A 57,671-nucleotide genomic window follows, 5' to 3' on the forward strand; every position below is an offset into this window, starting at 1 on the left:
TCAGTAGTGAAACGTAATAACGCCGATGGTAGTGTGGGGTTTCCCCATGTGAGAGTAGGGCATCGCCAAGCGCCAAACAACGTCGAGAGACTATAAATTAAGACTGATTATGTCAGCACAGATTGTGCGGAGTGGTAGTTCAGTTGGTTAGAATACCGGCCTGTCACGCCGGGGGTCGCGGGTTCGAGTCCCGTCCACTCCGCCAACAAACAACGAAAGCCTGAATCGAAAGATTCAGGCTTTTTTTGTGCCTAAAATTCAGTGATAAAGTACCGAACAGATTACGCGGAGCTGTAGCTCAGTTGATTAGTCTAAATATCCAAATGACTTTTCAATACCTTAAGACCCAGTTCGTACTCCTGATCACTATTATGTGTAATAGTTCTTAATTGACATGGCAATCTCAATATCTTCGCTAATACTTAATGTAACTCTTACATCAAGGAATCAGCTTATGTTAGTAAAACACTTATGGGGTTTATACGTGCAGCCCAAGGACGAATGGATTGATATTGATACGCACCATGAGTCTTTATTATCGGTAGTGGTGAGTCTGTTTTTATTTGCGTTAATACCTGCTGTATCAGCATGGTATACCGCATCGGTGACCGGGTGGAAGCTTGGCTTTGGTGACACAACCTATTTATCTTCCTCCAGTGCAGGGATAATGGCAGTCGGTATGGTGATTGCGAGTATTGCTATTGTGGCAACGTTTTCGCTGTTTGTGCAGTGGATGGCTGCTAATTTTGGCTCATCATCCAGCTTTACTCAAGCGTTAGAGCTAACAACATACACAGCTGCACCTATCTTTATTACTGGTATTGTAGCCTTGATCCCTATTGCTTGGGTGATCATGCTCGCACTATTAGTTGGGGTAGCATTTTCGGTACGGGCTCTGTATACCGGGGTTCCGATTATTATGCATATCACTGAAGAACGTGGTTTCATTTATGCGTCATCATTATTAACTGTTGGTTTAGTATTATTTGTCGCATCAATGGGGTTCACTGTGGTGATGTGGAGCTTTGGCTTGGGTCCGGAGTTTATTATTTAATTACGCTGCTATCAGTATCCGTATTAATCAAATTATTAACAGCGATATAGCTTAACTCTATTTCGCTGTTTTTTTTTGAGAGTTTAATTATCTATTGCTTAATATTATTATTTTTCTTATACCTTAATTATTTCGTTAAAAATAGATATACGTTCGGAATCTATCAATAAATCTGATCCCGCCAAGTAGATAAACATCCAAAGATCCATTAATGTACTTAACCGTGCTACAACTTAACATAAATATAGAATGGGAAGAGAGTCGTGAGACTTTTGTGATTATTCCGGATTAAGCTTACGGTTATATTGATTAATTAGTGCAAGGATAGGTGCCGCATGGCTACCAATGATAGCGACTCAAGCTCGCATAACAAAAAAATTATTATTTTCGTCATTATTGCAGTGTTTTCACTGTGGTATGGTTTTGATCTAAACCAATACGCTTCTCTGGAGAAAATTAAAACATTGCAGCAAACCTCTGGCGATTATATTGCGGATAATCACTCTTTGGCTATGCTGATCTTCTTTGTGAGTTATGTGGCTATCACCGGATTTTCATTACCGGGTGCGGTATTACTGACGTTACTGGGTGGTGGGTTATTTGGTTTTGGTTATGGCCTGCTACTTATCTCTTTTGCTAGTTCGATAGGCGCGACGCTGGCTTTTTTAGTTAGCCGCTATTTATTACGTGATTATGTACAGAAGACATTTGCTGCACGCCTTGCTGCGATTAATAAAGGCATGGAAAAGGACGGTGATTTTTATTTATTCTCGTTGCGATTGATCCCGGTTTTTCCCTTCTTTGTGATCAATATTTTGATGGGATTAACTAGGATTAGCACCCGTAGTTTTTACCTTGTAAGTCAGGTCGGTATGTTAGCGGGTACGGCTGTTTATGTTTGGGCCGGTACACAGCTAAGTGAAATAAACAGTTTATCGGGTATTGCTTCACCATCATTGCTCAGTTCATTGGTATTATTGGGTGTATTTCCTTGGATTGCAAAACGTGGGTTAGCACTATTTAGTCAACGTAAACATTATGCGCGTTGGACTAAACCAAAATCATTTGATCGAAACATGATCATCATAGGTGCTGGTGCTGGCGGTTTGGTTAGTGCTTACATTGCGGCAGCCGTTAAATCAAAAGTGACGTTAGTTGAAAAACATCAAATGGGTGGTGACTGTTTAAATACCGGTTGTGTACCTTCTAAAGCATTGATCCGTAGCGCACATGCGGTGGCCGAAATTAGCCGTGCGGATGAGTTTGGGATTGATGCCGAGATTAACAATATCAACTTTGCAAGGGTGATGGGACGTATTAAAAATGTCATTAAGACGATAGAGCCGCATGACTCTATCGCACGTTATTCAGCGATGGGGGTTGAATGTCTCACCGCAGAAGCCAACATTATTGACCCTTGGCATGTACAGATTGGTGATCAGATATTAACCACAAAAAATATAATCGTGGCAACGGGCGCCCGTCCTATTGTGCCGCCAATTCCAGGACTAACAGATGTTCCCTATTTAACATCAGAAACCTTGTGGCAGTTAACAGAACAACCGTCTCGTTTATTAGTATTAGGCGGTGGACCGATTGGTTGTGAAATAGCGCAAAGCTTTGCCCGTTTAGGCTCGACTGTTACCCAAGTCGAAATGGCCACGCAAATATTGGGTCGTGAAGATGAAGATGCAGTTGCTGTCGTGCAAGCTGAGTTGCAAGCGGATGGTGTCACTATATTGTTAGGTAATAAAGTTGAGCGTTTTGTGAATGAAGATGGTCAATATAGTGCTGTATTATCGAATGGTGATTCAGTTGTATTTGATCAGGTCTTTTTAGCCTTGGGACGTCAGGCGAATACGCGCGGTTTTGGTTTGGAGGAACTCGATGTTGCTATCACAGATCGCGGTCTTATTGAGATTAATGAGTACCAACAAACATCTATTCCGAATATATATGCCGTCGGTGATGTTTCTGGACCTTATCAACTGACTCATGTCGCGGCGCATCAAGCTTGGTTTGCTGCTGTAAATGCATTATTTGGCTCGGTGAAAAAATTTGCAACTGATTATCGTGTTATTCCTGCGGTGACTTATACCTATCCTGAGTTGGCGCGTGTTGGTATTAGCGAAAATGAAGCACAGCAAGCAAAACTCGATTATCAAGTGACGAAGTATCATATTGATGATTTAGACAGGGCTATCACAGATGGTGAAACCAAAGGTTTTGTTAAAGTTATAACGGCGGCAAATAGTGATAAGATCCTCGGGGTTACGATTGTTGCGAGCCACGCGGGTGAGCTATTGGCAGAATATACCTTAGCAATGAAATATAAGTTAGGATTAAATAAAGTGTTAGGCACGATCCATCCGTATCCCACCATGAGCGAAGCAAATAAATATGTGGCAGGTAACTGGAAGCGTAACAACAGTCCTGAGAAATTATTAACTTGGGTAGAGAAATTTCATCGTTATATGCGCAAAGCTTAATATTTTCATTTACTTGTTAGGTCAGGATGTCGGTCTGTGTGGTGAGTAAATAGCATAGTCCTGAAAATATCGTATATAATCAATCGCACTTAATTTTCTTTTACTGTGCGATTGTTTGTTCGGTATGTTTTGATGTCGATACTCAGGTAGATTCTTAGGTAGATAGATTTATGTTGTTACAAAAAAGTCGCTACCACGGTGTTGCGGCTGAGATCCAATTACAGATCGAGCAGCGCATATGGCTACCCGGCGATCGTATTCCATCTATTCGTAAAATGAGCAAAATGCAAAGCATCAGTCCGATGACGGTGTTAAAAGCGTATGAGCTGTTAGAGTCGGCAGGTTGGATTTATGCTAAACCGCGTTCTGGGTATTTTGTTGCTGCTCACCTCAATCGTCTGGCCATACCTCAGCAGACAATCCCGCAGCTGACTAATCGTGCAATTAAGATCAATGAACATGTTTTTGAAGTGCTTACTGCCTGTAAACGTCCTGATGTTGTGCCGCTTGGTTCTGCTTTCCCTGATCCGGCATTATTTCCGTTAAAACAATTGGGTCAAGCATTAGCCAAAACCATCAAAACGATGCCTGTCCAGAGTGCAGTCACGGAACTCCCTCCTGGCAGTGTGGCACTACGCCGGGCGATTGCTAAACGTTATATACGAGATGGGATTGATGTGTCTATTGATGACATCGTGATCACGTCCGGCGCGATGGAGTCATTAGGTTTGAGTCTGATGGCTGTGACCAAACCTGGCGATACCGTGGCGATTGAATCCCCGGCTTTTTATGGCGTATTGCAAACAGTCGAAAGGTTACAGCTTAAAGCCATCGAAATTACCACTGATCCACAGTTCGGCATGTCAGTGGATGCGCTGAAACATGCAGTGAATAGTCATGATATTAAAGCTTGTTGGTTAATGAGTAAATACCAAAATCCTTTAGGCGCATCGATGCCAGAAGCAAATAAATTGGCTATTTTAGATGTGCTAGCAGCGAAGCAAATTCCTTTACTTGAAGATGATGTTTACAGTGAGCTATATTTCTCAGAATACAAGCCTAAACCGATTAAAGCTTATGATCAACAAGGTCTGGTATTGCATTGCTCTTCATTTTCAAAATGTTTAGCGCCAGGTTTTAGAGTTGGTTGGGTGGTTGCTGGTCGTTATGCGAAACAAATCGAACAACTGCAATTTATGACCACGCTGTCTGCTGCTGTGCCTAATCAACTCGCCATAGCAGAATTTGTTTTGCATGGTAACTATGATACTCACCTGCGTCGGTTAAGGCGTCAACTTGAATCTCGTCAGCAGCAGATGCGCCATGCAATTGAACAATATTTCCCATTAGAAACCAAGATCACCCGACCTAGTGGCGGTTATTTTTTATGGGTGGTGTTACCTGACCATATTAATACCGGTGAGTTACTCCAAACCTTACTGGATGATCACAATATCAGCATCGCACCTGGCACCTTGTTTGCCAGTGACCAGCAATATAAAAACTGCATGCGAATTAATTGTTCTTATCTACTGACGGACAAAATCCGCCAGGCGCTTATCACCTTAGCTCGCTGTATTACTTAATATTCAATTTAACTAACGACTGTTCTAGTCTTTATTTATAACTAAAGAATCTGTTATAGGGTAGTTTTGTATTGATCTGTACTATGCTTATGCGCCCGATTTGTGTTCCAATAGCCTCGCTAATTCATTAAATAATTATATCCATTAAGAGATGACTGAATTGGTGCTATGTCAACTTGCTTTCAAACCTGCCTGCAAGTTTTTCGGTTGTGATAAGTGTTTGATTAAATTAATAAGAATGAGATAAGTCCGATGATTTTAAAGACTTATTAAGCTTCTTTGGTATAATCGAAGATATAAAATAAGGAGCATGTAATGTCTGAAGAACGCATAAATATAAAAGATATAACCCCTAAAGTTAAGCCAAAATATACCAATGTCGGCCCTGATAATCATATTTATGTCAGAAAAATGAGTGGTGTATTTCAACGACTGAGAAAATACATGGGCTGGTTTTTTATGGTGTTGTTTTTTGCATTACCCTTGTTTCAGTGGAATGGGCATCAGGCGATCTTATTAAATATCTTAGAACAACGTATTCATATCTTTGCCTTAACTATTTTCCCTCAAGATCTGATGTTATTAGCGTTATTGTTGATTGTTGGCGCCTTTGCCTTATTCTTTGTCACCGCCTATTTAGGGCGAGTGTGGTGTGGATTTATGTGTCCACAAACAATTTGGACGTTTATTTTTATTTGGTTTGAAGAAAAAATAGAAGGTTCAGCCAATAAACGTTTGAAGTTAAATCAAGGACCGATAACGGTTGATAAAGTTAAAAAGAAAGTGCTTAAACACACCGCATGGTTAAGCTTTTCAGTGGTTACCGGCCTCGCATTCATGGCTTATTTTGTGCCACTTTTTGACCTTTACATCGAGTTTTTCACGCTGCAGGCGAGTAGCACTGTGTATTTCTGGGTGCTATTTTTTGCATTTTGCACCTATGGTAACGCAGGTTGGATGCGCAGTATTATGTGTACCCATATGTGTCCATACTCACGTTTCCAATCGGCTATGTTTGATACTGATACCTTAATTGTCGGTTACGATTTTAACCGTGGTGAAGCAAGAGGCCCGCGTTCACGTAAAGTTGACCACAAAGCGCAAGGTCTGGGCGATTGTATTGACTGTAATCTTTGTGTGCAGGTATGTCCTGCCGGTATCGATATTCGTGACGGTCTACAATATGAGTGCATTAACTGTGGTGCTTGTATTGATGCCTGTGATCAAACGATGGAGCGGATGAACTACCCGAAAGGCTTGATCCGCTATACTTCTGAAAATGACCTAAATAATAAGCCTCATCAGAAAAGTAGATTCAAGTTAGTCGGTTACGGTATCGTCATGACGTTAATGACCGTGATGTTTGCGATGAGTGTGATGAGTATTTCACCCGTACAAATGGATATTATCCGCGATCGAAACGCACTCTATAGTGAGAATTCGGATGGTAATATTGAAAATACCTATACACTGAAAATTATCAATAAGACTTCATTTACCCAAAAATACACTTTATCTGTTACTGACGTGCCTGATCACGAGTGGTTTGGTCCACGTGAAGTTGAAGTATTACCGGGTGAGTTGTTAGTACAGCCTGTGAGTTTAGCCATCGACCCGTTTGATCTGAACCAACCGGTGATTAAAATAAACTTTGTGATCACCGAGCTTGGCAATGAGCATTATGTCTTTACCCAGCAAAGCCGTTTTATCAGCCAGTTATAGTATTAACTGGCAACTATAAATAGCTTTATAATCAATGTAAGTTAAAGTAAATAGCAAGCTCAGTGATACTGGTCTTGCTATTATTGTATCCAATCTAAGATTGGTCGTACGTCTATGACGGTTATTTGGATATAGAGATTCGTACTTTAGGAAATAATAATGACAAATCTGCCTGTTGATTACAGTTTGCTTTCCCCTGACTTTATGTTGGATGCGATAGAGTCTATCGGTATCCGTGTGGATTCAGGGTTATTGGAATTAAACAGCTATGAAAATCGCGTGTTTCAATTTCTAGATGAAGATCGTCAACGTTTTGTGGTGAAGTTTTATCGTCCCGTGCGTTGGAGTGATGAACAGATCCAAGAGGAACATGATTTTTCTCTGCAGTTAAAGTCTGCTGATATTGATGTTGTTGCGCCGTTACAATTTGATGGTCGTAGTTTATTCGTTTATCAAGGCTATCGCTTGGCCATTTTTCCGAGTGTCGGTGGTCGTCCTATTGAAGTGGATAACCTCGATGCATTGGAGTCTGTCGGACGTAACTTAGGTCGCGTGCATCAACTTGCAAGCCAGCAATCATTTTTGTATCGACCTACATTATCGATCGCCGAGTTTGTACAAGCACCCAAGCAGATATTGCAACAGAATAGTTTTATACCTAAGCGTTTAGAAACAGCATTTTTTGATGTTTATGATGCGTTGGAAAAAGAAATTACGCTGCAATATAAGCCGGATGATACGCAGTTAATCCGCTTACATGGGGATTTACACGCCGGTAATATTTTGTGGCGTGATAAGGTAACACTATTGGATTTTGACGATTGCCGTCAAGGCCCTGCAGTGCAAGACTTATGGATGATGCTACATGGTGAACGGCACGAACAATTGTTGCAATTGGAAGTGATGCTTGAAGGTTATGAGGAATTTTGTTCTTTTGATGCCAAGCAGTTGCAATTGATTGAGCCATTACGCGGCATGCGCATGATGAATTACATGGGCTGGATTGCTAAACGCTGGGATGATCCTGCTTTTAAACGTCATTTTGCTTGGTTTACCGATGAGCAGTATTGGCAACAACAGGTAAAATTTTTACATGAGCAGATTGATAATATACAAAAATCGCCGTTATCTCTCATTCCTAATTACTAATTTTGTGTACCGTTAATAATGTCTAATTTAAATTTTCAGGAAGGAAAAGAATGAAAAAATTATTTATATTGATCACTGCAATGTTATTTTTACCCTTTGCGAATGCTGCACAGTTTAAAGAAGGTGTGCATTATGATGTTATCGCTGAGCTGGCAACATCAAAACCGCAAGTTGCTGAATACTTTTCGTATTATTGCCCTCACTGTAATAAGTTCGAACCTATCATGACTGATGTGACCAAACGTCTTGCTGGTACCGATATTAAAGTAGAAAAAAATCACGTTGCTTTTATTGGTCGTGAAATGGGTATTGAAATGCAAAAAGCATTTGCGACTGCAGAGTTGTTGAATGTTGAACATCAAATGTCATCGGCAATTTTCACTGCGATCCATGATCAAAAGCGTCGTTTCTCTGGCCGCGATGATATCCGTACCGTATTTACTGACGCAGGTATCGATGGTAAGAAATTTGATGCAGCAGTGAATAGCTTTGCGGTGAATGGTAAAGTAGCACGCATGGATAAAAATACCGCTAACAAGAATATCCGTGGTGTACCAGCACTAATCGTTAATGGTAAATACCAAATTAACATGGGTAGTATTCAAGCGCGTGGTGAAGAGTTCAACGTTAAGCTAACTGAACTTATTAAATACCTAGCAGCAAAAACGAATTAATTTATGGTTCGATTTTAGGTATTAAAAAAGGACGCGATTGCGTCCTTTTATTTATTAGCATTAATATTTTAGCTTACTGTTCCCAAACTATCTTATCTTGGTGCTGCTCTTCGTAGAAAGGTTTAAAACGGCTTTCTAGTTCATGACGCTTAAATTTAAGTGTTGGTGTTAATAAACCATTATCCACCGTCCATTCATCTTTTAAAACAATGATATGACCGATGCGTGCATGTGATTCTAATGATTTATTAATATGCTGGCGTGTTTCTTCAAGGTTAGTTGTCATCACTTCTTGGCCTAGTTCACGCGCTTCTGGTGATAGCACCACCAATGCAACTGGTTGTGTTAAAGCTGTACCGGTAATACAGATCTGCTCAATATTTGGATTTTCACCAAATTTACATTCAATCGGCACTGGTGTTACGTATTTACCTTTTGAAGTCTTGAAAATGTCTTTTACACGCCCGGTGATTTTCACATAACCATTACTATCAATTTCACCTTTATCACCAGTTTTGAAGTAACCTTCTTCATCGAATGATTCTTTGGTTTGTGCTTCATCTTTGTAATAGCCACTCATTAGGCCATCACCTTTCACTAAGATCTCGCCAATTTCAGAAATTTTAAGATCAACACCTTCACCTGGTTTACCAATAGTGCCGATTTTTTGCGGGTTGAATGGGTAGTTTAGGGTGCCGTAAGCGAGGTTTTCTGTCATGCCCCATGCTTCGGTAATATTTAACCCTAAACGCTTGTACCATTCTAATAATGCTGGTGATACTGCCGCTGAACCACAGCCTAGTATTCGGGCATGATGTAAACCCAGACCGCGTTTAATCTTCGCTTTTACTAAACCACTAACGAATGGGATCTTGAGCAGGAAGTTAAGTTTGTGGGCTGGCATTTTTTGTAATACGCCCATTTGGAAGCGAGTCCATAGACGTGGTACCGAAATAAATAGCGTAGGCTCTACTGACTGGATATTACTGACGAAGGTATCGAGTGACTCAACAAAAGAAACCACGCCTTCGCCAGCATAAATACTTCCGCCTTCAATATATACACGTTCAGTAATATGTGCCAATGGTAAGTAAGATAATAGGCGGTCGCCAGGCTCAAACTCGAAGCTCTTGATAATGTTTTGCGAAGCTGATTTGAATGCCGCAAATGTGATCATTACGCCTTTTGGATCCCCCGTACTGCCTGAGGTATAAATGATTGACATCAAGTCTTCAAGATTGATATGTGCTGGAGTGGCTAATGGCTGGTGTTGCTCAAGCAGATCATTCCATTTATATTGGCAGTTAAGCGTTTCGTAAGGGTAGCTGATGGTAATAATGTCTGCCGGAATCTTCCCTTCTAGACTTTGATAGTTATCTAATTTACCAACAAACAGTACTTTTGCTTCACTGTGCTCTAGCACATAATTAATCGTTTTCGCATTTGCTGTGGAATAAATGGGCACACTGATATAACCCGCGTACATAATGGCTAAATCGTTAATAAACCATTCGGCACTATTTTTTGCGAGGATCGCGATTTTATCACCCGGAGTCAATCCCAGTGATTGTAGTGCTTGAGCAATGCGCTTTGTTTGGTCTGCGACTTGCGACCAAGTAAATTCGTGAAATGTGCCATTAATAGGTTGGCGTAAATATACTTCATTGGCACGATGCTTTTCCCAGTGCAATAAGGCATCGAGAGGTGTGTTTAAGTTTGGTGCTAATGTGCTCATATGTGGTCCCGAAAAAAGATTAATGCAACAATGCATTAACAGTTATAGCACGTTACACCTTGTTTCGTTTAAGATTAAAGTAAAAGTGAGATGTTAATGTCAATTTAGAATTAAGACTCTATTTATGGCAGTTTTTACGCCTTCTTGTACCCCTAAAGCGTTATTTTATGGCGTTTTACGAATGAGAATGAAGTGGCCCACCATGTTTTCATTAACCCATTGTGGGGGTAGTTGTTATTCTTGTTGGTAAAATGTTGCGGTTGGCTTGTCTTTGCTCTCAATATCCGCTTCAACTTTATTCATTAGCTTAAGCTTCTCTAGCGCTTGATCTTTGTTTAGCCATAATTCATTGATCCATTGTTGGAAATTAGCCTGGAAGGCTTTGTCATTACTATAGTCACCAATATAATGGCTATTAATGTCTTGTGTGCTGACTTGAACTTGGATCTGCTGCACTTGGCCGCTAATAAACTGCCAAAAAGTGGGAATACCTTGCGGATAGTAAATGGTCACGTTAACTAAAGTATCCAACTGGCCATTCATCGCATCGAGGGCAAATGCGATGCCACCTGCTTTAGGTTTTAATAAATGCGTAAATGTGGATGCTTGTTGGTTGTGTTTATGCGGAGTAAAACGGGTACCTTCAACAAAAGTCATGACACTCACTGGCTTGTGCTTGAACTTAGCACAGGCTTTTTTTGTTGTTTCAATATCTTTACCACGCATGTGTGGGTTCTTGGCTAAAAACTTTTTGCTATAGCGTTTCATGAAGGGAAAATCAAGCGCCCACCAAGCCAAGCCTAAAAATGGCACAAAGATAAGCTCTTTTTTTAAGAAGAATTTTAGAAACGGGATCTTACCGTTTAATACCCGTTGTAACACTAAAATATCAACCCAAGATTGGTGGTTTGAGATCACCATGTACCATTTATTTAGCGACAAGCCATCAATACCCGTTACTTGGATGTTTGGACCACCTATTACTTTTTGGATTATGCTGTTTACAGAGACCCAGTTTGACGCACTGCCATCGAGTAAATGATTCAGTATTTTTTGTGCCGCGTTAAAGGGCATCATACTTTTTAACAGCGAAAACATAACAATCGGGATCAACCAAAATATGGTATTCAAAAGGTAACAGATAAATGCAGTGGCGCCTGCCAGCTTTTGCGTGAATGTCGATAACATAATATGGCCTTGGTGTGATGAAGAGCTGAAATGATAAAACTATCATCACGTTATGCCAAACAAAAATTGCAATTATTAAACATTAATTTGTTGTAATAACCGATCCATTGCACGATAAGAGAGTGCTTCAAGTAAATGGGATTTATTGATATCTATACAATTGTTTAAATCTGCTATGGTACGTGCCACCTTGATTATCTTATGAAATGCTCGTGTTGATAGGCCCATTTTATCAATGGCAAGTTCTAGGAAAACCGCATCTTGCTGCTGGAGTGGACAATATTGCGCAATTTCTTTACTGGAAAGCGCATCATTTAATTTATCACAACGTTGACGCTGAGTGAGTTGCGCCGCACTCACTCTTTGTTTAATCTGTTCGCTGTTTTCACCACGCTGACCGGGCTCGGTTAAGCTGCCTTTGGGTAGTGCGGGAACTTCAATTGTGAGATCAAAGCGATCCAAGAAAGGCCCCGACAATTTACTTAAATATTTTGCTACTTGGCTGTTGTTACCGCCCCATTTATTATTGTCGTAATAGCCTGATGGTGATGGATTTAGTGCGCCAATGAGTTGAAATCTAGCCGGAAAGTCGACCTGTTGATTGGCTCGAGAAATACTAATATGTCCTGCTTCTAAGGGTTCACGTAAAGAATCGAGCGCTTTACGTTGGTATTCCGGTAGTTCATCCAAAAATAATACCCCATTATGCGCGAGGGTTATTTCACCGGGACGCGGATTACGGCCTCCACCGACTAATGCAACGGCTGATGATGTGTGATGGGGAGTGCGAAAAGGCCGCCGACGCCAATCTTGGGCAACAAACTCGCCGCCGCTAATGGATTTAATCGCCGCGCATTCTAAGGCTTCTTGCTCAGTCATGTCGGGCTGAATACTGGTTAAGCGACTGGCTAACATGGTTTTACCGGTTCCCGGAGGACCAAACAGCAATAAATTATGATTACCGGCTGCACAGATCTCTAACGCACGTTTAGCACTTTGCTGGCCGATAATATCTTGCATGTCATGCTGGTTACTCTCTGATGTTGTCAGTGAACGTATCCGCTTGGCGATGGGTAATGTGTGCTCGGCATTAATATGCTGACATACTTGTTGTAAATCTGCCGCAGTAAAACAATTGGCGTTGTCGATAAGTGCCGCTTCATGGCCGTTGTCAATCGGAATGATACTGCTGCGCCCGGCCTTTTTACCGGCAATGAGACTGGGAATGGTACCTCGGCATGCTTGCAGCTTACCGGATAAAGATAATTCACCAATAAATTCTAATTGCTGATGGCGGTTAGTACTGATCTGCTGTGACGCGATTAAAATTGCGATCGCAATCGGTAAATCATAACGACTGCCTTCTTTGGGTAAGTCAGCCGGTCCCAAGTTGACGGTGATGCGTTTGGCTGGCATTACAAAATTAGAATTCATTAACGCGCTGCGGACCCGATCCTTGGCTTCTTTTACTGATGTTTCTGGTAATCCAACAATGGTAAAACCAGGTAGTCCTTCGCTAATGTGCACTTCGATGGTAATTAACGGTGCATTAATACCTAAAATGGCGCGGCTGTAGATCACGGCTAAATTCATTCATTACCCTTGCTAAGTTGCTACTCAAGCTTAAACCCTAGTGTAATTAATGACAGGGGCTACTAAATTAGGTGGATTATTTTAAAACCTTAAGCAAGGCCTATTTGCCACAGTCTATTTTGTGATGTTTGTCATGTGCGCACTTTTAAACTGGAATTTGTTTATTTTTTAATATTTTGAATTGCCACTGTGCATTTATTTGGTGGTTTGAGTTATTTTAAACGTGGTTAAAGGCTTGCTTAAATAAATTCGCCATGCTAATAATGAATCATAAAAATTTTATAGAGTTGTTGGATTAGTTATATGTTTGGGTTTACTTCGCGTCTTATTATTGTGGTCAGCATTCTGGTGGTAATTATTAAATTACCAAGCCGGGGACTTACTGCTAAGCGAAAATAAGCTTAATCCAGCAATAAGAAAACCCCGGTTGATAACCGGGGTTTTTTTTTGTTTGGCGTTTAACGGTTTACAAGAATGATGTTTAAAGGGATGTAGATTAATGAAAGCAACAGAGTTTATTGTAAATGCTTTACGTAAACAGGGCGTAACCCAAGTATTTGGTTATCCTGGCGGCGCGATCATGCCATTGTATGATGCGTTATATGATGGTGGTGTGGCGCATTTATTAGCGCGACATGAGCAAGGCGCAATCATGGCTGCGTTGGGTTATGCACGTGCTGGCGCTCGAGTCGGTGTCTGTATTGCGACGTCAGGTCCGGGTGCAACGAACCTAGTGACAGGTTTAGCAGAAGCAATGGTTGATTCGATCCCTGTTGTTGCGTTCACTGGACAAGTGCCGAGCGCCTTGATAGGTGTGGATACGTTCCAAGAAGTGGATATTCTTGGCATGACGTTATCGTGTACCAAACACAGCTTTTTGGTTGAAGACCAAAATGATTTAGACCGTATTATTGCTGAAGCATTTACAATTGCGACCACTGGCCGTCCTGGTCCAGTATTAATTGATATTCCTAAAGATATTCAGCTGGCAGAAATGGCGTGTGAGACGGTATCAGAATTACCGGAATTACCGCCGTTAGATGGCTTGGTGGATGACGAAGTTGCTGCGGCTCGGGCATTATTACACGCGGCTAAAAAACCGATATTATACGTTGGTGGTGGCGTAGGTATGGCGAATGCGGTACCTGAATTGCGTGAATTAGCGGCGGCTTTAGATATTCCCATGGTCTGCACATTAAAAGGCATAGGCAGTGCAGATCCTGAACACCCTTATTATTTGGGTATGTTAGGGATGCATGGTCTGAAAGCGGCTAACTTAGCAGTACAAGAAAGTGATTTGTTGATTGCGGTCGGTGCCCGTTTTGATGATCGGGTAACCGGTAAACTTGATGAGTTTGCCCCACATGCCAAAGTTATCCATCTCGACATTGATGCCTGTGAACACCATAAATTGCGTGTTGCTAACGTTGCTATTACTACAGATCTGAAACTCATTCTACCAGCGTTAAAAATGACCTTGGATATCGCACCTTGGCGTTTACATACGTTGGAGATGAAAGTCGACACCGCTTTTCGTTATGATCATCCCGGCATTGCTATCTATGCACCGTTGTTATTGAAACAATTGTCTGCCAGCTTACCTGAAGATCATCTGGTGGCGTGTGATGTTGGTCAGCACCAGATGTGGACTGCACAACACATGACATTTACCCAACCGGAAAACTTATTATCCAGTGCCGGTTTTGGCACCATGGGTTTTGGGTTACCGGCGGCAGTTGGTGCCGCGCTTGCGCGTCCAGATGCGATGCCTGTTGTGGTCACGGGTGATGGTTCTATTATGATGAACATCCAAGAGTTAGCGACGATTAACCGGGCTAAATTACCAATCAAGATTGTATTAATCGATAATCAACGTCTCGGTATGGTGCGCCAATGGCAAACCCTGTTTTTTGATGGTCGATTATCGCAGACTATTCTCGATGATAACCCTGACTTTGTGGCGTTAGCAGCGGCATGTGGTATTCCCGGTGAAACGGTGGTGGTTAAAGAGCAAGTGCAACCAGCGATGGACCGTATGCTGGCCAGTGATGGTGCGTACTTCTTGCATGTACAAATATCAGAACAAGAAAATGTCTGGCCATTAGTGCCACCTGGGGTTAATAACGGCGAGATGTTGGAGCGATATGATGAGTGTTAAACAAGTACATGAAGTGGTGATTGAAGCCACCAATACGCTGGAAATTTTAGAGCGGGTATTACGTGTTATTCGTCATCGCGGCTTTCGCATTAGTCACATGAATTCGGTACAAATGAATGATTGCAATGGCATAAAGATTACGGTTACAGTATCTGGTGAACGTAGCATTGATTTACTCTATAAACAGTTAGATAAATTATTTGATGTGCGTAAATTAAGTGTTCAGCACATTACTACTATATAACAGTACTGCAATATAACTCTTTATTGAAAACGCTGGTGTGCATTGGATTGCAGGATGCAAGGACTGGCGTTATTTAAAATAATACAAAATTACAGCATAAGGGAAGAAGCGATTATGGCGAATACTGAACAGCAAGTTTGGTTTAATGGAAAGATGGTACCGGAATCTCAGGCTAAAGTGAGTATATTTACGCATGCATTGCATTATGGCTCATCGGTATTTGAAGGTATTCGAGCATATGATACGCCGAAAGGTCCCGCTATTTTCCGTTTGAAAGAACATGTTCAACGCCTATTTGATTCCGCTAAAATTTACGGCTGGAGCATCCCTTATTCAAAACAAGAAATAGAACAGGCCTGTAAAGATGCGGTACTAGCCAATGGGCTTACCAATGCTTATTTACGTCCACTGGCTTATATTGGTAATGTTGGACTTGGCTTAACACCTAAATCAACCGTATGCGACGCGCTTGTTGCCGCAATGAACTGGGGTGCTTATCTGGGAGATGAAAGCTTAGAGCAAGGGGTTGATGTTTGCGTGTCCTCTTGGAATCGTTTAGCGCCGAATACTATTCCTACTGGTGCCAAAGCCGGTGGTAACTATTTATCGTCACAGCTGATCTCATCGGAAGCGAAACGTCATGGCTACGATGAAGGTATTGCCCTGGATGTGAATGGTACAATTTCTGAAGGTGCTGGTGAGAACTTATTCTTCGTTAAAAATGGGGTGATCTATACGCCGCCGACAACGGCATGCATCTTACCGGGTTTAACCCGTAATACCTTAATGGTTCTGGCGCGTGACTTTGGTTATGAAGTGCGTGAAGAGTCGATTGCCCGCGAAGCCATGTATTTAGCGGATGAAATGTTTATGTGCGGTACGGCGGCGGAAGTTGTCCCGGTACGTTCAGTTGATCGTATTGACATTGGCACAGGTAAACGTGGTCCCATTACAGAGCAATTACAGACGGCTTATTTTGCGTTGATTAAAGGTCAGAGTGAAGACAAATGGGGCTGGTTGGATTACGTGGCAGACCCAAGCTAATCGTCTGGTTAGATTATTATTTTTTATTATTAAGGTGAGGCGCAGATCCGCCTCCTTTATTTACTGTTTATTTTGTTTCATGGAGAGAACCGATGCCTAAACTGCGTTCTGCAACATCTACCGAAGGCCGTAATATGGCTGGTGCTCGCGCCTTGTGGCGTGCAACAGGTACCCGAGAAGAAGATTTCGGCAAACCAATTATTGCGATTGCTAATTCATTTACCCAGTTTGTGCCAGGCCACGTCCATTTAAAAGACATGGGCCAATTGGTCGCTGGCGAAATTTTGAAAGCTGGCGGTATCGCTAAGGAATTTAATACCATTGCCATTGATGATGGTATCGCCATGGGTCACGACGGCATGCTTTATAGCTTACCTTCGCGAGATCTGATTGCTGATTCTGTTGAATACATGGTTAATGCCCATTGTGCGGATGCATTGGTCTGTATTTCTAACTGCGACAAGATCACCCCGGGTATGTTAATGGCGGCATTGCGTCTTAATATTCCGGTTATCTTTATTTCCGGTGGCCCGATGGAAGCCGGTAAAACTAAATTATCAGATCAGATCATTAAGCTAGACTTAGTCGATGCCATGGTCATGGGCGCAGATAAAAATGTGTCGGATGAAGATGTTGAAAAAGTAGAGCGTAGTGCATGCCCAACGTGTGGATCATGTTCGGGTATGTTTACTGCCAACTCAATGAACTGCTTAACAGAAGCATTAGGGTTATCGCAACCGGGTAATGGTTCATTAGTTGCAACACATGCTGATCGTGAAGAATTGTTCTTAAATGCCGGCCGTCGTATTGTTGATCTGTGTAAACGTTATTATCAGCAAGATGATGAATCGGTATTACCGCGTAATATTGCTAATCGTGACGCTTTTGAAAATGCTATGACGCTAGATATCGCCATGGGTGGTTCAACTAATACAGTATTGCATTTAATCGCCGCTGCCATTGAGGGTGAAGTTGATTACAGCTTAGCGGATATGGATGCATTATCACGTAAAGTACCGCAGTTATGTAAAGTAGCACCGTCAACCCCGCTCTATCATATGGAAGACGTACATCGCGCCGGTGGGGTGATGGCTATCTTGGGTGAGTTGAACCGTGCCGGTTTATTGCATACTGACAATATGACCGTAATGGGCATGACCATGGCTGAGCAGTTAGCGAAATTTGATATTATCACGACCCAATCTGACGCTGTGAAGAAAATGTATTCGGCAGGCCCGGCTGGTATCCGTACCACGAAAGCCTTTAGCCAAGATTGCCGTTGGGATTCATTGGATGATGATCGTGTTAACGGGTGTATCCGTTCAATCGAAAATGCCTACAGTCAAGAAGGTGGTCTGGCGATATTAACCGGTAACATTGCCATTGATGGCGCAGTCGTTAAAACGGCGGGTGTCTCGGATGATAATTTATTGTTCCGTGGTACTGCACGGGTATTTGAAAGCCAAGATTCTGCGGTAAGTGCTATTTTAGCCAGCGAAATTAAAGCCGGTGATGTGGTTGTTATTCGTTATGAAGGACCGAAAGGTGGTCCGGGTATGCAAGAAATGTTGTACCCAACCAGTTATCTGAAATCGATGGGACTGGGTAAAGCGTGTGCGCTTATTACTGATGGTCGTTTCTCGGGTGGTACCTCGGGTCTGTCTATTGGTCATGCTTCACCAGAAGCTGCCAGTGGCGGCTTGATCGGTTTAGTGGAAGATGGCGATATTATTGATATTAATATTCCAGAGCGTTCGATGAATCTTGAGGTTGCTGATGATGTACTCGCTGCGCGACGTACTGAAATGGAAAGCCGTGGGGAATTAGCCTGGAAACCGGTTGAGAAACGCGAACGAAAAGTCACACAAGCATTACGTATTTACGGTTACTTTGCGACAAGTGCAGATAAAGGTGCGGTACGCGATAGAAACCTGATCTAACCTACCTCGTTAGTATTATCTAACAATTTGCCATGATCTATATCAAGGGCTCGGCTGTAATCGACTATGATTACAACTGAGCCCTTTTTTTGGGCGCGATCTTGCTCACAGAAAAAATTATGTTCTGTTCAACATCGATTTAACAAATCTTATATAAACTTTTCTTAAAATTAGAACGATCTTTAGTGATTAATTCTGTTGATCTACGTCTATACTGCACCTATATATCGAGAAGCTTTTCTCAGCCAGTTAAATAAACCAGAAATTGGAGTAAACGGCATATGATTATCGGCGTACCTAAAGAAATTAAAAACCATGAGTATCGCGTAGGTATGACTCCTGCAAGTGCACGAGAGCTTATTACACATGGCCATACAGTTTATGTTGAAACCTTTGCTGGTGCTGGTATTGGTTTTAGCGACAGTGATTATGAAACTGTTGGCGCAAAAATATTAACAACTGCGGCAGAAATTTTCGCAACTGCAGACATGATTGTTAAAGTAAAAGAGCCACAACCTGTTGAACGTGCAATGTTACGTGATGGCCAAGTATTATTCACTTATTTACACCTTGCCCCTGATTTAGCGCAAACAGAAGACCTAATTAAGAGTAATGCAATTTGTATCGCTTATGAAACAGTAACTGATGCAAACGGTGGTTTACCACTACTTGCGCCTATGTCTGCTGTTGCTGGCCGTATGGCAATTCAAGCTGGCGCACAAGCATTAGAAAAATCACAAGGTGGTTGTGGTCTTCTTATGGGTGGCGTACCGGGTGTTGCTCCTGCAAACGTTGTTGTTATCGGCGGCGGTGTTGTTGGTATGAATGCAGCGAAAATGGCTGTTGGTATGGGCGCTAGCGTCACTATGTTAGACCGTAACCTTTCTGTACTCGCTAACCTAGACAACCAGTTCGATGGTCGTTTGAAAGTGGTTTATTCGACACACGATGCAATTGAAAAATATGTATTAGAAGCTGATCTAGTGATTGGTGCGGTATTAGTTCCTGGTGCAGCAGCGCCGAAACTAGTCACTAAAGACCTAATTTCTCGCATGAAGCCTGGTGCTGCTGTTGTTGACGTTGCGATTGACCAAGGTGGTTGTTTCGAAACTTCACATGCGACCACACACCAAGACCCAACTTACATCATTGATGATGTTGTACACTACTGTGTTGCTAACATGCCTGGTGCTGTTGCGAAAACATCTACGTTTGCATTAAACAATGCCACACTACCGTATATCATCAAGCTTGCTAACCTAGGTTGGAAAGAAGCATTAATACAAGATGAGCACCTACTAAACGGCCTAAACGTTATCGCTGGTCAAGTAACTGTTCAAGATGTTGCTGAAGCACATAACTTACCGTTCGTTGCACCAAAGAGCATGATTCTATAATCTAGCTTATTGCAATTAACGTGTTAAATTAGCACCATTATTTATTAATGGTGCTTTTTTATATGCAAAAGAAAATAACAATTTTACTCCTGTTTATTGGACTGGGTCTTTTCGGTCTCTATACCGTACTTAAATCTGATGATGCTATTGAAGTCGAAAAATCAGATGTGCCAGACTTTGCTGCGTTCAATGATGTCACCGCCAAGAAAACCGCATTCTTTAATTATCTACAACCCGCATTTGATACTGTTACTGCTGAAGTATTAGCAGAGCGTGCACTGCTAACTCAATGGCAGGCTAAAACAACATTAACAGCACAAGAGCAAACGCAGCTGCAAGATATGGCCAGCATGTATAAAGTCACGGCTGATAATGATCTTGCCTTGATTAGTGCGTTGTTGTTACACGTTGATGTGATCCCAGAAGCGCTGGTATTTAGTCAGTCAGCGAATGAGACTGGTTGGGGCACATCACGCTTTGCGAAACTGGGACATAACTTCTTTGGTCAATGGTGCTTTAGCAAAGGCTGCGGCATAGTTCCAAATCAACGTGAAGAAGGTGCCGCGCACGAAGTGGCCAGCTTTGATTCGATAGAAGGTTCGGTGCGTTCATATTTCCGTAACATTAACCGTAATCAAAGTTATTTACCGTTACGTGAGATCCGCAGTGAGCAGCGTTTACAGGGTGCGGATATTAATGCTTGTGCATTAGCCGCTGGATTAATTAATTACTCGGAAAGAAAAGAGGCGTACATTGCTGAGATCCGCGCAATGATCCGTCACAACCGTAAATTCTGGCGTAATAATGCCAACACGGATTATGCGTTGTGTGCAGCACCAAAACCTGTGGTCACTGACATTATTGTCGAAGATACGATTGAGTTACCAGAAACTATTAATCTGACTCCCGATTCAACTTTTGTTGAAGCGAAAAATAGTGATTCAACAAAAGTTGAGCCTAATAAGCCTGCGGATGTTATTGAAAATGACACTGTAACGGCAGAAGAACCAATAAAAACTCCTGTAGCAGAATAATTACCTAGTTTATATTTCGGGTGCTCAGAGCCTTTCTGAGTGCCTTCTTCACTTTTTATCTTCATTAATACTCTGCTGTTTTTTGCTCTGTTAGTCCGCAAGGGTAACTTAGGTTAAATTTACGCTATAAATCACTACCTTTGTTAATAAATGCTGGTTTTTTCTATTTACCCCATTGTTGATACACTGCCTACTTTTGAGTATATAAGGGTTTTTGGCGGTTTTAACCCAGTAAAATTGCGGTTTCTTAATTTAAAGTGGCTTTTATTGATGATTGTATAGATGTTACATAGTCGTAAAAGGGTAAAAAATGCTTGGATATGTGACAGACCTCAATTTTCCTGGCACTAGATGATTGAACTGCTTCCCATAGCTAATGGAGTTGTAATACTCTCCACCCATCAAATCTTGCAGTGCAAAGAATTGTAAAAATATAAAAAAAATATATAAGTAAAAAACACACACTACTATGATAATTGAAAGGCTGAGTTTGTTATGGATAAATCACTAAGTTCGAAAATATTTATATCCCTATTTGTGGGCTTGTTACTGGGTACAATCGTTCAGTACGGCTTTGGTGCAGGATCGTTCCTTGATACTTATTTCGTCGGTACTGCTACAGCCGTCGGTACTATGTTTGTATCACTAATCAAATTAATGGTTGTGCCGCTAGTATTCATCTCTATTGTCTGTGGTGTATGTGAACTGAAAGACATCAAAAGTTTTGGTCGCCTAGGTGGCAAAACGTTCTTCCTTTACCTACTGAATACCGCGATTGCTATTACTGTTGCCCTCGTTGTGGCAATGATAGTACAACCTGGTGTTGGCGCTAACCTGGCTGAACTAGGCGGAACTGCAGTTCACCTGGCATCAACAGAAACACCTGATATAGGTCAAATGATTGTAAACATTGTACCAAGCAACCCTGTGCAAGCATTTGCTTCTGGTGACATGTTACAAATCATCTTCATGGCAATCATCACTGGTCTAGCAATTCAAGCGCTAGATACTAAAGGTGGCCCAGTTGTTAATGCATTCCAAATCGCCAATGACGTGATGATGAAACTTGTTAGCCTAATCATGAGCTTTGCGCCAATCGGTGTATTTGCCCTAATGATTCAATTAGGTGCGACATTAGACGGCGCAACCCTAGCTTCAGTCGCGGGTTATGTGGGTCTGGTTGTTTCATTACTTCTAGTATGGATCCTAATTGTATACCCACTAGCAGTATGGGCAACAACGGGTATCCGTCCAGCTACATTCCGTCGCCAAGTTCGTGAACAGTTCCTATTTTCACTATCTACAGCAAGCTCAAACGCGACTATCCCGGTTACGATGCGTACCCTTACGGATAAGATTGGTGTTTCGAAAACAGTTGCTGGCTTTGGTGTTCCACTAGGCGCGACAATGAACATGTCTGGTGTATCTATCTACATCTCAATTGCAACAGTATTTGCTGCCAACGCATACGGCACTCCACTACAAGTTACTGATATGTTCACTATGGGTCTAACTATCCTACTACTATCAGTTGGCGCAGGTGGTGTACCAGGTGGCGGTATCGTGATGATCGGTGTGTTACTAACACAACTTGGTCTACCTGTTGAAGCACTCGCAATTATCGCTGCGGTTGACCGTATTAACGATATGTTCTGTACTTCTGCTAACGTAATCGGTGATACAGCAGTAAACACGATTGTTGCTAAGAGTGAAGGTGAACTAAACCTTGAAATAGCACATGCATCTGAAGAAACAAATGCAGTAGCTAAAACCGCTTAATCAATTAATATAAATATCCAAAAGGGAGCTTAACGCTCCCTTTTTTATTTCCTGCTAAAAGTTATCCTGAGTTAAACCTTTTTATCTGTTTCGATTGTTGCTATAACTAAATCATAGCGTTAACGATGGCATGCCAAACCGTTAACTTGTCAGTTATAATTCAATGGATGATCGAGTGACAGATAACGAACCCCAACAACCCCAATCGCTACTTACAGCAAATGATTATTTGTGTAAGATCTTATTATCACCAGTCTATGAAGCTGCTGTGGTCACCCCGTTACAACCATTAACTAAATTATCTGAACGTTTGGGCAATAGTATTTTACTGAAACGTGAAGATCGCCAACCCGTGCACTCGTTTAAATTACGCGGTGCATTTAATAAGTTGGTGCAATTATCTGAAGAACAAAAATTACGCGGTGTCATTGCTGCCTCTGCGGGGAATCATGCCCAAGGTGTCGCTATGTCTGCGAAGAAGTTGGGCATTAAAGCGATTATTGTCATGCCTGTTATTACGCCAGAAATTAAAGTGAGCGCTGTGCGTGGCTTTGGTGCGGAAGTTTGTCTGTATGGTGACAGTTTTGATGAAGCGTCACATCACGCTAAAAAACTCGCCATCGAAGACGGTTTGACACTGATCCCGCCGTTTGATGATCCGGATGTGATCGCGGGTCAAGGTACTATCGCGCGTGAATTACTCGAGCAGAATGCCCATTTAGATTATATCTTTGTGCCGGTGGGCGGTGGTGGCCTTGCCGCTGGTATTTCTGTGTATATCAAACAATTAAAACCGTCGATTAAAGTGATTGGTGTTGAGCCGCGAGACTCTGCCTGTTTACGTGCGGCGCTCGATGCCGGTGAACCGGTGACACTTGATCGCGTGGGTATTTTTGCCGATGGCGTGGCGGTAAAACGCATCGGTGTCGAAACCTTCCGTTTGTGTAATGAATTTTTAGATGATGTGATTACGGTGAGCAGTGATGAAATTTGTGCGGCGTTAAAAGATATTTTTGAAGATACCCGTGCCATCGCCGAACCATCGGGCGCATTAGCGCTAGCAGGGTTAAAGAAATATACCGCATTGAATAGTTTACGTGATCAAAACATGACTGCGATCTTAAGCGGTGCCAATGTTAACTTCCACTCCTTACGTTATGTATCAGAGCGCAGTGAATATGGTGAGAAGAAGGAGGCGGTACTCGCGGTCACTATTCCTGAACGTCCTGGCGCATTCTTAAAATTTTGCGAGTTAATAGGCAACCGTGCGGTGACGGAATTTAACTACCGTTATTCTAATCGTGCCGCGGCGAATATCTTTGTGGGTCTGCGTACTCCGCAAGGCACCACCGAACTTGCTACTGTGATCAAGCAATTGCAAGATGCAGAGTATCCAGTGGTTGATTTATCCGAAGACGAAATGGCCAAACAGCATGTGCGTTATATGGTTGGCGGTCGTCCTGCGGAAGCGTTGCAAGAACGCTTGTTTAGTTTTGAATTTCCTGAGCATCCAGGGGCATTACAAAAATTCTTATTAACCCTAGGTATGAATTGGAATATTACCTTATTCCATTACCGAAATCATGGCGCAGCTTATGGTCGGGTATTAACAGGATTTGAATTACCTGACGGAGAGATGAAAGCCTTTTCAGCTTATCTGGTTAAATTGGATTATCAGTATAAAGAAGAAACCGATAACCCAGCCTATAAGTTCTTTCTTGCTCACTAGTCTGCATTATTTAGCGAGTGCTATTGACTAACATTCGTTATATCTGTCACTGAGAATTAATCAATTCTCAGTGGCACCTCGCGATTTTCATCACTATAAAAAATCACCCGGGTCATTATGGCGCCCAACCCTTGTCCCTGTGTACCGGCAATTTGATTGATGCGGACTTCGATATCGACGGGTAAACTATTGATATGCCCTTGCTGAAGTTAGTCTATGTTACTTATATAGAGATAGAAACTCTCGGGGACGCTGCTGTTAAGGCGCGATCCCAATTCAGATAGTGCTGGGGATTGGTGGTTAATAATGGATTTTTATTAAAAGGTAGGCGACGACACGCTGATATTAATAAACAAATAGCGCAACGCCTGATTTTAGTCATCACTATAACAACTGAAAAATTAACGAAAGTATGAATAAAGCATACTATTGCGGACTTGAAATATAGAATAAATAACCTAGTTTTAAACAAATAGTGATACTCTTTAGCGTATTAATTTATCTTTTTATATTGGAAAATATTATGCTGAGCTACCGTCACAGTTTTCATGCTGGCAACTTTGCAGATGTACTTAAACACGCTGTTGAAGTGCTGATCTTAGAAGCGTTAAAACAAAAGGAGTCGCCGTTTATTTATCACGATACCCATTCTGCAGCGGGTCGTTATAGCTTATCGAGTGCCCATTCAGAAAAAACAGCTGAATACGTTGATGGTATCGCCCGTATTTGGCAACAAGGTGAAGTACCTGCGCCACTGATCCCTTATTTAAATGTGATTAAACAGTTAAATAGCACGTCTACCTTGAAACATTATCCGGGTTCACCATTAGTTGCGCGTTTACTGCTACGTGAACAAGACCGTATGCAAATGACGGAATTACACCCTGCAGATGTCAAATTATTAGAGCAAGAGTTTGCTGGTGATCGTCAATCGCGGGTGTACAAGAAAGATGCTTATGAAGGCTTAAAAGCGTTGTTACCGGGACGTAATAAACGTGGTCTAGTACTGCTTGACCCGTCTTACGAAATTAAAACTGAATACCGTCAGGTAGTGCAAGAGATCGCACAGACTTACCGTCGTTTTGCAACCTGCACTTATGCGCTTTGGTATCCGGTGATTGAACGTCGCACGATTGATCGGCTTATGCGTGACTTTGTGGGCACCGGTATTAAGAAAATTTTAGTTATCGAACTTTGTGTGAAAGGCGATAGTGCAGAACGTGGCATGACCGGAACTGGGATGGTGGTGATTAATCCACCGTGGAAACTATACTCGCAAATGGAAGAGTTATTACCTTGGTTAACGAAAGAGCTAGGCCAAGATAACCACGCGAACTTCCGTCTGGAATGGTTAGTGCCTGAATAATTTAGGTTAATATCGAGTTATGATATCGGTTTGATATTGTAACTCGTACAAGCATTAAATAGGTAGATTATGAAGCAATGGATCGCAACACAATTATCAGCGCAGGGCGCTGTCGCGGCAGGATTACCCGCTAAACATATTGGTGGAGACGGTGAACATTTGGTGTTTTTTCATGCCAATGGTTTTCCGCCCGCTATGTATCAACAGATGCTACAACCCTTGACTGACACGTATAAAGTCAGCGCAGTTTATCAGCGTCCACTCTGGCCATTGCCGGTCCCCGATAATTTTGATAATTGGCGATTAATGATTGATGACGCTTGCCGTTTTATTGCTGCGCAGCCAGAGCCCATTACCTTAGTCGGTCATTCGATGGGCGGCTTGATTAGTATCATTTGTGCGATACGTGAACCTGACAAAGTAAAACAACTTATTCTCCTCGACCCGGTGATCCTGGCTCCTCACCTGATTTGGGTTATGCGTAATCTGCCCGATTTTTTACGTAAAAAACTGCCGTTAGTGGCAAAAACATTAAGACGTCCCGATACCTTTGTTAATATTCAGCAAGGTTTCGATTTTCATCGTAAAGTGCGTGGCTTTAAAGGCATTTCCGACAGCGTATTAGCAGATTACATGACCGAAGGTTTGTACCAAACCGATGATGGTTTCAAACTGAGTTATAGTCGTGAGTGGGAAGCCACCATTTATCAGACAGTACCTTGGGTTTGGTCGAGCATTAAAAACTTAACCACAGATACCGTGGTGATCAGAGGGCGTGACTCCGATACGTTATCGACAGAAGCCGTCGCTCGATTATTGCGTAAGCAGCCACACATTAAACTGGTTGAAGTGGACGGTGGACATTTGTTCCCGTTAGAGCAACCGTTGCAAACGGCTGAACTTATTCGTCAACAGTTAGTCAATCATAAGCATTAGGTTAATATGTATATATCCCGACTCATTAGTTTAGCCTTACGTAAGCTCACTGCAGAGCTACGTTGGACTAATTTATTTTTGATCTTTTGTAGTTACTTGGCCGTTGTTTGGGGATTATTATGGCTGAGCAATGAAACTGCGTTAACCGAGCCGCTGACCTTCTTTTATTATACTGTGGTGGTTATCAGTACGGTTGGCTTTGGCGATCTTTCGCCAAGCACGGCAAATGGGCAATTGGTTGTTGCGCTAGTTCAGATCCCGTTTGGGTTGTTAATTTTTGGTGCGGCGATTGGTAAAACAACGCAAGCCATTGTTGCTATTGCAAGGAAAGGTATGGACGGAAAAAAAGATTTTAGTACTTATAGCGATCATATTTTAATTTTAGGTTGGCGTGCGCAGCGCACTAAACGTATTTTAGAATTGATATTGGCTGATAAAAAGCGTCATAAACGCAAGATAATTTTGTGTGTTGAGCGTGATATGAGTCATCCGTTCCCACAAATGCTGGATGTCGAATTTGCTAAACTGGAATCATTTACCCATCAAGATGAGTTAACGCGTATTGCCATGGCGCAAGCGAGTTCGATTATTGTTGATGGCGAGAATGATGAAATGACGCTATCAATGGCATTAAGTGCGTCTTCAAATGCCTCAAAACAGGCGCATATTAGTGCTTATTTTCATGACGAAAGCAAAGCTGAATTATTGCGTGCACATTGCCCTAATGTCGAATGTGCTAGTTCACGTCATGCTGAAATATTAGTGCGCACCATGCAATCACCAGGTGCCAGTATTTTACATGAACAACTGTTTTCAACGTTGGATGAAGCGACGTTATATTGCTTAACATTAGAGAATGTACCGGCAATGACCGTGGGTGACGTATTTCAGCCGCTGCGAGAAAAATACAGTATGACTTTAATGGCGGTTGCGGATAATGAACAAGGATCTGGTTTTAAATTAAACCCAAGCATGGATACCCAACTTCACGCAGGGCAAGTATTGCATTATATCGCCAATGAACGGGTTCGTAAGCACGAGATCAACTGGGTTGATGTGTTACTGCTTAAAATAGATAAATAGATAAATAGATAAGTGGGGAAGAAGGCTCTCACATCTAAAAACGAGCCTGATACTGTCATCGCCAACGGCTGTCGTGGTTAACAGTATCAGGTCAGTGAATTATTTTTCTAGTTCTGTTAAACGTGCTTCTAACGCCGCTAATTTTTCACGGGTACGTAATAGCACTTTTGTTTGTACTTCAAATTCTTCACGGTTAACCAGATCAAGTTTGTTCAGTTGTGACTGTAAAACTTGATGGATTTTTCTTTCTACTTCTGCACCTAACGATTTAACGCCAGATGGTAATGATTCATGTATTTGCTTGGCGATTTCTTCTAACTTTTGTGGTTTGATCATACGGCACCTATGCGAGTGAGTTTAACTGGGATGTTAATTTTGCTTGATGTTAGTCTAGCATTTTAATTATCGATTAATCGATCTAAAATGAATGCTTAAAATTGATCAGGGGTAATATTTTAACCACCCCATTTTCAGCATAATTTAATAACCCGATCTGTAAACCTTGTAAGTTTTCGGTGACATTAAACAGTCCAAATTGAAATTTCGCTGTTTTTGCGTAATTCATCACTCCAAAATCAACCAATGATAGTTTTTCACTGTAGTTAACCAAGCCGATGTTGGCGCCTGCGACCGTTTTGGATAAATTAACCATGGCTAAATTAACGCCTTTTACGTGCGTAGTATTATTCACTAATGCCATGTTGAAACCAGTATCGTGGCCTAAATGCCAATTGAGTAAACTTAATGATGCCCCAGAGAATTCATTATTTATCTTGCTGGCACCGAGTAATAAATTGAAACTGATGCCGTCGAGTTTATCCACTTCAGATAAACCCAATACCGCCATATCAAAACCTTTTACTGTTTCGGTTTGACCGTGAAACAGCGAAAAACGGAAACCATCAACTTGTTGGCCAGTTGGGGCATTAAGGCCGACAGTTGAAAATTGCGCGGCTACTTCATTAGCAACGGCGGGTTGACTTAAGCTTAACGTGGCAAGCATTGCCAGGCATATTTTTTTGAATTCCATTAAAACTCCATAGTGATCATGATGAGGGGAAGTCGTGTAGCGATTATAACGGAATTAGGGCGCTAGTTTTAATCATATTTGACTTAGTTTAATCATATTTAATTTAGCGCCAAATAATGAATCAGTGATTGATCATGGTAAAAAAAGCCGCAATCGACGGTTCGTCAAAGCGTTTACGCTGACAGCATAACCCCAGATCGAAAGGGTCTATTTTATTGCTGTTCTCAAAGGTTAATACCCGATCGCGAACCGGACTGTTATCCACCACGACAGCGGGCGCAATACCAACTCCTAATCCTAATGCCACCATACTGACAATCGCTTCGTGTCCGGCCACCGTGGCATAAATACTGGGTTTAATTTTCATTTGTTTAAACCATTTATCAATGCGCTTACGGGCAGGACCATGTTCAGGCAAAATAAACGGTACCGAGTTCCAATCAATCGACTCCTGCATGATCTGTTGCTGGACTTGGCAAGAGATCACCGGCGTAATAATTGATAAGGGTACTTTGGCAATTTCGACAAATTTTAAGCGATTGGATATTTTGTCCGGATGTGCAGCAATGGCAATATCAATTTTTTCTTCATCAACGAGTTGCATGCCCATCGCGGCATCACCCGTGATCAGTTTTAGTTCAACATTAGGGTGTAGTAAACGGAATTTATCGAGTATCGGTGGTAAATGACTATAGGCGGCGGTCACTGAACAGAAAATAGTAAGTTCACCATCAAGTTCGCCACTGTGGCTGTTTAGGTCTGCTTTAAGCTGTGTCCAATTTTCGAGGGTTTGTTGGGCGAAGCTGCGCAAGCGTTTACCACTTTCGGTGAGGGCAACAGAACGATTATCGCGGGCGAATATTTGGCTGCCTACGGCTTCTTCTAACCGCTGCATGGTGCGAGTGAGTGTCGAGGTACTGACATGCATAGCTTCGGCGGTTTTACCAAAGTGTAATGTCGTGGCCAAATGTAAAAAAAGTTGTAGTGAACGAATATCCATATGGCCATTTTCCTTACGGTATAGTTTATCTGTTGTTGTTACGGTTATTACTGCTGTTATTAATAGTTGTGAAATATTAACCGAGTCCAATGTAGGCTAATAAGCTGTTTTTTATGTGTTACTTCGAAGCATTTGGTATTAGATCGCTATTTTACTGTTTTAAATTCTGACTTAAGTCTAAATTGTACTGGATAAATGTTTACGTTGCACATATTGCAACACTGTATTGTAAATATATCATTTCCAGCAATGTGTAACTTAGCATATAGTGAATGGGTAGAGCATCACTGGAGTAGTGATCGCACATTCAAATTACAAAATTCTCATGGAGAGCAACATGGCTAACTATTTTAACACTTTAAACTTACGCCAGCAGTTAGAGCAACTTGGTAAATGTCGTTTTATGGATCGCAGTGAGTTTGCTGATGGTTGTAACTTCATTAAAGACTGGTCAATTGTTATTGTAGGTTGTGGTGCACAAGGTCTAAACCAAGGCCTAAACATGCGTGACTCAGGCCTTAACATTTCTTATGCATTACGTGCTGCGGCGATCTCAGAAAAACGTCAGTCATTTCTAAACGCATCAGAAAATGGTTTCACTGTTGATACTTATGAGAATTTGATCCCACAAGCAGACCTAGTACTTAACCTTACTCCAGATAAGCAGCATTCAAATGTGGTCGAAACGATCATGCCACTCATGAAGCAAGGTTCAACACTGTCTTATTCTCATGGTTTCAATATCGTAGAAGAAGGCATGCAAGTGCGTGATGACATTACCGTGGTAATGGTTGCACCTAAGTGTCCTGGTTCGGAAGTACGTGAAGAATACAAACGTGGTTTTGGTGTACCAACACTGATCGCGGTTCATCCAGAAAATGATCCAAAAGGCGATGGCCTTGCAATTGCGAAAGCATACGCATCTGCCACGGGTGGTGATCGCGCTGGTGTACTTGAGTCTTCGTTTGTTGCGGAAGTTAAATCTGACCTGATGGGTGAGCAAACTATACTATGTGGTATGTTACAAACCGGTGCAATCCTTGCATTTGACAAAATGGTTGCTGACGGTAAATCACCAGCATATGCAGGTAAACTAATTCAGTTCGGTTGGGAAACCATCACTGAAGCACTTAAGTATGGCGGCATCACTAACATGATGGATCGTCTATCGAACCCTGCAAAACTTAAAGCATTCGATATGGCTGAAGAAATGAAAACAACACTTCGCCCGTTATTCGAAAAGCACATGGATGACATCATTACGGGTCACTTCTCATCAACGATGATGGCTGATTGGTCAAACGATGACGTTAACTTGCTTAAATGGCGTAAAGAGACGGGCGAAACTGCATTCGAAAACTATCCTGAATCAGATATCGTGATTGATGAGCAAGAGTTCTTCGACAACGGCACCTTATTCGTTGCGATGATTAAAGCCGGTGTTGAACTTGCTTTTGAAAGCATGGTTGCATCAGGTATTGTTGATGAGTCTGCATACTATGAGTCACTGCACGAAACTCCGTTAATCGCCAATACTATTGCCCGTAAGCGTTTATACGAAATGAACGTTGTTATCTCTGATACGGCTGAATACGGTTGTTACCTATTTACGCATGAAGCTGCGCCGCAACTGCGTGACTACGTAAATGCGCTACCTGCTGAATTAATGGGCTCTGCATTCGCGGCTAAATCAAACGGCGTTGATAATGCGCGTTTAATTGAAGTTAACGACGAAATTCGTAATCACCCTGTTGAAATTATCGGTAAAAAATTACGTGGTTACATGTCAGATATGCAGAAAATTGTTGGCTAATACCTGATGTGATAGTCATGGTGTAAGTTGCTAAGCCCGGTAAACATGATGATGTTTACCGGGCTTTTTTATTTAATTTACAGTGTAGAGTTACATTTGGTAATCTTGGCTACGTTTGTAAATACAGTTTAAATTACTGCTTATTGAGAAATTTCACTGCTTTATCTGTAAAGTCAGTAAACACGCCGTCAACACCGACTTTGTTATAGAATACATCTAACATATCATCAAAGTCTTTTGCATAAGCAGGCGTCCGACCATTATCTGCACGGAATGTGTACGGGTGCACTTTTAAACCGGCTATTTTAGCTTCTTTCATCAATGGCTTAACAATAATATTGTCATAAGTTGATTTATCATCAACCAGCATAGGCTTCCAAGGGCCGATACCATCTGCATACTTTGCAACCTCGGCCATTGCCCCTGGCTTAAACATCCAGTCATAGTTATACGGTTCAAATTTACCCTGCTTATTCAGAACCATGGTTTCATTCCAGCTTGTCTCTGCCATCAGCTGAATAACTTTCAGGTCAATTTTCAACTCTGGCATAAGAACGTTCGCAATACGCTTGTTTTCAATAGGATCGAAACACTGTACATACACTTGATCATCAATTGAATCATAACCATATGCTTTTAGCATCGTCAATACGGCTTTTGAAATGTCTTTGCCTTCACTGCGGTGTAGCCAAGGGGCTTTGATTTCAGGATAAATACCAACATTACGCTGAGTTGATTTGTTCAGCCCTTGGATCAGCTCAATGGCTTCTGCAAATGTGGCTACCTCAAAATTTGATTTCCACAGCGGGAAGCGCTGAGGGAAACCAGCCTGAGTCAGATCCTTAATCTGATTTTTTTCAGAATTATCAGGGATTTTAAAGCCTTCTGTGACACGCAATGTTTTAATTTCAGCTAAGGTAAAATCAATGGCAAACCAGCGTTTATCGCCATCAACCATACGGTAACGACTTGGGAACTTAGCCATAACATCTGTGGTACGATCCAGTGTATGATCATGCAAGATAACCAATTGGTTATCTTTGGTCATCACCACATCTTGTTCAATGTAGTCTGCCCCCATAAAATATGCCGCAGAATACGCTTCAAGCGTATGTTCCGGAAGATAACCACTGGCACCACGGTGGGCAATTACAATTTTATCATTAGCTGCGAACACAGAGCCTGCCATGCCGACCAATATGACGGCAGTAATAAGCTGTTTTTTCATTTGTTATCCCTTTTTGTTTTAGGCTGATCAAACTGAAGATAATTAGGTTCAGCAAGAGCAGTACTTGTTAATTCCTGAATATAATTTATGTATAAAAGGCCACAATGTTTAGCCTTTCATTTGTGGACTAAATAAAGCGAAGTCTTTATGCCGTTGACGAATTTTCAATAGTCCAAAGAGCTTATTACTGAACTCTCTTTGCTTCTTAGGTAAAGATACTATGTGCTATTTGGGCTTGAAAATACCAAATGTTTATAACCTCTATGTTCAAAGTAATAATGATTTTAAAGAACCATTTTAAATGGAAAAACACTCATTTATGGACAATATTATGAATGTAATGCTCGAATGTGTTCATTTATGACTAAAGGACGAGGGATGATGCTCGAATAGGGCCTGATTTTCTGTGGCGAGGCTCTAAAAAACATCTTGTGTACATAAATATAATAGAATAAACATGATGGGGATCACGATTAGAATCAATTATCATCTTTATTTTAGCCACGACAAGATAGCTTAACGTAGTGTCAAAAAATTGTAATTTGTGATTATAAAGCGAGTCATGAAATGTTCTAAATACGAAAATTTAAATCTAACGAATTATTGTTTGTGACATATTTTATTGAAGGGTATTTACTTGGTGATAGTCAGGTAAATCGTTGTACCTGACTTATTAATGTTAGTTTAATCTAGTAATCTAAAGCGCATACGTTGTAATCAAATACTTCACGATCGCTTTTGATTCAAACATATCCACATCGGTGTTTGGATCTTTCAATAATGGCACTTGTACTGTGCCGTGTTCGGCAAAAAATGCACTGCGTTTAGTTTTTGGTAACGGCGTGTATTCACCAGGACTTAGGCGATGGATAGCCGGGCCGAGTTCGCCAAATTGTTGTTTACCTAAATTGATCAGTAAATACGGCAGCTCTAATTCACATAACGTCTCACGGACCGGACGTGAGTAAGGGCTACTTTCAAAGCTATATAATACCAATGGATCAGTGGGTTCTAATGCCGATTGTTTGGTTTTACCGGCGTTCCAGCGGAGCAGTGAGGCACTGGTTGAAGAGGCATAATTAAAAATATTAGCCCGTAACCGGATCGGCGCACTGCTATTGGCGTAATGTTTGTATAAATAGTCGATGATCTCTGACGCTGAATTTAAGATGGTCTGGGTATTTTTGTCGATCAGGAACGGAATTTTATTTGTGCTATACATTTCTTGCAGCTGTTGGATGTGGCGATCGCCGCCTTTGGGGCAAGGAATAATAAGTACATCCAGATTCAATTCTGAAATAGCTTCACGTACTAAGCGACACATTGGGTCGACTTCGTTGCCATACATGATTAACGTATTTTTTATTTAAACTTTCGGTTGATTACAAAGATACTTTACATTGAAAAAGCTTAAAGTGAGGTTTGGTTTCAAACTGCAGAGTAGTTTATATTCACTGGATAGGCTTGATGGAAATATTAATCTTGAGATAGACGGTGAATCTAGAATCCTTTCCAGACTCTCACCTCAAGGCAATAATTAAATACCTGTTAAGCTTGTGGAGGTGTACTTTCAGCATTAGAAACAATGGCATCAATTTGCACCAATGCATCCATAGGGATAGCTGAAACGCCAACGATGGTTCTTGCAGGAAGATCGCTGTTAAAGAATGTTGTGTAAATTTCATCTACAACATCAATATCTGCGATATTTTTAAGTTGGATATTAATTTTAACTACATCGTCCATAACATGGTCAACACTTTCTAAAATTGATTTAATGTTGTTTAAACACTGTGTAGCCTGTTCTTTCACACCACCAATTACCATTTCATTAGTTTTTGGATCTAAAGGTAATTGACCTGCAATATGATTGTAATGAGAAAACGCGACTGTGTGTGCACATGGCATTGTTGGTGCATTTTCTGTGTTGCTTGCTTCTATAACTAGAAAGCGAGTGTCTTCAGGAAGTTGTGGCGGGGTACCATCTCCGTGTGATACCGATGTATCAATTTGTACTAAAGCATCCATAGGTAAAGCTGCTGCTTTAACTACTGTTCGTGCAGGAACATAGTTTGGAAAAAACGTGGCACAAAGGTCGTTTACAACTTCAACATCTGCGATGTTTTTAAGGAATATAGTGGTTTTAACTATATCGCTCATATCATGATTGATACTTTCTAAAATGGCTTTGATGTTGTTTAAACACTGTGCAGCCTGCTCTTTTACACCACCTGCTACCAATTCACCTGTTTTTGTATCGATAGGTAATTGCGATGAAATATTGTTGTAATGAGAAAAAGCTACAGTTTGTGTCGAGGTTGTACTTATTGGCGCATTTTCTGTATTTCTTGCCAGTTTTATAAGGGCGCAAGGAGCTTGTGGAGCAGTACCTTCACCGTTTGAAATCAGCGCTTCAATTTGTATTAAAGCATCATTCATCGGTAACGCCGCAACTGCAACTGTCGTCCGTGTAGGAAGGTAGCTTTGGAAGAATGTCGCATAAACTTCGTCTACAGCATCCATATCTGAGATGTTTTTAAGGAAAACAGTGATTTTAATCACATCGTCCATAACATGATCGGTACTCTCTATAATTGCTTTAATATTTGTTAAACACTGCTTTACCTGATCTTTTATATTGCCCACTACAATGTCACCCGTTTTAGGATCGACAGGTAATTGAGCTGAAATATTATTGTAATGAGAAAAAGCGACAGTTTGTGTAGATACAGTACTTTTGGGTGCATTTTCAGTGTTTCGTGACGCTTTTATGATGACGTTACTCATATGATATTTATCCTATTTGATATGATTATAGTTCGATGTTGTTGGCTCGAGTATACGTAATAGGGATGAACAATCTTTGAACTTAATCACAAAGTGAATTATTTATTAACCTATATCTAGTTGATTTTTAAGTGTTTTATTATGCGTGCTAATATTTTTATTATTGACTTATAGCAGTGTAAATACGGCGTTGTTATTTAAATTATTGATTCTATTAAATTTGATATTGTACAAATTTGTTACTATTAGGTTAATAATTTAAATTGCTAAATATTATGCAGGTTAACTGCGTATGTATACATAAAGTAGTATGTTTTTTTTAAATGATTTGCTAACTGGATCATATTTTTACGCGAGATACTATTTGACAGGGGGGTGGGATAAAGCCTTAAATTAGTCAATTAACAGGGAAATATAGTACTTATCCTTCACCGTATGTGGAAATTTATAGATGACTGGCTATTCACCTATTCACCTATTCACCTATTCACCTATTCAGAAAATCAGCATGTCTGCACTTAACTTGAAGATGTGCTTTAAAACGGCATTTAATATTGGTAATGGCGTGTGTAATCTTGGATTTAAAGTGGGGGGGTTATCTATGTTTGAGCTGTTGTTAGCATGTATATCAATTGTTATACATGCTAATAATTGGACTACATTAACCTAGATTGCGTAAGTCGTAATGAGATATTTCACTATTGCTTTTGACTCAAACATATCCACATCGGTATTAGGATCTTTTAAGAATGGCACTTGTACTGTGCCGTGCTCAGCCAAAAATGCACTGCGTTTAGTTTCTGGTAATGGGCTATATTCACCTGGACTTAAGCGTCTTGTTGCTGGACCGAGTTCGCCAAATTGCTGTTTACCTAAATTCACCAATAAATACGGCAGTTCTAATTCACATAAAGTCTCACGAACAGGGCGTGAATAAGGGCTACTTTCAAAACTGTATAATACCAGTGGGTCGGTTGGCTCTAATGCTGGCTTTTTGGTTTTACCCGCATTCCAACGGATCAATGATGCACTAGTGGAAGAGGCATAATTAAAGATATTCGCGCGTAACCGGATCGGAGCACTGGTATTGGCGTAATGCTTGTATAAATAATCGATGATCTCAGAGGCAGAATTTAAGATTTTCTGAGTGTTTTTATCGATCAGGAACGGAATTTTATCTGTGCTATACATTTCTCGCAGTTGTTGCTTATGACGCTCTCCGCCTTTTGGGCAAGGAATAATAAGCACATCCAGATTCAATTCGGAAATTGCTTCACGTACTAAGCGACAAAGTGGGTCGGCTTCGTTGTCATACATGATTAACGGATCTTGCTCATTAATCGTGGTTTTTGCCGCTTTGGTACCTGCCCATAAGCGTGTTTGTGAAGCCAGAGTCGAAGTCAATAGATTAAACATAGCGTAAATCCGTTCAGCTAAATTATTAGTCTAAATATTATTTTTAGAAAGAGCTATTAGATTAATCACATGAATCAATAAATAAAGATAATTAGTTTATTGATTCAGTATTTGGTTGCCCAAGGAGGAGCCTAACAACGTGCTCACAGTCTTCGATTTGATTGATGCTTTTAGGCGCAACCATGACCATATCGTTACCGGCCACCGCCCCTAATATTTCTGGGTGTGGGTTCAGGTCAAGTAACCGAGCTATGAGTTGAGCACAACCGGGAGGCGTTTTTATGACGACAACGGACTGGTTATGTGTGATAAATTCAATCTTAGTTGATACAGACACATCGGTATGTCGCGATTTATCTTCACATGGTAATCGGTATATTTTTTTACCATAAGCATCTGTCACTTTGATTACATTTAAACGCGATAACATTCTCGATACTGTAGATTGATTAATATGATGATAGCCAAGCTTAATTAACCGTTGACGAATATCATCTTGAGTATGAAGCCGCTCTATTTTTAGAAGATTTTTACATGCATCGGTTATGTCGTAATGACAGGCGGTAGATTGTTCCGTGTTATTCATTCATACCTCGATGTGCTCGTTCTTATGCTGGTGTAATCGTAAAACCACCATGTTGTACCTATAATTAGATACTATTTTTTGTGTTAAGTCTATTAAGTGATTAGTGTTATGTGGGATATATAGTATTTAGTTAGTAAATAATCCCGTAAACGTCTTGTTTTACAGGATTATCATCGAGATGTATTTAATTACATTCAGTCATGATTTTACGTGAAAATACTTTCTCACAATACTTACATTTTAACTGTACAGTCTCATGATTTGCCACAACAGCAAAGTGGCTATCTACGGGTTCATTATGGGTAATGCAATTACTATTTGGACAAGCAAACACTGCGGCGATTTCATGAGGTAAAGCTAGCTTCAATTTTTTTGAAACCTCATAGTTCTCTATTTGGTTTACTGTCGCATGGGGGGCATACAATGCTAATTGGTTGGCTTGATCTTCATTGAGAAATACATTTTCTATTTTAATTAAATCTTTATGACCAAGTGCTGATGATGGCAAATTTAGACCTATGGTGACCCTTTGGTTTGAAGCTTCCAGGTTGAATAACTTTAATATTTTTATCCCTAAAGTTGCAGGGATATGGTCAATAACAGAACCATTTTTAATTGCTTCAACTTGCAATTGGTTTTTTGTAATCATCTGGTTTTCTCCCAATTAAAACTGTTCATTAAGGACAAGAGCAAGTAGTGCTTCGCGCGCATAAACACCATTTTCAGCTTGCTGAAAGTAATAAGCATGTTTGGTTTTGTCTACCTCGACAGTGATCTCATCAATACGTGGTAAAGGATGTAGCACTTTAAGGTTATCTCGCGCATTTTTTAGCATATTGGCAGTCAGAATGAATGCTGCTTTCATGTGCGCATATTCTGATTCGTCAAAACGCTCTTTTTGAACCCGAGTCATATACAGCACATCAAGCTCCTCTACCACATTTTCAATATCACTGTGTAAACTGTATTCGATACCTGCATCGCGTAATTCTTGCAGTATATAATCAGGCATTGCTAAGATATCGGGTGAAATAAAGAAGAATTTTGTGTTATTAAATTTAGCCAGAGCTTGGGTGAGTGAGTGAACGGTTCTACCGTATTTGAGATCACCAACAAAGGCTATATTTAGATTATCGAGGGAACCCTGTGTCTCATAAATACTGAATAAATCGAGTAAGGTTTGTGTCGGATGCTGATTAGAACCGTCACCACCATTAATGACCGGTACGTTATTAGAAAACTCTGAAGCCAAGCGCGCTGCACCCTCTTGTGGATGACGCATAATAAAGGCGTCCACATAGGATGCGATCACTTGTACTGAGTCAGACAATGTTTCGCCTTTCTTAGCTAATGACGTATTACCTGCATTGTCAAAACCAATAATGGTGCCACCTAACCGTTGCACGGCCGTTTCAAATGATAAACGAGTTCGTGTTGATGGTTCAAAAAAGCAACTTGCGATAACTTTATTTTTCAGTAGTGTTGGGTTGGGGTCTGCTTTGAGCTTTCTAGCAGTATCCACAATGAGTTCCAGGTCATATCTACTGAGCTCTGGAATGGAAATTATGTGCTTTCTAAACAAAGTATTGTTCATGCTATCTCCTGCCTTATTTCGATACAGTTATAAATGTAATCACCTATTTTAGTAAAAAACAGGTAAAAAAAAGTCCTCTTAAAATAGAAGACTTTTTTTAGCAATTAATAATGAAACCAATCGTGATTGATGTTTATTAGAGAGATAAATCTTGCTGAAGGATAAGGTCATTTTTTGCGTCCTAAAATATTAACTGCATCATACCCATAGATCATTAAAAATAAGTGCGATGCTCAAGGTTAAAAGTATGCATGAACTTACATGCATACTTGGATTTTCAAGTATTAATTATTCAGTGTTATTGACCTAAGGTCGCAACCATAATGGCCTTAATGGTATGCATGCGGTTTTCAGCTTCATCAAAAACAATAGAATGTTTTGATTCAAAAACTTCTTCAGTCACTTCAAGACCTTTCATATTATATTTCTCAGCTACTTCGGCACCGACAGTTGTTTCATCATTGTGGAAGGCTGGTAAGCAATGCATAAACTTAACATCCGGGTTGCCCGTTTTTTTGATCATGTCCATATTAACTTGGTAAGGCGTCATCATTCGTACGCGCTCATCCCAGGCATCTTTTGATTCACCCATCGATACCCAAACATCGGTATAAAGGAAATCACAACCTTGCACGCCTTCTTGTACATCTTCAGTTAAGGTGATTTTAGCGCCTGTTTCTGCTGCTATTTCACGGCATTGTGCGACAAGTTCCGCATTAGGCCAGAATGCTTCTGGTGCCACAAGACGAATATCCATGCCCATTTTAGCTGCGCCCACTAATAATGAGTTACCCATGTTATTTTGCGCATCACCCAGATAAGCGAAAGCAACTTCATGTAACTGTTTGCCTCGAGCGTGTTCTTGCATTGTTAAGAAGTCAGCTAGAATTTGTGTAGGATGGAATTCAGTTGTTAAGCCATTCCATACCGGTACGCCAGCGTGAGCTCCAAGTTCTTCAACAATCTCTTGACCAAAACCACGATATTCAATACCGTCGTACATGCGGCCTAAAACACGCGCTGTATCTTTCATTGATTCTTTATGGCCGATTTGTGAACCTGAAGGGCCGAGATAAGTTACTTGAGCGCCTTGATCGTGTGCGGCAACTTCGAAAGCACAACGTGTACGAGTTGAGCTTTTTTCGAAAATAAGTGCAATGTTTTTGCCTGTTAAGCGCGGTTGTTCATAACCGTTATATTTCGCTTTTTTTAATTCTGCAGATAATTCAAGCATGTGCTGGATTTCGCGTGGTGTGAAATCAAGTAATTTTAAGAAGTTACGGTTACGTAGATTGAAAGACATAATGTTATCCTTTTATAATTAGGTTGGCGGCTACTGCGTAGGCTATGTAGCCGCGAATATTCTTGATATATTGAAACGAATTAATCTGGCGTTATGTTGGTACCAGCTTCGCCTTTCAAGATGCGTAATCCCGCATCTAAAGCACCGATTCCGACAAACTTGCCACCTTGCTTAATGAACTCACAAGAGGCTTCAATTTTTGGTCCCATAGAGCCCGCATCAAAGCTATATTGTGCGAGTTCAGCCGGTGTTGTTGAACGCAGCGCTGTTTGGGTTGGTTTGCCCCAATCAATAAAGACAGCATCAGCATCCGTTAGAATCAGCAACGCGTCTGCTTGGAGTTGTCTGGCGAGATAAGCTGCTGACATATCTTTATCAATAACGGCTTCTACACCGACTAATTTGCCATTTTCATGTCTTACTGGAATGCCGCCGCCGCCAGTACAGATGACTAAATGCTGCTGTTGGATTAAGGCTGCAATTGCGTCATTTTCAATAATGCCAGTCGGCTGTGGGCTCGGTACTACGCGGCGGAAATATTCACCATCTGGTTTGATAATCCAGTTATGTTTTTCTGCTAATTCACGCGCTTCTTTTTCCGCATAAACTGGACCAATCGGTTTCGTCGGATCTGCAAACGCAGGATCATTGGGATCAACACTCATCTGCGTCAGTAAGCAAGATACATTCTGTTCTGGCAGTATATTTTTAAGTTCCTGCATTAAAATGTAGCCAATCATACCTTGAGTTTCAGAGCCTAAAACATCAAGCGGATAAGGGTTGACAGCTTTATATTCCAACCCTTGTAGTGCCAGTAAACCAACTTGTGGGCCGTTACCATGTACTAGTACAACATTATATTCTTTGGCTATTTCAGCAATTGCCTGGGCAGCCGTTGCGATATTTTTACGTTGAATCTCTGCTTCTAATGGCTCGCCACGACGTAACAGTGCATTTCCACCTATAGCTACAACAACAGTTTTTTTAGTCATAATGATTTATCTCAGTGAATTAAATTGTTAGATACCGTCACGTTCAATTGGGCAACTCATGCAGCGAGCGCCACCGCGACCGCGACCGAGTTCATCACCAGGTATTGGTAGCACGGTAATACCTGCTTTATCGTATTTTTCGTTAGTATGAGAGTTACCTTCGTAACCAATTACTACACCAGGTTTCACCGTTAGTACGTTATTGGCATCATTCCATTGTTCACGTTCTGCAGTGAAACTGTCACCGCCTGTTGTGATTAGGTTTAGCTGGCCTACGCCTAGTGCTTTTTCGATAGCAGTAACGAAGTAACCTTCTTCTTTCACGTTAACTGCGCCAGACTCATCACCTGTTAGGTTCCAGCATTGCACATCTTTACGAACCACTTCTGGGTAAACAGAGAATGTATCTTCACGCAAGTGCGTCATTACTGTATCTAGGTGCATGCAAGAGCGGTGCTTAGGAAGTTGCATTGCAATAACTTGTTTGGCTTGACCGTGCTTGAATAGACTTGATGCTAGCTGTTCAACACCTTGTGGTGTGGTACGTTCAGACATACCAATAAGTACTGCTCCTTTACCAATAACGAGTACGTCCCCACCTTCGATTGTAGAGTTGTCGTATATTTTTTCTTCATTACCGTAGTACTTAATGAAGTCAGCACCAGCGAAGATTGGATGCCAGCGATAGATTGCACGAACGTGGTTAGTTTCACGTTGACGAGCGGCTTTAGCCATTGGGTTGATAGAAACGCCGCCATATACCCAGCAAGATGTATCACGAGTAAATAGGTGATTTGGTAGTGGTTCAATGATGAAGTCTGTTGGAACGTGTATGCTTTGCATCATAGAAGATGATTTCATTGTCATTTCAGCGTAAGACAAACCACCAGTTAAAATTTGAGCAAGGTCGATGTTTGGTAAGTCACCTAGGTAGCAGCGTACGTCATTAGCAAATGTAGCACCTAAGCGGTAATCAGATACTTGACTCGTTAACAACCACTCTTTAGCTTCTGGAATTGCTAATGTATCAGCAAGAAGGTCATTTAGAAGTAAAACTTCTACGCCTTGATCTCGCAATACTTTTGTAAACACATCATGCTCTTCGCCCGCTCTTTCTACCGACAACACGTCATCAAATAATAAGTCGTGGCAGTTAGATGGTGTTAAGTGGCTTAGTGAGCGTCTTGGACGGTGAACTAGAACGCGACGTAATTGACCGACTTCAGAACCTACATATAAGTTACTCATAATTTTATCCTTCGCTAAAGCGTTTATGAAATACGATTAGTTATGTGAAAGTTTAAATTTTTTTGAATTTTTATTGTTTCTATTCATGCTTTAAGTTGATGGGTGAAGTATACGATATAGGTTCTGCCAATCTTCGATCTTAGTCACATTTATACATTGTTAATGGTGTGTAACTGGTTGATTTAAATGTGTTTTATTATGCTTGGGCAAGCTCGGCGTTATTATGCTAAAGCTGTTTTTTTGTCGGTTTTTTTATTAAGCTTTTGATTTTAAAGTATTTGCTTACTCTCTTTTTTTGTTGGTTTTAAAGAACTATTTGAATCGTTAAAATTTATGCAGTTGAAGTGAGTATATATCTAAATGGGTAGGTGATTTTTCGTTGCTAATTTGCTAGTCCGATCATGTTTTTATTTGGGGTTATTATTGTTTTAAATCTTGCTGTTTTCGTTGTTTGTATAATAAGGCAGATATTCTCTGCTCGCTTCGCGATATTAAGGTCGATAATTGCACGTGATTTGAAATGTAAAATGAGTATTTCTTTGTATTTTTGGCATGCGTTTTTGGAGGATTTACTTAAGTTTAATACCACAAATGTTGGTAGTGAAATCTATAGCAGATTTTATAAAAATAAATGCTTTATCGGAAGCTATTAATGGCAAGAGCAGGTGTATGTCATGGCGGAATACGTAAAGTATCAAGGAGGACTGTAGAGTGAAGAATTATAGGCAAAAAAATACCCGTCCTTGAGACTGGAAGGGCATTGTAACAATAGATTATGCTAATTAATTTAGGCTAGGATGACACCAAGACTGAGCATCGCCATCACTAAAATAGTCAATATAGCAATGAGTGGGGCAACCCATTTTAACCAACGTACATAAGGTACTTTAGCAATCGCAAGACCACCCATAACCACAGCTGAAGTCGGGGTAATTAAGTTCACAATACCAGAAGCTGATTGGAACGCTGTTACCACTAAATCTCGGCTAACAGAAGCAAAATCCGCTAATGGAGACATGATTGGCATGGTTAAAACCGCTAATCCAGATGTGGAGGGTACTAAGAATGAAAGTAATACTTCAATCCAATACATGACATTGATAAAGACAATACCAGATAAACCAGAGATTGCATTTTCGGCGGTATGGAGAATAGTATCAGTGATCATGCCTCGGTCCATGATCACGACGATGCCACGGGCAATACCAACAATGAGAGCAACACCAAGTAAGTCGCGAGCACCATCAATAAAACTAGACGTTAGTTCTTCTTCACTCATTCGAGCGACGAGACCTGTGATAATGGCTGCAACTAAGAATAGACCTGAAATTTCAGCCATCCACCAACCGGCCACGGCAACACCGTAAATCATGATGGCGAAAGAAGCGACGAAGATCATTAGAATTAGTTTACGGGTTGTTGTAAATTCTAATTTTTCATCTGATTTATTTCCTAAGAAATGAGCGATATGTTCTTCATGTTTATCAAAAACAATGGATTTTGTTGGGTCGGCTTTGACCATTTTTGCATAACGCATGACGTAAATTACACAGATTAACCAACCGATAGCTAAGATAGCGATACGTAAGAACATGCCATCAGTAAAAGGGATACCTGCAGTATTAGCTGCAATAACCGTTGAAAATGGGTTTATCGTGGAGCCTAATACACCAATGCCTGCACCTAACAATACTGTTGCGGCACCGACCACCGAATCAAAACGAGCTGCAAGCATGACTGGCACGATCAACGAGTAAAATGGTAATGACTCTTCAGCCATACCGTAAATAGTACCGCCGGCAGCAAACATTGCCATTAGAATCGGGATCATCAATTCTTCACGACCATTTAAGCGCGTCGTCACCCGCTCAATACCCGCATCAATTGCGCCAGTTTTTGTTACTAGCCCAAGAAAACCACCAATAATAAGAATGAAAAGAGAGACATCAATTGCCGCAGCAGCATAGGTATTGTGATCGTAAAAACCATCGATAGGAGCAAGCACGACATCCACAAACCCTTGTGGATTATTCTCAACCGCATGATATGTGCCTGTGACCGGCACTTCTTTACCTATGTCTTTATTCATGACTCTATCGTATTGACCCGCCGGAATAATCCAAGTCATTAGGGCTACAATGGCAATCAGTGCAAATAGAATCGTATAAGCAGATGGGAATTTTAAATTAGCAAAAAAGCCTTTTTTTTCTTTATCTAAAGTTGATGTTGTCATCTTTTATCCTCGCTATTTGTTATACCAATATCGGGTACAACATTAAATTTTTTAGCAATTAGAATTGGGGGTTTTTATGTAATAGAAATGAGAACAAAGACGTGGGTGATAGACGGTATCTATAAATAAAATATGCTATGTTCATTATCATTTATCCAAATTAAAGGTAGAAGATTTAGCTGAAATAATAATGCAGTTTGGCTTTGTATAATTACTAAGTGATCACATTTCAAAGGATGTAACCATCTCTTAAGTGGTTGGTGTTTTTGTGATAAGTTTGCTTGTGGATATTTTTATTGAATAGTTGCAAATTTATGCAACTGGTAAAAAATGCGCCAATGAAGATTGGATTTTATTATATAATTAGCAGGGCTTTTAACTAAAAGGCTTGGTAAATATTTATTTATTCTCTATTGTTTTAATATGCTTTTATTTTGGTTTAGCATGCATTTATAGGGGGGAAGGTGGCTCGTTTTTTATTGTTTTATGCAATTCAATATGCATTTTACAATGATTAATTATCACAGTTTAATTTGATTTCAATCAAATTAAACTAAACGTTCTATCCTTTTTGTAGTTAGCTGGTGTTATCGGTATAATACGCCTTTGGTTTTATTTGAGGTAAGGTATGTCGGCCGAATATGACAATCGTTTTGGTGGTATTGCGCGTTTATATGGCGTTAAAGCACTGCAATTTTTTAGTCAAGCACATGTGTGTGTGATTGGTATTGGTGGTGTGGGTTCTTGGGCAGCTGAAACATTAGCACGTTCAGGTATCGGCAAGATCACCCTGATCGACATGGATGATATTTGTGTGACTAATACTAACCGTCAAATTCATGCCTTAAAAGACACCATAGGTCAGCAAAAAATTGATGTAATGGCGGCGCGTATTCGTGCCATTAATCCAGAATGTGTAGTGACTACTATAGATGATTTTATCACTGTTGATGATGTTGGTATGCACATAAGCAAAGATTTCGATTATGTGATTGATGCGATTGATAGCGTACGTTCAAAAACGGCACTGTTAGCGCACTGTAATCGACACAAAATCAAATGCATTACTATTGGCGCTGCGGGTGGTCAAATCGATCCAACCCAAATCCAAGTGCTGGATTTATCTCGAACACATCAAGATCCTTTAGCGGCGAAAGTACGCTCTGATCTGCGCCGTTTACATAACTTCAGTAAGAACCCAACCAGTCGATTTGGTATTGAATGTGTATTCTCAACCGAGCAATTAATTTACCCAGGTACTGATGGCGAAGTATGTTCGACCAAGAACTTTCTTGACGGCGCCACGGGCATGGATTGTTCAAGCGGCTTCGGTTCTTCAACCGCGGTGACGGCTAGCTTTGGTTTAATTGCGGCTTCGCGGGTATTGAAAAAATTAGCCGAAAGAGAAGCGCGTTATCGACCTGAATAATAGTATTGAATAAACGAGTTTAACCAATACTATTACGCGCTGAAAGGCGATTGCAACCAGCTGATATACCTTGTATTCGCTGGTTTTATTTTATTTAAAACCTGGTTCTGTTGTTTCCTATCTAAAATATTCCTGTTTTTACGCCGCTAATACCACTCATGGTTTTCCCTTTAACTCGGTTATGTTAATAACTTGTGATACAATTCAAACATATGTTTGAAAAATAAAACTGATCACATCAAGTAAGGAAACAAGGTATGAGTAAAGTATTTATCGTGGCAGCAAAACGTACAGCGCTGGGTAGTTTCGGCGGTAGCTTAGCGGGTGTTGACGCCGCTACGTTAGGTGCTACGGCGATCAAAGGCGCATTGGCAGCCGCAAAGGTTAATCCAGAGCACGTTGATGAAGTGATTGTTGGTAATGTGATAAGTGCAGGACAAGGCATGGGGCCTGGTCGTCAAGCGGCTATGCAAGCGGGTATTCCTGCTAGTGTACCTGCTTATACGTTAAATATGATCTGTGGCAGTGGCATGAAAACGATTATGGACGGTGCGGCACATATTAAAGCGGGTGATGCGGACATTGTGGTTGCTGCTGGGATGGAAAGTATGTCTAACATTCCTTATTTGATGCCTGCGAAAACGCGTTTTGGCTCTAAAATGGGTAACATGACCATGGTTGATGCCATGGTTAATGATGGTTTGACCGACGTATTTAATCATTACCACATGGGCATGACGGCTGAAAATATCGTTGAGCAGTTTAGTTTAACCCGTGAACAGCAAGATACGTTTGCCGTTGGCAGTCAACACAAAGCGGTTGCAGCCATTGCAGCAGGGCGTTTTGTGGACGAGATCGTGCCAGTTGAAATAAAAGTGCGTCGCCAAACACAAAGCTTCGCTACCGATGAATATCCAAAAGACAATACCAGTGTTGAAGGTTTAGCTAAGTTACGTCCCGCATTTAAAGCTGACGGCTCTGTGACCGCGGCAAACGCATCAGGTATTAACGATGGTGCCGCTGCGATTATCTTAGCGTCAGAAGCAGCCGTGGAAAAATACGGCTTAGAACCAATGGCTGAATTAATTGCTTATGGTCAAGGTGGCGTCGATCCGAAAGTGATGGGGTTAGGTCCAGTACCGGCGATTGAACAAGCGCTTAAACGTGCTGATATGTCATTAGAGCAGATGGAGTTGTTAGAGCTAAATGAAGCCTTTGCTGCGCAAGCGTTAGGGGTCATGACTAATCTGACTCAAGCACACAATGTGGATATGGATTGGTTTGCCGATAAGACTAATGTCAACGGTGGCGCTATCGCATTAGGTCATCCGTTGGGTGCATCTGGTGGTCGTATTACGGTAACGTTATTACACGAAATGCAAAAACGTGGTGTCGACTATGGCTTAGCATCGCTGTGTATTGGTGGTGGCATGGGTACGGCTCTGATCATTAAAAACTTGCAGAAGTAATGATTAGCTAGTTTTTTTGATTGAGGTTTGATTAATATAGAGTGACTTGATCAAGTGGTGAACATTGATTCACCACTTGATGTCGGCCGATTAAGCCGCTTGTATTGCTGCTATCACGGCTTTTAAACCATTGCCACGAGAAGGACTAAGTTGTTGCATAAAACCAAGCTGCGAAAAATAGTCATCAACATCGAATGCTGCGATTTCAACGCGCGTTTTGCCATTAACGGCAGCTAATAACACGGCCATTAAACCTTTAACGATACGTGCATCTGAATCCAGACCAAACCATAAACGTCCGTCATTATCGCAACTAAATACTATCCACGCCTGACTTTCACAGCCTTTAATTTTATTTTCTGCTACTTTATAGTCATCCGTTAACGCTGGGATCTTTTTACCGAGCAAAATTAATTGGCGGTATTTATTTTGCCAACCAGCTTGTGCGGTTAATAACGTCATTACATCGGTACTGGTAATTTCGTTGCCAAATGGGCTCGACGAGAAATCGGTCATGATCATTCCTGTATTACTAACCAGACTTGCAGCCTGGCTGGATAAAGTTAATCTGTTATTCATTACAATAACGGTGCTCTAGATACGGTAACAGATTAGAGTAAATCTTGTAGTTCATTCAATGCTTTAATAAAGAAGTCTATTTCTGCTTTGGTATTATAAATAGCCAACGAAACTCGGATGGTGCCGGATAAATTAAGACTCTGCATCAGAGGTTGTGCACAGTGATGACCGGTGCGAACCGCAATGCCTTGTAAGTCCAACAGCATCCCCACATCACTATTATGCGCATCATCAATAATAAAGCTGACACCGCCAGCACGATGGTGCGGTGAGCCTATGATCTTAATGCGCGGAATATTTTCGAGTTGCGCCGTGGTGTAGGCCAGTAATTCGGCTTCGTGAGCAGCCAGCACTTGTCGATCGTAACTGGTTAGAAACGTCATGGCGCGCGCCAGACTGATCGCACCAGCAATGTTGGGTGTACCGGCTTCAAATTTAAATGGTAGCTCGTTATAAGTGGTTTGTTCAAAGCTTACCGTTTTAATCATTTCGCCACCACCTTGCCAAGGCGGCAGTTGATTAAGCGCTTCTTCTTTACCCCAGAGCACGCCGATACCGGTAGGACCATACATTTTATGCCCAGAGAACACATAAAAATCACAACCGAGGGCTTGCACGTCAATCTCCCAATGCGAAATAGCTTGGGCGCCGTCGATTAATACCTTCGCACCCGTTTGCTTGGCTAACGCGATGATCTCCTCAATCGGGTTCACGGTACCGATGGCATTAGAGACATGGCTAACCGCCACTAACTTGGTTCTATCGCTGAGTAATTGCTTATAGGCCTGCATATCTATGTCGGTTGACGGTAACAGCGGAATAACCTTGAGGATGGCGCCTGTACGTTGTGCTAGCATTTGCCAAGGCACTATATTGGCGTGATGCTCTAAGGTGGAAATGATGATCTCATCGCCTGCTTGGATACTGGTGGTTAAGCAATTGGCGATTAAGTTAATCGCTTCGGTGGTGCCACGCGTCCAAATGATCTCTTTACTGCGATTGGCATTAATAAATTGCGCGCAGATATCGCGGGCATTTTCATAGGCAGATGTGGCTTGCGCGCTGAGTGCATGTGACGCGCGGTGGACATTGGCGTTTATGTCACGATAATAGGTATTAATCGCCTCGAGAACACACAAGGGTTTTTGGCTTGTCGCGGCATTATCTAAGTAAATTAATGGGTGATCATTCACTTGTTGCGATAAAACGGGGAATTGTTGTCTAAGGTCGGTTAATTCTATATCGTTAAGCATGGTGTAAACTCACTATCAAGGAGTGGGGATTATAACCTGAAAGAACGCCTTGCGCATTTGTACATTTAGGCGAATTGAAATAGTTTTTGCAATTATTCTGATTTAATTTTTATTGCTTGTTCTGGGGCTTTTTTTTGTGTTTTAAACTGTTTTATTGCATTTGCGTTCACAAATCAACCGTTGCCGTCTGTTTTTAGCGCTATTCTTATGTGATTAAAGATGGTGATATTTTGCACTATTATTGATTTGTGTCTGGGTTTACTGTATAAACCGAGCATTAAAAGTATACCTAGTAGCTTCAAATGCGACTATGTAGACACTTATATTTGAAGTTATTGGAGCACACTATGTCAAAAGTATGCCAAGTTACTGGTAAAAAACCAGCTGTTGGTAACAACGTTTCTCACGCAAAAAACCGCACACGTCGCCGTTTCTTGCCAAACCTACATACACACCGTTTCTGGGTTGAGAGCGAAAACCGTTTTGTAAAGTTACGTCTTACTTGTAAAGGTATGCGTATTATTGATAAAAAGGGTATCGATTCAGTTCTTGCTGAAATGCGTGCCCGTGGTGAGAAGGTTTAAGGAGCTATATTATGCGCGATAAAATTCGTTTGAATTCATCTGCTGGTACTGGTCACTTCTATACCACTACTAAAAACAAAAAAAACATGCCTGAGAAAATGGAGATCAAAAAGTTTGATCCTGTAGTTCGCAAGCACGTTATGTACAAAGAAGGCAAAATCAAGTAATTCTTGATTGCGTATTCGCTGTATAGAAAATGCCAGTTATTTATAACTGGCATTTTTTTTATGTTAAATTTGCTACAATCTAATTTCTACCTCTTTTCCTAATGTTTTAGTCTGGTGTTGCCCTTATGAAATTGAATCCCCGTCAGGATGAAGCTGTAAAATATATTTCTGGTCCGTGTTTGGTACTTGCTGGTGCTGGCAGTGGTAAAACCCGTGTTATTACCACCAAAATTGCCCACCTGGTACAAAACTGCAGTTACAAGGCCTGTAATATTGCGGCGCTAACCTTTACCAATAAAGCGGCGCGCGAAATGAAAGAACGTATTGCCAAGACATTAGGTAAAAAAGAAGCAAAAGGCTTAATGGTATCGACGTTTCATACCTTAGGGTTAAATATTATTCGTAAGGAATATAAAACCTTAGGTATCAAGCAGGCATTTACCTTGTTTGATGATCAAGACCAGCTGGCATTATTAAAAGAACTCACCCAAGAGACGCTAGAAGAAGATAAAGAGCTTATCGACCAATTACGTAGCGCTATTTCGAGTTGGAAAAATGAGTTGGTATTGCCACCACAAGCCATTGCCCGCGCGCAGATGCCCCAAGACAAATTATTTGCGCAGTGTTACGACGACTACCTCCGTCATATGAAAGCGTATAACGCCTTGGACTTTGATGATCTCATCATGATGCCAACACTGTTATTACGCTTAAATGAAGAAGTACGCGAACGCTGGCAAAACAAGATCCGCTATTTACTCGTGGATGAATACCAAGATACCAATACCAGCCAATATGAACTGGTGAAGTTAATTGTTGGCCAAAGTGCAAAGTTTACTGTGGTCGGTGATGATGATCAGTCAATTTATTCATGGCGTGGTGCCCGACCTGAAAATCTGACATTATTGCAAAAAGATTTTCCGGGTTTGAAAGTGGTGAAGCTCGAGCAAAACTACCGTTCGACCCAACGAATTTTGAAAGCAGCAAATATCTTAATTGATAATAATCCCCATGAATTTAATAAACGCTTATTCAGCGAGCTTGGTTATGGTGAGCCGATTAAAGTGTTTACCACTAAAAATGAAGAGCATGAAGCTGAAAAAGTAGTATCAGAACTACTGGCACACAAGTTTATGGCGCGCAGTGACTATAAAGATTATGCGATCTTATACCGTGGTAATCATCAGTCGCGGTTATTTGAAAAAGCGCTAATGACTAACCGTATTCCGTATAAGATCAGTGGTGGTACCTCATTCTTCTCGCGTGCCGAGATCAAAGATATGATGGCTTATCTGCGGTTACTTGTGAACCCGGATGATGATAATGCATTTTTACGTGTAGTGAACGTACCGCGCCGTGAGATAGGCCCGACAACATTAGAAAAGTTAGGTAATTACGCCAACATGCGTAATATTAGCTTGTTTGCTGCTAGTTTTGAAATGGGCTTAGAGCAAACCCTGACGGGACGTGGTTTACTTGCGGTGCGTGGTTTTACCCGTTGGTTAGTGGAATTAGCCGACCAGGAACAGCGTAGCGATAGCATTGATGCGGTACGTGATATGGTACGAGATATTCATTATGAAGATTGGTTATACGAAACCAGTACCAGTGCTAAAGCCGCAGAAATGCGCATGAAGAATGTTTCAGAGTTGTATCGCTGGGTGACTGAAATGCTCAAGGGCGATGATCTCGATGAAGAGATGACGTTGGCGCAGGTTGTTACGCGCTTAACCTTACGGGATATGCTTGAACGTAACGAAGACGAAGACGATTCTGATCAAGTGCAGTTAATGACTTACCATGCTTCTAAAGGTCTGGAATATCCGTATGTATTCATGGTAGGTATGGAAGAAGGTATATTACCGCATCAAAGCTCGATTGATGATGATCCTAATGTGGAAGAGGAGCGTCGTTTGGCCTACGTGGGAATCACTCGTGCGCAAAAAGTCTTATTCATGATGCTCTGTAAAGAACGTCGTCAGTTTGGTGAAGTGGTGAAGCCGGAACCAAGCCGTTTCTTGTTCGAGTTACCACAAGATGATCTCGAATGGGACTTACGTAAAAAACCGGATTCGGCAGTAGAAAAACAAGCAAAAGGTAAACGAGGCGTGGCGAATCTAAGAGCGTTATTTAATAAATAGCAACCTCACACTGGCTTCGGCGTATCGATTTAAGATCGCTTATTCGAGTTCTAATAAGCGATTAACTTGCATGTAATCCATTGGTTCGGCGATATAACTGCCTTGGCCAAACTCGCAGCCTAACTCCACTAACTTTGCGTGCTGCTGCTGGGTCTCAATACCTTCTACAATCACTTTAAACCCCATATCGTGGCTAATATCCCTAATTACCCGAATTAATGACAAGTCTTTTTTGGACATCAGCATACGATTGGTAAAACGGCTGTCTATTTTGACAAAATCAATTGGGTACTGAAAAAAAGCGTTTAACGAACTAAAACCGGTACCAAAATCATCTAACCCCACTTGCACCCCAATGTGACGTAATTTTTCTAACGCGCGGATGGCAAATTTATTGTGCAGCATGAATTCCTGTTCCCTAAATTCAAATACCAGACGATGCGGTGGTATCTGTTGTTGCTGAATAATAAAAATTAAATGTTCAACAGCACCATTAAGAATTAGGTGCTTAGCTGATAAGTTCATGGTTAATATGATTTGTTGATTATCTCGGTGGGAACCATGCCACTTTTTGAGTTGTAAGCAGGCTTGATTAATAATATGCAAATCGAGCGCGATGATAATATCGGTGTTTTCTGCTAATGAGATAAAATTATTATCACCGCACTGCTCTTTCTCATGCCAATGGGCAATCACTTCAAAGCCGATCAGTTGATTGCTGTTTAGTTGAATAATGGGTTGGTAGTAAGGCAATATATCGTGGTTAATAATAGCGCGTGTGAGCTTCTCTTGTTGCAGTATGCCTTGGGTGTTTTTACTTGGTGTTGGTAATGCGGTGGAAAGGTGATATTGCCCAAAGCCTTGGTGTCGTGCATTTTTTAGGGCGATATCGGCATCTTTCAATACTTGGCTCACAGAATGCGGTGCTTGCTGTAAGCTAATGCCGATACTACTACTGCAGAGAATTTTATAATTGTTAACTTGAAAACTAAACCGAAACTGTGACTGAATTTTTTTTGCCAGCTCAATGGCGCTATCGGCATCGGTGATATCTGTTTTTAATAAGGCAAACTCATCACCCTGTAAGTTAACTAAGCAGTCATTACTTGACGTTAATGATTGTAAATGGGCTTGGATGATTGTAATTAATTTATTACTGAGTTCACTGCCAAAGCTTTGTTCAACCTCGGCGATATTATCAACCTTGATCAGCAAGAGCACGAAGCTGCGTTGGGTTTGTTGTAATTCTTGTAAGGCCGATTTTAGCTGGGTTAAAAATAAGGCTCGTTGCGTTCGCAAAGAATGAGATAAGGCTAAACTAATTAGCTCGGTGTTATTTGCTGGTTGTTGGTTTGGGAGACGATCCTTGTTCACAGTCGGTATCCTAATGGTCTTTAATCACTTAAAAACTAAGTTTTATAGTAATAAAGTCTAGCAGTGGATAGCTGTGGGTCAAAAAAAGCCACTAAATTAATTAGTGGCTTTATCGAAAGTGCGTGTCGCTATAACGGATTAGCGCTGAATGTTTTTGTTATAACGTTATTTAGCCATGGTGTTACAGGCCGTGGATCATGTAATCAACAGCGGCTTGTAATTCATCATCTGAACAGCTTGCACAGGTACCACGTGCTGGCATTGCGCCATTGAAGCCTTCGATCGCGTGGCGATACAAGGTGTCTGTCCCTTTTGCTATGCGCGGCGCCCACTGCTCGGCATTACCTTTAATTGGTGCGCCAGCAAGACCGCTGCCATGACACATGCTACAAGTAGTAGTATAAATTTGTTCACCTGAACGTGGTGCTGCTGGTGCTGTACTTTTTGCAACAACAGGAGCCAGTTCACCGGGTAGGTATACTTGACCAACTGGTGCAATGCGTTCTGCAACTGCTTCAGGAGAGTTGTGGCCAGCGTTTACGGTGAATGTAAATAGCAATGATGCTGTTAAAGTGATTAGAATATTTCGTAATTTATACATGCTCTTTTTAGCTCCCTAATTAATGGTATTGTCAGTCTGTTGATGACTTTTGTTATAATAAATCCCTACTGTTGTCAGGCATTATATCCTTACCTAGCCTTAGGTTAAATAGTTGTAACAGTGTTTGTTGCATTTTACTTGGTTATAAAAGATACAAGCAAGGTGGTTATCCGACATTTTCCCTCGGAATAAACGGATTTGCCTAGACGAGGTTGATGGTTGGACGTAAGATATTGTGCATGCACCTTTAGCTCAGTTGGATAGAGCGTCGCCCTCCGGAGGCGAAGGTCGCAGGTTCGACTCCTGCAAGGTGCACCATTATAGTTGTTGTGATATGAATGATAAATGGCGGTTGTAGCTCAGTTGGTAGAGCCCCGGATTGTGATTCCGGTTGTCGAGGGTTCAAATCCCTTCAGTCGCCCCATCTCTTCTCGATGTAAAACAAGATTCTCGGTGATTAGCGCAGCTTGGTAGCGCACCTGGTTTGGGACCAGGGGGTCAGAGGTTCGAATCCTCTATCACCGACCAGATTAGAAAAGCCCGTAACACTTCAATGTGTTACGGGCTTTTTGCTTTCAAATATTCTACAATAAACCCATTGCGGTCAAAAAGCGCTGTCGTCGCAAACTATCGCTTATTTCAAGTACGTTCATTTTTCACTTTCCCACAATGTGCTATCGGGTGTAAATTTGGACTGAAAGACGACAAGTCGCACAGCGTAATATTAATTGTTTTTTGGATTTATCGTGGGTCGAACCTTGTTGGTTGACGCAATGCAAGAGAGCTGAATGATGACAAGTATGGTAAAAATGAGTTTATTAAGCCTAAAGATAGCCGTCACTAGTCTACTTTTATTTACCTCGATAAATGCAATGGCGGTGAGTTGTATTGATGTGTTTCCGACAGTATTGTCATCGCCATATAACGATGGAATCGCAACTCTTCATGATAGTGTCGCGTTAAGTAAGACTACAAATGGAAAGTTGGATATTGGAGTTGTTCAATATGGTGATAATCCTAAGTATTGTGAGGGGAAAACGTGTAAAGATTCAGGGCATAGAACTCAATCATTGACGGGCTTAGATATATTTAAGTTATCTCCTTTACCTGAAGACCAAATACCCAATAACCCCGATATTTCAAGCCCTTTAACCGGTGGTTCCTATGAGACGATTAATGTAGGGTGGCAACAGTCTGTTCGCTTTCAGAGTGATGACGAAGTTATATATATTGAAACATTAAATGCAACTGGTTCGGAGTCAAGCGTTACTTTTGACAACGGAGTCTATTGGATTGGCGAATTTAATTTTGGCTCGAATATGAAAGTCGTCATTAATGGTAAGGTAACTCTGATCATCAATAAGTCAATGATGACGAATAGTAGTATTTTTTTTAATGTCGATGGGGTACCTAACGATCTATTATTAATTGGATATAGTGATATCACATTTGGATCTGATGTTCAGTTTAACGGTTTAATTTATTCTAAAGAAAATGTTGTACTCAACTCTCCTGGCAATTTAAACGCAGCAATAAATGGAAAGCTTATTACGGTAGGTTCTCAAGTCACAGTTACTTATGATCCTGATAGTATCGAATCTGCTAACTTTAATGGTTTTTGTGGTGATGCTTCGACGTTATCAGCCCCTAGATTAGAATATCGTTTTGACGAATGTCGCTATACTGGAAATAACGGTGATGTTATTGATCAAATCGGTAGTTTTAATGGTAACTCTAATGGTATTCCAACACCTGTAAACGATGCGATAATTAATAAATCACTCGACTTAAGCGCTGATAATACCAGCGATTGGATTGCTGTCCCCAGGGGCGCTGTAGATGGTTTAAATAACTTTTCAGTATCTGTTTGGTTTAAAACGTCGGTAAATAAATCCCAACAAGAAATATTTCATGCACTTGGAAAGAATACTAGTGATGATGAGTTAGAGATTTTTCTAAAAAACAAAAAGACGGTTTACATTAAAGTTAGAGATGACAGTGAAGAATTAGACAGTGATATTGAGTTAACCGATAACAGATGGCATCACTTGGTACTGACGAGAGCGGATGAAGATGTATGTTTATTTATCGATGGTGTGAAGCAAGACTGTGATGATGATGATGTTGGTGATGGACAATTGTCAGTACCGTTTGCTAATGCGATCGTTATCGGACAAGAGCAAGACAGTTTTGGTGGTGATTTTAGCAAAAGTCAAAATTTTGAAGGTCAGTTAGATGAATTTAAAATTTTTGATGTAAAACTGACTGATACCCAGATTTCGAGCATTTACCAACATGAATTAGCAGGTAACAATTTTGATGGTAGCACGCGTCAGCCTGATTTTTGTTCAGCACCTGAACCTGAATTAGAATACCGTTTCGATGAAGCTAGTTGGAGCGGTAATAGCGGTGAAGTCGATGATAATTCGAGACATGAACTCAATGGTCACGCAGTTGGAGATACAACCACAATCACTGCGGGACAGATATGTCGCGCCGGTACTTTTGATGGCACTGGAGATTATATCAATGTCAATAGGATCAATTCCTACCTCAGCAGTTCCGCGAGCCTCTCGTTTTGGATTAAGAGCGATCAATACGGAAACAATACTGCTTGGTATGCACCTGGGATAATGGGTGTTGAAGAAGTAGGTGGTGGTGACGATATTTTCTGGGGGTATCTGGATGCGTCAGGCCATATTAAAATTCAAAAAGGTAATGGTAGCTCTGCGAGATCAAATACGAAAATTAGCAGTAATAGTTGGCACCATGTGGTACTAACTCGAGATAGTTCAACTGGCGTTGTGCAGGTTTTTGTTGATGGTAAGCTGGAAGATAGCGCGAACTCGGAAACTGGCGATGTTAGCACTGCGTTTTCCAGTATTGGACGAATTGAACACAGCTTCAGCAGCTCGAATTTTATGGGTGAACTCGATGAGCTACT

The 57,671-nt window shown here is 41.1% G+C and carries 45 protein-coding genes and 4 tRNA genes (1 of these 49 running past the window's edge); 28 read left to right on the plus strand and 21 right to left on the minus strand.

The window, feature by feature from the left end:
* Positions 1 to 128: 128 nt before the first annotated feature.
* From HRT96_RS16510 to HRT96_RS16540, 7 genes are all read left to right on the plus strand, one after another.
* Positions 129 to 205, plus strand: a tRNA-Asp gene (locus HRT96_RS16510).
* A gap of 249 nt (positions 206 to 454) precedes the next feature.
* Positions 455 to 1,054, plus strand: coding sequence for a Yip1 family protein (locus HRT96_RS16515; RefSeq protein ID WP_293137872.1), 600 nt, complete (start codon positions 455 to 457; stop codon positions 1,052 to 1,054).
* Positions 1,055 to 1,389: 335 nt separating this feature from the next.
* Entirely contained in the window at positions 1,390 to 3,543 is a 2,154-nt protein-coding gene (locus HRT96_RS16520; protein ID WP_293158961.1) for an FAD-dependent oxidoreductase, read from the plus strand.
* 170 nt (positions 3,544 to 3,713) lie between these two features.
* The gene (locus HRT96_RS16525; RefSeq protein ID WP_293158963.1) at positions 3,714 to 5,129 is read left to right on the plus strand and encodes a PLP-dependent aminotransferase family protein; all 1,416 of its coding nucleotides are present in this window, start codon (positions 3,714 to 3,716) and stop codon (positions 5,127 to 5,129) included.
* A gap of 315 nt (positions 5,130 to 5,444) precedes the next feature.
* Positions 5,445 to 6,851 carry a cytochrome c oxidase accessory protein CcoG gene (ccoG, locus tag HRT96_RS16530; protein WP_293158965.1) on the plus strand — a complete coding sequence of 469 codons (1,407 nt, stop codon included), beginning with the start codon at positions 5,445 to 5,447 and terminating at the stop codon, positions 6,849 to 6,851.
* Positions 6,852 to 7,010: 159 nt separating this feature from the next.
* The gene (locus tag HRT96_RS16535) at positions 7,011 to 8,000 is read left to right on the plus strand and encodes a serine/threonine protein kinase (RefSeq protein ID WP_293158967.1); all 990 of its coding nucleotides are present in this window, start codon (positions 7,011 to 7,013) and stop codon (positions 7,998 to 8,000) included.
* A gap of 50 nt (positions 8,001 to 8,050) precedes the next feature.
* Positions 8,051 to 8,674, plus strand: a complete 624-nt coding sequence (locus HRT96_RS16540; protein ID WP_293158969.1) for a thiol:disulfide interchange protein DsbA/DsbL — start codon at positions 8,051 to 8,053, stop codon at positions 8,672 to 8,674.
* A gap of 73 nt (positions 8,675 to 8,747) precedes the next feature.
* On the opposite strand, the gene HRT96_RS16545 is transcribed toward HRT96_RS16540, so the two are convergent.
* From HRT96_RS16545 to HRT96_RS16555, 3 genes are all read right to left on the minus strand, one after another.
* A complete protein-coding gene (locus HRT96_RS16545) occupies positions 8,748 to 10,409 on the minus strand; it encodes an AMP-binding protein (protein WP_293158971.1) in 1,662 nt (553 codons plus the stop codon).
* Positions 10,410 to 10,643: 234 nt separating this feature from the next.
* Complete coding sequence (locus HRT96_RS16550; protein WP_293158973.1) at positions 10,644 to 11,597, minus strand: acyltransferase; 954 nt, start codon at positions 11,595 to 11,597, stop codon at positions 10,644 to 10,646.
* Positions 11,598 to 11,672: 75 nt separating this feature from the next.
* The gene (locus HRT96_RS16555) at positions 11,673 to 13,190 is read right to left on the minus strand and encodes a YifB family Mg chelatase-like AAA ATPase (protein WP_293158975.1); all 1,518 of its coding nucleotides are present in this window, start codon (positions 13,188 to 13,190) and stop codon (positions 11,673 to 11,675) included.
* A 499-nt stretch (positions 13,191 to 13,689) separates the two neighbouring features.
* Between HRT96_RS16555 and ilvG the strand changes: the two genes are divergently transcribed.
* The 11 genes from ilvG to HRT96_RS16610 all read left to right on the plus strand — a co-directional run bounded on the left by ilvG (position 13,690) and on the right by HRT96_RS16610 (position 27,900).
* Complete coding sequence (gene ilvG, locus HRT96_RS16560; RefSeq protein ID WP_293158977.1) at positions 13,690 to 15,348, plus strand: acetolactate synthase 2 catalytic subunit; 1,659 nt, start codon at positions 13,690 to 13,692, stop codon at positions 15,346 to 15,348.
* Complete coding sequence (gene ilvM / locus HRT96_RS16565; RefSeq protein ID WP_293159078.1) at positions 15,338 to 15,592, plus strand: acetolactate synthase 2 small subunit; 255 nt, start codon at positions 15,338 to 15,340, stop codon at positions 15,590 to 15,592. Before ilvG ends, ilvM begins: the two co-directional genes overlap by 11 nt.
* Before the next feature lie 114 nt (positions 15,593 to 15,706).
* Complete coding sequence (locus tag HRT96_RS16570; RefSeq protein ID WP_293158979.1) at positions 15,707 to 16,636, plus strand: branched-chain amino acid transaminase; 930 nt, start codon at positions 15,707 to 15,709, stop codon at positions 16,634 to 16,636.
* A gap of 92 nt (positions 16,637 to 16,728) precedes the next feature.
* Positions 16,729 to 18,576, plus strand: a complete 1,848-nt coding sequence (ilvD, locus tag HRT96_RS16575; protein WP_293158981.1) for a dihydroxy-acid dehydratase — start codon at positions 16,729 to 16,731, stop codon at positions 18,574 to 18,576.
* Positions 18,577 to 18,857: 281 nt separating this feature from the next.
* Complete coding sequence (ald, locus tag HRT96_RS16580; RefSeq protein ID WP_293158983.1) at positions 18,858 to 19,973, plus strand: alanine dehydrogenase; 1,116 nt, start codon at positions 18,858 to 18,860, stop codon at positions 19,971 to 19,973.
* Positions 19,974 to 20,035: 62 nt separating this feature from the next.
* Complete coding sequence (locus HRT96_RS16585) at positions 20,036 to 21,007, plus strand: glucosaminidase domain-containing protein (protein WP_293158985.1); 972 nt, start codon at positions 20,036 to 20,038, stop codon at positions 21,005 to 21,007.
* A 495-nt stretch (positions 21,008 to 21,502) separates the two neighbouring features.
* A complete protein-coding gene (locus HRT96_RS16590; RefSeq protein ID WP_293158987.1) occupies positions 21,503 to 22,786 on the plus strand; it encodes a dicarboxylate/amino acid:cation symporter in 1,284 nt (427 codons plus the stop codon).
* Positions 22,787 to 22,949: 163 nt separating this feature from the next.
* Positions 22,950 to 24,515 (plus strand): threonine ammonia-lyase, biosynthetic, encoded by a 1,566-nt coding sequence (gene ilvA / locus HRT96_RS16595; RefSeq protein WP_293158989.1) that lies wholly within the window; start codon positions 22,950 to 22,952, stop codon positions 24,513 to 24,515.
* A 523-nt stretch (positions 24,516 to 25,038) separates the two neighbouring features.
* Positions 25,039 to 25,881 carry a 23S rRNA (adenine(2030)-N(6))-methyltransferase RlmJ gene (locus tag HRT96_RS16600; RefSeq protein WP_293158991.1) on the plus strand — a complete coding sequence of 281 codons (843 nt, stop codon included), beginning with the start codon at positions 25,039 to 25,041 and terminating at the stop codon, positions 25,879 to 25,881.
* A 69-nt stretch (positions 25,882 to 25,950) separates the two neighbouring features.
* On the plus strand, positions 25,951 to 26,817 hold the full coding sequence (locus tag HRT96_RS16605) for an alpha/beta hydrolase (RefSeq protein ID WP_293158993.1): 867 nt from the start codon (positions 25,951 to 25,953) through the stop codon (positions 26,815 to 26,817).
* 6 nt (positions 26,818 to 26,823) lie between these two features.
* A complete protein-coding gene (locus HRT96_RS16610; protein ID WP_293158995.1) occupies positions 26,824 to 27,900 on the plus strand; it encodes an ion channel in 1,077 nt (358 codons plus the stop codon).
* 99 nt (positions 27,901 to 27,999) lie between these two features.
* Here HRT96_RS16610 and HRT96_RS16615 read toward each other — a convergent pair whose 3' ends face one another.
* The 3 genes from HRT96_RS16615 to ilvY form a co-directional block, all read right to left on the minus strand.
* A complete protein-coding gene (locus tag HRT96_RS16615; protein WP_006032694.1) occupies positions 28,000 to 28,236 on the minus strand; it encodes an accessory factor UbiK family protein in 237 nt (78 codons plus the stop codon).
* An 82-nt stretch (positions 28,237 to 28,318) separates the two neighbouring features.
* On the minus strand, positions 28,319 to 28,930 hold the full coding sequence (locus tag HRT96_RS16620) for a hypothetical protein (protein ID WP_293158997.1): 612 nt from the start codon (positions 28,928 to 28,930) through the stop codon (positions 28,319 to 28,321).
* A gap of 121 nt (positions 28,931 to 29,051) precedes the next feature.
* On the minus strand, positions 29,052 to 29,930 hold the full coding sequence (ilvY, locus tag HRT96_RS16625) for an HTH-type transcriptional activator IlvY (protein ID WP_293158999.1): 879 nt from the start codon (positions 29,928 to 29,930) through the stop codon (positions 29,052 to 29,054).
* A 337-nt stretch (positions 29,931 to 30,267) separates the two neighbouring features.
* On the opposite strand from ilvY, the gene ilvC reads away from it, so the two are divergent.
* Positions 30,268 to 31,743, plus strand: coding sequence for a ketol-acid reductoisomerase (gene ilvC / locus HRT96_RS16630; protein ID WP_293159001.1), 1,476 nt, complete (start codon positions 30,268 to 30,270; stop codon positions 31,741 to 31,743).
* 133 nt (positions 31,744 to 31,876) lie between these two features.
* Here the strand turns inward: ilvC and glpQ are convergent, their stop codons facing one another.
* The 11 genes from glpQ to HRT96_RS16685 all read right to left on the minus strand — a co-directional run bounded on the left by glpQ (position 31,877) and on the right by HRT96_RS16685 (position 45,130).
* Entirely contained in the window at positions 31,877 to 32,971 is a 1,095-nt protein-coding gene (gene glpQ / locus HRT96_RS16635) for a glycerophosphodiester phosphodiesterase (protein WP_293159003.1), read from the minus strand.
* A gap of 697 nt (positions 32,972 to 33,668) precedes the next feature.
* Entirely contained in the window at positions 33,669 to 34,319 is a 651-nt protein-coding gene (locus HRT96_RS16640; protein WP_293159005.1) for a glutathione S-transferase N-terminal domain-containing protein, read from the minus strand.
* A gap of 200 nt (positions 34,320 to 34,519) precedes the next feature.
* Positions 34,520 to 35,758, minus strand: coding sequence for a Rid family hydrolase (locus tag HRT96_RS16645; protein WP_293159006.1), 1,239 nt, complete (start codon positions 35,756 to 35,758; stop codon positions 34,520 to 34,522).
* Between the two features lie 666 nt (positions 35,759 to 36,424).
* Positions 36,425 to 37,174, minus strand: coding sequence for a glutathione S-transferase N-terminal domain-containing protein (locus tag HRT96_RS16650; RefSeq protein WP_293159008.1), 750 nt, complete (start codon positions 37,172 to 37,174; stop codon positions 36,425 to 36,427).
* Positions 37,175 to 37,265: 91 nt separating this feature from the next.
* On the minus strand, positions 37,266 to 37,760 hold the full coding sequence (locus HRT96_RS16655) for an ArgR family transcriptional regulator (RefSeq protein ID WP_293159010.1): 495 nt from the start codon (positions 37,758 to 37,760) through the stop codon (positions 37,266 to 37,268).
* 184 nt (positions 37,761 to 37,944) lie between these two features.
* Positions 37,945 to 38,409: an aspartate carbamoyltransferase regulatory subunit gene (gene pyrI / locus HRT96_RS16660; RefSeq protein ID WP_293159012.1), complete on the minus strand. Its 465-nt coding sequence runs from the start codon at positions 38,407 to 38,409 to the stop codon at positions 37,945 to 37,947.
* 15 nt (positions 38,410 to 38,424) lie between these two features.
* Positions 38,425 to 39,354, minus strand: coding sequence for an aspartate carbamoyltransferase (gene pyrB / locus HRT96_RS16665; RefSeq protein ID WP_293159014.1), 930 nt, complete (start codon positions 39,352 to 39,354; stop codon positions 38,425 to 38,427).
* A 298-nt stretch (positions 39,355 to 39,652) separates the two neighbouring features.
* Positions 39,653 to 40,657 carry an ornithine carbamoyltransferase gene (gene argF, locus HRT96_RS16670; RefSeq protein WP_293159016.1) on the minus strand — a complete coding sequence of 335 codons (1,005 nt, stop codon included), beginning with the start codon at positions 40,655 to 40,657 and terminating at the stop codon, positions 39,653 to 39,655.
* Between the two features lie 80 nt (positions 40,658 to 40,737).
* A complete protein-coding gene (gene arcC / locus HRT96_RS16675; RefSeq protein WP_293159018.1) occupies positions 40,738 to 41,649 on the minus strand; it encodes a carbamate kinase in 912 nt (303 codons plus the stop codon).
* 27 nt (positions 41,650 to 41,676) lie between these two features.
* On the minus strand, positions 41,677 to 42,897 hold the full coding sequence (arcA, locus tag HRT96_RS16680) for an arginine deiminase (protein WP_293159020.1): 1,221 nt from the start codon (positions 42,895 to 42,897) through the stop codon (positions 41,677 to 41,679).
* Between the two features lie 787 nt (positions 42,898 to 43,684).
* Positions 43,685 to 45,130, minus strand: coding sequence for a YfcC family protein (locus HRT96_RS16685; protein WP_293159021.1), 1,446 nt, complete (start codon positions 45,128 to 45,130; stop codon positions 43,685 to 43,687).
* A 628-nt stretch (positions 45,131 to 45,758) separates the two neighbouring features.
* Between HRT96_RS16685 and tcdA the strand changes: the two genes are divergently transcribed.
* Positions 45,759 to 46,559: a tRNA cyclic N6-threonylcarbamoyladenosine(37) synthase TcdA gene (gene tcdA, locus HRT96_RS16690; RefSeq protein WP_293159023.1), complete on the plus strand. Its 801-nt coding sequence runs from the start codon at positions 45,759 to 45,761 to the stop codon at positions 46,557 to 46,559.
* Between the two features lie 257 nt (positions 46,560 to 46,816).
* Positions 46,817 to 48,028, plus strand: coding sequence for an acetyl-CoA C-acetyltransferase (locus HRT96_RS16695; protein WP_293159025.1), 1,212 nt, complete (start codon positions 46,817 to 46,819; stop codon positions 48,026 to 48,028).
* A gap of 90 nt (positions 48,029 to 48,118) precedes the next feature.
* Here HRT96_RS16695 and csdE read toward each other — a convergent pair whose 3' ends face one another.
* Positions 48,119 to 48,607: a cysteine desulfurase sulfur acceptor subunit CsdE gene (csdE, locus tag HRT96_RS16700; RefSeq protein ID WP_293159027.1), complete on the minus strand. Its 489-nt coding sequence runs from the start codon at positions 48,605 to 48,607 to the stop codon at positions 48,119 to 48,121.
* 32 nt (positions 48,608 to 48,639) lie between these two features.
* Positions 48,640 to 49,860 carry a cysteine desulfurase gene (locus tag HRT96_RS16705; RefSeq protein WP_293159029.1) on the minus strand — a complete coding sequence of 407 codons (1,221 nt, stop codon included), beginning with the start codon at positions 49,858 to 49,860 and terminating at the stop codon, positions 48,640 to 48,642.
* A gap of 347 nt (positions 49,861 to 50,207) precedes the next feature.
* On the opposite strand from HRT96_RS16705, the gene rpmB reads away from it, so the two are divergent.
* The 3 genes from rpmB to rep all read left to right on the plus strand — a co-directional run bounded on the left by rpmB (position 50,208) and on the right by rep (position 52,752).
* Positions 50,208 to 50,444, plus strand: coding sequence for a 50S ribosomal protein L28 (gene rpmB / locus HRT96_RS16710; protein WP_006030956.1), 237 nt, complete (start codon positions 50,208 to 50,210; stop codon positions 50,442 to 50,444).
* 11 nt (positions 50,445 to 50,455) lie between these two features.
* The gene (gene rpmG, locus HRT96_RS16715) at positions 50,456 to 50,611 is read left to right on the plus strand and encodes a 50S ribosomal protein L33 (RefSeq protein WP_006030957.1); all 156 of its coding nucleotides are present in this window, start codon (positions 50,456 to 50,458) and stop codon (positions 50,609 to 50,611) included.
* A 125-nt stretch (positions 50,612 to 50,736) separates the two neighbouring features.
* Entirely contained in the window at positions 50,737 to 52,752 is a 2,016-nt protein-coding gene (gene rep, locus HRT96_RS16720; RefSeq protein ID WP_293159031.1) for a DNA helicase Rep, read from the plus strand.
* A 39-nt stretch (positions 52,753 to 52,791) separates the two neighbouring features.
* Here the strand turns inward: rep and HRT96_RS16725 are convergent, their stop codons facing one another.
* Positions 52,792 to 54,126 (minus strand): bifunctional diguanylate cyclase/phosphodiesterase, encoded by a 1,335-nt coding sequence (locus HRT96_RS16725; RefSeq protein ID WP_293159033.1) that lies wholly within the window; start codon positions 54,124 to 54,126, stop codon positions 52,792 to 52,794.
* Positions 54,127 to 54,307: 181 nt separating this feature from the next.
* Positions 54,308 to 54,727: a cytochrome c5 family protein gene (locus HRT96_RS16730; protein WP_293159035.1), complete on the minus strand. Its 420-nt coding sequence runs from the start codon at positions 54,725 to 54,727 to the stop codon at positions 54,308 to 54,310.
* Between the two features lie 241 nt (positions 54,728 to 54,968).
* Here HRT96_RS16730 and HRT96_RS16735 point away from each other — a divergent pair.
* From HRT96_RS16735 to HRT96_RS16750, 4 genes are all read left to right on the plus strand, one after another.
* Positions 54,969 to 55,045, plus strand: a tRNA-Arg gene (locus HRT96_RS16735).
* 30 nt (positions 55,046 to 55,075) lie between these two features.
* Positions 55,076 to 55,151, plus strand: a tRNA-His gene (locus HRT96_RS16740).
* A 27-nt stretch (positions 55,152 to 55,178) separates the two neighbouring features.
* Positions 55,179 to 55,255 (plus strand) — tRNA-Pro (locus HRT96_RS16745).
* Between the two features lie 260 nt (positions 55,256 to 55,515).
* Positions 55,516 to 57,671, plus strand: the 5' portion of a protein-coding gene (locus HRT96_RS16750; protein ID WP_293159037.1) for a LamG-like jellyroll fold domain-containing protein. Its footprint extends 835 nt past the window's final position; 2,156 of the gene's 2,991 nt are visible here — the first part of the coding sequence; the start codon lies at positions 55,516 to 55,518; the stop codon falls past the right edge of the window.

Source organism: Moritella sp. (assembly GCF_013215705.1).
GTDB lineage: Bacteria > Pseudomonadota > Gammaproteobacteria > Enterobacterales > Moritellaceae > Moritella.

What these genes read in the sequence shown, in the direction of transcription:
- HRT96_RS16515 (WP_293137872.1), top strand. Translation starts at nt 455, where the DNA reads ATGTTAGTAAAACACTTATGGGGTTTATACGTGCAGCCCAAGGACGAA.
- HRT96_RS16520 (WP_293158961.1), top strand. Translation starts at nt 1,390, where the DNA reads ATGGCTACCAATGATAGCGACTCAAGCTCGCATAACAAAAAAATTATT.
- HRT96_RS16525 (WP_293158963.1), top strand. Translation starts at nt 3,714, where the DNA reads ATGTTGTTACAAAAAAGTCGCTACCACGGTGTTGCGGCTGAGATCCAA.
- ccoG (WP_293158965.1), top strand. Translation starts at nt 5,445, where the DNA reads ATGTCTGAAGAACGCATAAATATAAAAGATATAACCCCTAAAGTTAAG.
- HRT96_RS16535 (WP_293158967.1), top strand. Translation starts at nt 7,011, where the DNA reads ATGACAAATCTGCCTGTTGATTACAGTTTGCTTTCCCCTGACTTTATG.
- HRT96_RS16540 (WP_293158969.1), top strand. Translation starts at nt 8,051, where the DNA reads ATGAAAAAATTATTTATATTGATCACTGCAATGTTATTTTTACCCTTT.
- HRT96_RS16545 (WP_293158971.1), bottom strand. Translation starts at nt 10,409, where the DNA reads ATGAGCACATTAGCACCAAACTTAAACACACCTCTCGATGCCTTATTG.
- HRT96_RS16550 (WP_293158973.1), bottom strand. Translation starts at nt 11,597, where the DNA reads ATGTTATCGACATTCACGCAAAAGCTGGCAGGCGCCACTGCATTTATC.
- HRT96_RS16555 (WP_293158975.1), bottom strand. Translation starts at nt 13,190, where the DNA reads ATGAATTTAGCCGTGATCTACAGCCGCGCCATTTTAGGTATTAATGCA.
- ilvG (WP_293158977.1), top strand. Translation starts at nt 13,690, where the DNA reads ATGAAAGCAACAGAGTTTATTGTAAATGCTTTACGTAAACAGGGCGTA.
- ilvM (WP_293159078.1), top strand. Translation starts at nt 15,338, where the DNA reads ATGAGTGTTAAACAAGTACATGAAGTGGTGATTGAAGCCACCAATACG.
- HRT96_RS16570 (WP_293158979.1), top strand. Translation starts at nt 15,707, where the DNA reads ATGGCGAATACTGAACAGCAAGTTTGGTTTAATGGAAAGATGGTACCG.
- ilvD (WP_293158981.1), top strand. Translation starts at nt 16,729, where the DNA reads ATGCCTAAACTGCGTTCTGCAACATCTACCGAAGGCCGTAATATGGCT.
- ald (WP_293158983.1), top strand. Translation starts at nt 18,858, where the DNA reads ATGATTATCGGCGTACCTAAAGAAATTAAAAACCATGAGTATCGCGTA.
- HRT96_RS16585 (WP_293158985.1), top strand. Translation starts at nt 20,036, where the DNA reads ATGCAAAAGAAAATAACAATTTTACTCCTGTTTATTGGACTGGGTCTT.
- HRT96_RS16590 (WP_293158987.1), top strand. Translation starts at nt 21,503, where the DNA reads ATGGATAAATCACTAAGTTCGAAAATATTTATATCCCTATTTGTGGGC.
- ilvA (WP_293158989.1), top strand. Translation starts at nt 22,950, where the DNA reads ATGGATGATCGAGTGACAGATAACGAACCCCAACAACCCCAATCGCTA.
- HRT96_RS16600 (WP_293158991.1), top strand. Translation starts at nt 25,039, where the DNA reads ATGCTGAGCTACCGTCACAGTTTTCATGCTGGCAACTTTGCAGATGTA.
- HRT96_RS16605 (WP_293158993.1), top strand. Translation starts at nt 25,951, where the DNA reads ATGAAGCAATGGATCGCAACACAATTATCAGCGCAGGGCGCTGTCGCG.
- HRT96_RS16610 (WP_293158995.1), top strand. Translation starts at nt 26,824, where the DNA reads ATGTATATATCCCGACTCATTAGTTTAGCCTTACGTAAGCTCACTGCA.
- HRT96_RS16615 (WP_006032694.1), bottom strand. Translation starts at nt 28,236, where the DNA reads ATGATCAAACCACAAAAGTTAGAAGAAATCGCCAAGCAAATACATGAA.
- HRT96_RS16620 (WP_293158997.1), bottom strand. Translation starts at nt 28,930, where the DNA reads ATGGAATTCAAAAAAATATGCCTGGCAATGCTTGCCACGTTAAGCTTA.
- ilvY (WP_293158999.1), bottom strand. Translation starts at nt 29,930, where the DNA reads ATGGATATTCGTTCACTACAACTTTTTTTACATTTGGCCACGACATTA.
- ilvC (WP_293159001.1), top strand. Translation starts at nt 30,268, where the DNA reads ATGGCTAACTATTTTAACACTTTAAACTTACGCCAGCAGTTAGAGCAA.
- glpQ (WP_293159003.1), bottom strand. Translation starts at nt 32,971, where the DNA reads ATGAAAAAACAGCTTATTACTGCCGTCATATTGGTCGGCATGGCAGGC.
- HRT96_RS16640 (WP_293159005.1), bottom strand. Translation starts at nt 34,319, where the DNA reads ATGTATGGCAACGAAGTCGACCCAATGTGTCGCTTAGTACGTGAAGCT.
- HRT96_RS16645 (WP_293159006.1), bottom strand. Translation starts at nt 35,758, where the DNA reads ATGAGTAACGTCATCATAAAAGCGTCACGAAACACTGAAAATGCACCC.
- HRT96_RS16650 (WP_293159008.1), bottom strand. Translation starts at nt 37,174, where the DNA reads ATGTTTAATCTATTGACTTCGACTCTGGCTTCACAAACACGCTTATGG.
- HRT96_RS16655 (WP_293159010.1), bottom strand. Translation starts at nt 37,760, where the DNA reads ATGAATAACACGGAACAATCTACCGCCTGTCATTACGACATAACCGAT.
- pyrI (WP_293159012.1), bottom strand. Translation starts at nt 38,409, where the DNA reads ATGATTACAAAAAACCAATTGCAAGTTGAAGCAATTAAAAATGGTTCT.
- pyrB (WP_293159014.1), bottom strand. Translation starts at nt 39,354, where the DNA reads ATGAACAATACTTTGTTTAGAAAGCACATAATTTCCATTCCAGAGCTC.
- argF (WP_293159016.1), bottom strand. Translation starts at nt 40,657, where the DNA reads ATGTCTTTCAATCTACGTAACCGTAACTTCTTAAAATTACTTGATTTC.
- arcC (WP_293159018.1), bottom strand. Translation starts at nt 41,649, where the DNA reads ATGACTAAAAAAACTGTTGTTGTAGCTATAGGTGGAAATGCACTGTTA.
- arcA (WP_293159020.1), bottom strand. Translation starts at nt 42,897, where the DNA reads ATGAGTAACTTATATGTAGGTTCTGAAGTCGGTCAATTACGTCGCGTT.
- HRT96_RS16685 (WP_293159021.1), bottom strand. Translation starts at nt 45,130, where the DNA reads ATGACAACATCAACTTTAGATAAAGAAAAAAAAGGCTTTTTTGCTAAT.
- tcdA (WP_293159023.1), top strand. Translation starts at nt 45,759, where the DNA reads ATGTCGGCCGAATATGACAATCGTTTTGGTGGTATTGCGCGTTTATAT.
- HRT96_RS16695 (WP_293159025.1), top strand. Translation starts at nt 46,817, where the DNA reads ATGAGTAAAGTATTTATCGTGGCAGCAAAACGTACAGCGCTGGGTAGT.
- csdE (WP_293159027.1), bottom strand. Translation starts at nt 48,607, where the DNA reads ATGAATAACAGATTAACTTTATCCAGCCAGGCTGCAAGTCTGGTTAGT.
- HRT96_RS16705 (WP_293159029.1), bottom strand. Translation starts at nt 49,860, where the DNA reads ATGCTTAACGATATAGAATTAACCGACCTTAGACAACAATTCCCCGTT.
- rpmB (WP_006030956.1), top strand. Translation starts at nt 50,208, where the DNA reads ATGTCAAAAGTATGCCAAGTTACTGGTAAAAAACCAGCTGTTGGTAAC.
- rpmG (WP_006030957.1), top strand. Translation starts at nt 50,456, where the DNA reads ATGCGCGATAAAATTCGTTTGAATTCATCTGCTGGTACTGGTCACTTC.
- rep (WP_293159031.1), top strand. Translation starts at nt 50,737, where the DNA reads ATGAAATTGAATCCCCGTCAGGATGAAGCTGTAAAATATATTTCTGGT.
- HRT96_RS16730 (WP_293159035.1), bottom strand. Translation starts at nt 54,727, where the DNA reads ATGTATAAATTACGAAATATTCTAATCACTTTAACAGCATCATTGCTA.